The sequence below is a fragment of the Pseudomonas sp. ASL9 genome (assembly GCF_056680335.1).
Map to the genome: position 1 here is coordinate 2127501 of NZ_CM155277.1, position 57369 is coordinate 2184869.

Here is a 57369-nt window from a genome sequence, read left to right on the forward strand (position 1 = left end):
TATAGCTACAAACCTTGTCGCGATGTTGCCCCGTTACCAACGGCCCCATGTCCAACCCACAGGTAGTCCCGGCACCGATCTTCAACGCCTTGATCTGCGGGACCAGTTTGGCCACCAACGCATCCGCGACCTGATCGCCTACGCAGACAGCAACCGATATCGCCATGCAACGCTCACCACAAGAACCATACGCAGCACCCATCAACGCACTGACCGCATTGTCCAGATCCGCGTCCGGCATCAACACCGCGTGATTCTTCGCGCCGCCCAATGCCTGAACACGTTTACCGCGAGCAGTAGCTTCTCTATAGATGTATTCAGCGATAGGCGTTGAACCGACAAAGCTCAACGCTTTGACTTCGGGCGCTTCGATCAACGCATCCACCGCTGTTTTGTCACCGTGCACAACGTTAAGCACGCCTTTGGGCAATCCCGCCTCATTCAGCAGTTGCGCGATCAATAGGGTCGAACTGGGATCACGCTCCGAAGGTTTGAGGATGAAGCAGTTGCCGCACACGATTGCCAACGGATACATCCACAGCGGGACCATGGCCGGGAAGTTGAACGGCGTGATGCCCGCCACCACACCCAGCGGTTGAAAGTCGGACCATGCGTCAATGTTTGGCCCTACGTTGCGGCTGTACTCGCCCTTGAGAATTTCAGGCGCGGCGCACGCGTATTCGACGTTCTCGATACCGCGCTTCAATTCGCCCGCAGCGTCTTCCAGGGTCTTGCCGTGTTCTTCACTGATCAACTGCGCGATACGTGCTTCGTTCTGTTCCAGCAATTGCTTGAAGCGGAACATCACTTGAGCACGCTTGGCCGCAGGCGTGTTGCGCCAGGCCGGAAATGCGGCCTTGGCGGCATCGATTGCTTGCTGAACAGTTTCACGGCTGGCCAAGGGGACTTTATGAACGGCCTGACCGGTCGATGGATTGAACACATCGGCAGTACGGCCGGTATCGGTAACGAACTCGCCATTGATCAGGTGTTGGATGTTGCTCATGACAGGACTCCAAAAAATACGGTCAGGCGCGATCTTGGCCGCGCCTGCTGTTTAAACCCATAGCGAATCAGTCGACCTGATTCAGCACTTCGCCGACCGCATCGAACAGGCGATCCAAATCCTGCGGCTTGCTGTTGAAGGTTGGCCCGAACTGCAGGGTGTCGCCGCCGAAGCGCACGTAGAAGCCCGCTTTCCACAGTTTCATGCCGGCTTCGAAAGGACGCACGATGGCGTCACCATCACGGGGAGCGATCTGGATCGCGCCCGCCAGGCCGTAGTTACGGATATCCACGACGTTTTTCGAGCCTTTGAGGCCATGCAATGCGCTTTCGAAATGGGGCGAAACCTCGGCGACTTGCTGAACCAGACTCTCCCGCTGCAACAATTCCAGCGAGGCAAGGCCAGCGGCACAGGCGACCGGGTGCGCGGAGTAGGTGTAGCCGTGTGGAAACTCGACCGCATACTCGGGCGTTGGCTGGTTCATGAACGTGTGATAAATCTCGCTGCTGGCGATCACCGCGCCCATCGGAATAGCGCCGTTAGTGATTTGCTTGGCGATACACATCAGGTCAGGTGTTACACCGAAGCTGTCGGCACCGAACATCGAGCCGGTGCGACCGAAGCCGGTGATCACTTCGTCGAAGATCAACAGGATGTTGTGCTGATCACAAATTTCGCGCAGGCGCTTCAGATAACCCTTCGGTGGAACGATCACACCTGCGGAGCCCGCCATCGGCTCGACGATCACTGCCGCGATATTCGACGCATCGTGCAGTTCGATCAGTTTGAGCATCTCATCGGCCAGCGCGATACCACCCAGCTCCGGTTCGCCACGCGAATAGGCATTGCTGGTCAGCAAGGTGTGGGGCAAATGATCGACGTCCATCAACTGGCCGAACATTTTACGGTTGCCGTTCACACCGCCCAGGCTGGTCCCACCAATGTTGACCCCGTGATAACCACGGGCACGGCCAATCATTTTGGTTTTGGTGGCCTGACCTTTCAGGCGCCAGTAGGCACGCACCATTTTCACCGCGGTGTCCGCGCACTCGGAACCCGAGTCAGTGAAAAAGACATGATTCAGATTGCCCGGCGTCAGGTCGGTGATTTTCTCAGCGAGCTGGAAGGACAAGGGGTGGCCGTATTGGAACGCCGGCGAATAATCGAGCGTGCCCAACTGACGCGAAACAGCCTCCTGAATTTCCTTGCGCGAATGCCCAGCGCCGCACGTCCATAGCCCGGACAACGCGTCATAAATCTTGCGGCCCTTATCATCGGTCAGATAGCTGCCTTGCGCCGCCACGATCAGCCGAGGGTCGCGCTGGAAATTACGGTTTGCGGTGTATGGCATCCAATGAGCGTCGAGCTTCAATTGGCTGGCCAGAGAGTTCTCGGCGGATTCAGGAAGAGTCATGGATGCAAATACCTCACGGGGCGATGGGGCAGCTTATTGAGCTGTTTGGTTGCAGCTAAGTTGCCACGGGGATAAAGTCTGAAAAACCCAACATTTATAATCTTCAGTTAGACAACCACTAAACTATGAGCATCCGTCGACCCGATCCACTGGCCCAAGTCAGCGACTTTGATATTCGTTTGTTGCGCATCTTTCGAAGCGTAGTCGAGTCCGGCGGCTTCTCGGCGGCCGAAAGCGCGCTGGGCATAGGCCGTTCGGCGATCAGCCAACAGATGAGCGACCTTGAACAGCGTCTCGGCTTACGTCTGTGTCAGCGCGGACGTGCAGGGTTTTCCCTGACTGAAGAAGGTCGGGAGGTCTATCAATCGTCGTTGCAGCTATTAAGTGCAGTAGAAAGCTTTCGTACCGAGGTCAACGGTCTGCATCAGCATCTGCGCGGAGAACTGAACATCGGCCTGACCGACAACCTCGTCACCCTGCCCCACATGCGCATCACCCATGCCCTGGCTCAATTGAAGGAGCGCGGCCCAGACGTGCATATCCAGATCCGCATGATTGCGCCCCATGAAGTGGAACAAGGCGTGCTCGACGGGCGTCTGCACGTCGGCGTTGTGCCTCAGGCCAGCGCCCTCTCCGGTCTGGAGTATCAGCCGCTGTACAGCGAACGCTCTCTGCTTTATTGCGCCGTCGGCCATCCGCTCTTCTATATGGATGACGCCGCGCTGAACGACGAGCGACTGGATGCTCAGGACGCTATTGCGCCGACCTTTCGTTTGCCCGCCGACATTCAGGCGCATTACCAGGCACTCAATTGCACCGCCAGCGCGTCGGACCGTGAGGGCATGGCCTTTTTGATTCTCACCGGGCGTTATATCGGTTACCTGCCGGATCACTACGCCAGTCTGTGGGTTCAACAAGGCCGACTGCGAGCGCTGAAACCCACGGCGCGTTTTTATGACTTGAGCCTGGCTTCGGTCACTCGCAAGGGGCGTCGCCCTCATCTGGTGCTGGAAAGCTTCCTTGAAAGCCTGGCCGCCACCCGTTGACGCGTTTCCGGAGCCTGCGCCTTGGATGTGCGATCAGTTAAATAGCTGTTAGATATTTTATCTGTTTGATTTAAATGAATTAAATAGATAACACCATAGTATTACCTGAACACTTGGACAGCTTTTTGCACAGCATCGGTATTGACCCGCCATCATCCGCATCGAGAGCTTGATATGCAGCCTGAGTCTTCGCCCAACAACGACCTGATCTACGGCCTGAATGACCGACCAAAACCCTTGCCGGCCATACTCGCGGCCCTGCAACACGTGCTCGCCAGTTTCGTGGGCATTATCACGCCGCCCCTGGTGATTGGTTCTGCGTTGGGGCTGACCGCTTACCTGCCCTACCTGATCAGCATGGCGCTGATGGTCTCCGGCGTGGGCACGTTCATTCAGGCGCGACGCCCGTTCGGTATTGGTGCAGGCATGATCTGCCTGCAAGGCACCAGCTTCGCGTTTCTGGGGGCCATCCTGTCTGCAGGCTTCCTGGTCAAGCAGCGTGGCGGCAGCCCGGAAGACATCCTGGCAATGATCTTCGGCGTGTGTTTTTTTGGCGCGCTGGTGCAGATCGTTCTCAGCCGATTCATTGGTCAGTTGCGTCGGGTGATTACCCCGCTGGTGACAGGCATCGTCATTACCCTGATCGGCGTGAGTTTGATTAACGTGGGCATCACCGATCTGGGCGGCGGCTTCAAGGCGCCGGACTTTGGCGAGCCGATAAATTTAGGGCTTGGCGCTTTCGTGCTGTTGGTGATTATCCTGCTCAACCGCTCAAACACGCCGTGGGTGCGGCTGTCCGCAATTATCATTGGCCTCGCAGCGGGCAGCGTGGCCGCCTGGTTTTGCGGAAAACTTGAGCCGCACATCATCACCGACTTACCGATAATCAGTGTGCCAATCCCCTTCAAGTTCGGCTTCAATTTCGATTGGGCGGCTTTTCTACCCGTGGCCCTGATCTACCTGATCAGTACCCTCGAAACCGTGGGCGACCTGACTGCCAACTGCATGCTTTCGCGTCAGCCCATCAGTGGCCCCGGCTATATCGCCCGACTCAAAAGCGGCGTGCTCGGTGATGGTGTCAGTTGCATGATCGCCGCAACCTTCAGCGCATTCCCCAATACCACCTTTGCCCAGAACAACGGGGTGATTCAATTGACCGGGGTCGCCAGCCGTTATGTCGGGCTGTATATCGGCGCGGTATTGTTCTTGCTGGGGCTGTTTCCCATGATCGGTGCACTGCTCCAGCAAATCCCCAAACCCGTACTGGGCGGCGCGACCCTGGTGATGTTCGGTAGCGTTGCAGCTGCTGGCGTACGCATTCTGTCCCAAGCCCGACTGGACCGGCGCAGCATGCTGATCATTGCCACCTCCTTCGGGGTGGGCCTGGGGATTGCCGCGCAACCGACATTGCTCAGTCACCTGCCCATGATGGTGCAAACCCTGTTCGACTCAGCGATTACCAGCGGCGGCATCACGGCCATTGTGATGTGCATCCTGTTGCCGGAACATAAAGAGACCACTCACGCAGGCCAACCTGAGGCTGAAATCGAAGCCTTGGAGCATTAATTTGCACGGTGGGCTCTTGTCTGATCGTCGCGGGTGCGTTATCTGTTCTCAGCTTGCAGCCCATGATCCGTTCGGAACCGCCCATGACCTTTGAAGTCCCAGCGCACAGCGCCCAAGCCGTCGCTAAACCTGCCAGCCGCATTCGTCAGAAGAACGAAGAGGCAATCATCAAAGCCGCGGAGGACGAATTCGCCCGCCACGGCTTCAAAGGCACCAGCATGAACACCATCGCGCAGAATGCAGGCCTGCCCAAAGCCAATCTGCACTACTACTTCACCAACAAGCTGGGGTTGTACATTGCGGTATTGAGTAACATCCTTGAGCTGTGGGACAGCACCTTCAACGCGTTGAGCGTCGACGACGATCCCGCTCAGGCGCTGAGCCATTACATTCGCGCCAAGATGGAGTTTTCCCGACGTCAGCCACACGCTTCGCGAATCTTCGCCATGGAGATCATCAGCGGAGGCGAATGCCTGAATGAGTATTTCAGTCAGGACTACCGCGCCTGGTTTCAAAGCCGGGCAGCCGTGTTTCAAGCCTGGATCGACGCAGGGAAAATGGACCCGGTCGACCCCGTGCATTTGATCTTCCTGCTCTGGGGCAGCACTCAGCATTACGCTGACTTCGCCACACAGATTTGTCGGGTCACCGGTCGCACCCGTTTGACCAAGCAGGACATGGAAACCGCCAGCAACAATTTGATCCGCATCATCCTCAAAGGCTGCGGGCTGACGCCTCCGGTTGTTTGAGCGGTCCGTTACCAGAAACAGTGATTTACGTCATCGATAGCTGGACATACGCATGCCTTTTACCCTTGTCGGCCCTTGCGAATACCGTGAAGAGATTCGCAAAAGCCGCTTTATTACTCTCGCCGCACCGATCACCAGCGCCGCCCAGGCCCAGGCTTTCATTGAGCAGCACAGCGACCTTAACGCGACGCACAATTGCTGGGCGTGGAAACTGGCCGATCAATACCGCAGCAGCGACGATGGAGAACCCGGTGGGACCGCCGGTCGGCCCATCCTGGCGGCGATCGAAGCGCAGGATTGCGACCAGGTCGTGGTCTTGGTCATCCGCTGGTATGGCGGCATCCAGTTAGGCACTGGCGGCCTCGCGCGCGCGTACGGTGGCGGCGCCAATAAATGCCTGCAGCAGGCCGAGCGCCTGCCCTTGATCCATCGGGTGCAACTGAGCTGCGCGTGCAGCTTCAGCGAACTGGCCTTGGTCAAGGTGCGTCTGGCCGAACTGCATGGGCTGCTGGAGCACGAAACATTCACCGCCAACGGCGTCGAATTGCAGATCGCCCTAGGCCCGGAGCACATCGACCTTTTACAGCGACAACTGGCGGATCTAAGTCGCGGGCGCATCCTCTTGCAGCGCCTTGAGGACAACTGAATCCACGCCTTACCCCTTCCCGGTTAATTGCCCACATCTACTGTGCACCCGGCTGTGGATAAGCTGAGTACACACCCCTGCGGGCCTTGCTGCGTATGGCGTTGCGACGACTGGTCATTTTTTGCTCAATCGGCCCATTACTGAAATAAAACCTCCTGAAAACAGGGTGTTATCGTCACTTATCGCAGTTGGATACTTCACGGGGTCCCTTTATTCCCACACTTTTGGCTTGCGCACAATAACTGTGGAGCAACCTGTGGATAAGCCGTGCAAGGTTGTCGCAGGCGTAGATGGATCGTGGCGTGCGCTCAGCTGGTCATTTTTTGATCAGCCGCTGCGAGCAGATGATCCGGAAAATCACCCTCCTCTCGCGCGTTGCCTGCCTCGACGCGAACCGGCCACAGCTGCATAAGCGCCCATACCAACTCCATCAGTAAAAATCCGATCAGCAAAAAGCTCGCGCCGTGCAGGAGGGCATAGGCTTGCCACGTGGCAAACAGAAGGCGTCCGGCGGCGTCATAACGACCAAAGACCCGTTGTGGATCGCGAATCCTTAACACTGCCCAGACGCAGACAATCGAACCCAGCAAGTTCGCCATCAACATGTGCATCGGCTCGAATGGCGGGAGTGCGCCCGGCAAATTCCATGCACCGCTTACGCTCGATAAAAAGCCATGCAGCGCCGCGAAGCTCCAGGGCGTTGCGAAGGCGGCAGTGACCATCAAGTCGTACCAGGCACTGGCTTTGATCACCCGACGGTAGTGTTCTGTTTTCCACATAGCGTTGCTCCATTGATTAAAGGTGCGAGCAGGCTAAAGCCTGGAGTACGCTCCAGGGTCAAGCACCTTCAGGATCGGATCATGCGCATCGGTGAATTGGCCCACACCACGTCCGTCAGCCGCGACACATTGCGTTTTTATGAGCAGCGAGGGTTGATCGCGGCCAACCGCAGCGCCAACGGCTATCGCCATTACCCGGTGGAGATGGTGCAGTTGGTACTGTTCATCAAAACCGCACAGCGCTTGGGGTTCAGCCTCAGCGAGATCGGCAGCAGCGTGGCAGAGTTATGGAAGGCCGCCGCGCCGGACCTTGCCGTGGCGCAACTGCTGCGAGACAAACTGAGCCTGATCGAAACCCGTATCGCCGAGCTGAGCGAGTTACGCCTTGAGTTGCAACAACGCTTGGGTCAACGTTGTCCATTGAGCCCATGAGTCGGCAATTTCCCTCTGGGCTATTTCTTCCCTGAACCCCTTTTTGTGAACAAGGAGCTCGATCCATGCCGCATACCAAAACTGCGTTAATCATTGGCGCCTCCCGTGGCCTTGGCCTGGGCCTGGTGCAACGCCTGTCCGAGCAAGGCTGGCAAGTGACCGCCACGGTGCGTGACCTGCACAAAGCCGATGGACCACAGACGATCCCCGAGGTGCAGGTCGAGACGCTGGATATCAACGACCTGCACTCGTTGAATGCCTTCACCGAGAAGCTGAAGGGGCAGGTTTTCGATCTGCTGTTTGTCAACGCTGGCATCAGCGGGCCAAGGCCTCAGAGCGCCGCGCAAGCCTGCGCCGAAGATATCGGTCTGCTGTTTATGACCAACGCCATTGCCCCCATTCGTCTGGCCGAGCAAATGATCCAGCAGATACGTCCGGACACTGGCGTGCTGGCGTTCATGAGTTCGGTGCTGGGCAGCGTTACTTGCCCCGAAGGCAACGACATGACGTTGTACAAAGCCAGCAAAGCAGCGCTGAACTCCATGACCAACTCCTTCGTTACACAATTGGCCGAACCGAGGCCCACCGTGCTGTCCCTGCATCCGGGCTGGGTGAAAACTGACATGGGCGGTGAAGACGCTCATATCGATGTAGAAACCAGCACCCGTGGTTTGGTCGAACAGATTGATGCCTACGCCGGCAAGGGTGGTCACTACTTCATCAACTACAAGGGTGAAACCATTCCCTGGTAATTGACTGGCCTGATAAACTTCGGCCTCGCCGCTGCTTCTCCTGAAGCGCGGTGACCCTGGATCAGCAGACAGGGCAACACTGAGCTGGCGAACCTGAACCCCACTTTCAGAGGAGCCGGCCCATGCCTGCAACCCGCATCTGGCTACAAAACCCCTTGGCCATTTTCACCGCCAATAACCTCGACGCCCGTGGCGGCCTGGTGATTGAAGACGGTGTGATCCGCGAACTGCTCGCCGCAGGTCAGCAACCGTCCGCGCCCTGTGGACAAACCTTCGACGCCCGCGAGCATGTCGTGCTGCCGGGGCTGATCAATACCCATCACCATTTCTATCAAACCCTGACCCGTGCTTGGGCGCCAGTGGTCAATCAGCCTTTGTTTCCGTGGCTCAAAACCCTGTACCCCGTGTGGGCGCGACTCACCCCGGAGAAGCTGGCACTGGCCAGCAAAGTGGCGCTTGCCGAGTTATTGCTGTCGGGTTGCACCACTGCCGCCGACCATCACTACCTGTTTCCCGAAGGGCTGGAACACGCCATCGATGTTCAGGTGCAAAGCGTCCGTGAGCTGGGCATGCGCGCCATGCTGACTCGCGGGTCCATGAGCCTGGGTGAAGCCGACGGTGGGTTGCCGCCGCAACAAACCGTGCAGCAGGGTGAAGTGATTCTCGCCGACAGCCGGCGCCTGATCGCCGAGTATCACCAGCGCGGCGACGGGGCGCAGATTCAGATTGCGTTGGCGCCCTGCTCACCGTTTTCAGTCACCCCGGAAATCATGGCCGAAAGCGCGGCCCTTGCTGAACAACTGGATGTACGCCTGCACACGCACTTGGCAGAAACCCTCGATGAAGAGGACTTCTGCCTGCAACGCTTTGGCCTGCGCACCGTGGATTATCTAGACAGTGTCGGCTGGCTCGGGCCACGTACCTGGCTAGCCCACGGCATTCATTTCAATCCAGATGAGATCAGCCGGTTGGGCGCCGCTGGCACCGGCATCTGCCATTGCCCGAGTTCAAACATGCGCCTGGCGTCGGGCATCTGCCCCACTCTGGATTTACTGGCCACAGGCGCCCCCCTCGGGTTGGGCGTTGACGGCTCGGCGTCCAACGACGCATCGAACATGATCCTGGAAACCCGTCAGGCGCTGTACCTGCAACGCCTGCGTTATGGCGCAGAAAAAATCACCCCCGAGTTGGTGCTCGGCTGGGCCACCAAAGGCTCGGCGAAACTGCTGGGGCGCAGCGATATTGGCGAACTGGCGGTCGGCAAACAGGCGGATCTGGCCTTGTTCAAACTCGACGAACTGCGCTTCTCCGGCAGCCACGATCCGCTGTCTGCCCTGCTGCTGTGCGGTGCGGATCGGGCGGACCGGGTGATGGTTGGCGGTCGCTGGCGGGTGATCGATGGTCAAATTGAAGGCCTCGATCTAAAAAAACTGATCGCCGATCACACACAAGCGGCGCGGCAGTTGATCAGCGGCTGACGCGATGCTGTTTAGAGCCCGAGCAACGACAGCATGATGAAGGTCGCGAACAGCACAAAGTGAGTCATGCCTTCGATGGCATTGGTTTCGCCATCATTCAGGTTGATCGCGCTGACCAACAAGGTGATGAAGATCATCACGCTCTGCACCGGGGTCATCGCCATCTGGAACGGCTGACCGCTGTACAGCGCCATCGCTTCCATGATCGGAACCGTCAGGATCACCGTCGACAACGAGGCGCCCAATGCAATGTTGACCACTGACTGCATACGGTTGGCCAAGGCGGCGCGCAAGGCCGTCAGGATCTCCGGGGCGGCAGAAATCGCCGCCACCAGAATCGCCGTCATGACCGGCGGCGCACCCGTCCCTTCCAGACCCAGATCGACGGTTTTCGACATCACTTCCGCCAGCGCGCCAATCACCACCACGCCAAACACCAGGGTGCCGATGGCGCGCACCAGATTGACCGGGGGATCTTCTTCGGCGGTCGGATTCTTGCGCTTTTTTTCCGGGTAGCTGTAGCTGAAAAAGTAACTGTGCGGCCCCACCTGCATGCGCAGAAACAAGGTGTACAGCACCACCATCGCACCGATGGTGAACGCCGAATAAACCTTCCAGTCACCTTCGGGAATGAACTCAGGCACCACCATGGAAACACCCATAGCGGTGAGGATCATTACGCTGTAAGTACGTGCCGAATCATCGTTGTAGGACTGTTCGCCATGCTTGAGCCCACCCATCAGCGCCGCCAGCCCCAGAATGCCGTTGATATCGAGCATCACCGCAGAATAAATCGTATCGCGCACCAGGGTCGGCGAAGGTTCGTTGCTCATCATAATTGCCAGAATCACGACCTCGACCAAGACGGCCGACAGCGTCAGGATCATCGTGCCATAGGGATCACCGACCTTATGCGCCAACAGTTCGGCATGGTGGGCCACCCGCATCGAGGCGCAGACAATGGCCAACACCAATGCGATCCCGCCCGCCAGCGCAACACCTTGGCCGTGATTCAGTAACGCAGGTTCAAGGGGGAACGCAATAATCGCTGCCAAGACAGCCAGCAGTAGAAACTTTTCTTCTCTCAAATAGGTCAGCATTGGCATGCCTTGGGTCAAAAATGTCTGGCCGGGGGACTGGCCTGAGCCATACAGATGGCTCACTGTCAGTAAATGTTTCGCTGCTAACGGTAACAGCAAAGACGTTGCTCCATGGCTCGAACCGGCGAGTCAGCCATGTCACGTAAAGGAAGCACTCTCCACGCGGGCATCCCTCTGTAGAATGCCAACTATCTGCACCTGATGAGAAAAGCACATGTACGAATGGCTCAACGCCTTGCCCAAGGCAGAACTGCACCTGCACCTGGAAGGTTCACTGGAACCCGAATTGCTCTTTGCACTGGCCGATCGCAACAAGATCGCCCTGCCCTGGACCGATGTCGAAACCCTGCGCCGGGCCTATGCCTTCAACAATTTGCAGGAGTTTCTCGACCTGTATTACCGGGGCGCGGACGTCCTGCGTACCGAGCAGGATTTTTACGACCTTACCTGGGCTTACCTGCAACGCTGCAAGGCGCAGAACGTCATCCACACAGAACCCTTCTTCGATCCGCAAACCCACACCGATCGGGGCATCCCCTTTGAAGTGGTGATCAACGGTATCGCCAGTGCCTTGAAGGACGGCCAGGAAAAACTCGGCATCTCCAGCGGGCTAATTCTCAGCTTCCTGCGTCATTTGAGCGAAGACGAAGCCGAGAAGACCCTCGATCAGGCCCTACCCTTTCGTGATGCGTTTGTTGCGGTGGGTTTGGACAGCTCTGAAATGGGCCATCCACCGAGCAAGTTCCAACGCGTGTTCGACCGCGCGCGCAATGAAGGCTTTTTGACGGTTGCCCATGCTGGCGAAGAGGGTCCGCCCGACTACATCTGGCAGGCGCTGGACCTGTTGAAGATTCAGCGTATCGATCACGGTGTGCGCGCTATCGAAGATGAGCGGCTGATGCAACGCATCATCGATGAACAGATCCCGCTGACGGTGTGCCCACTGTCCAACACCAAGCTCCGCGTCTTCGACGACATGGCCCAGCACAACATTCTCGACATGCTTGAGCGCGGCGTGAAAGTAACGGTCAACTCGGACGACCCCGCGTATTTCGGTGGCTATGTGACCGAGAACTTTTACGCGTTGCACAGCCATCTGGGGATGACCCAGGATCAGGCCCGACGCTTGGCGCAAAACAGCCTGGATGCGCGATTGGTCAAACCTTGATATGAGGGTGATCGTTCCCACGCATGAATGCGCGGGAACGACTGGGACCGTCAGGCAGCCGAGGCTATTTTGCTGATCTCACGCTGCCCGTTGGTTGAGACCTGCAAGGCGGTGGACTCATCGCTGGTGCGCAACCAGCCCAGCTGTATGAACAATTGCAGTAACCCAGCACCCAATGCACCGCCTAAATGCGGTGTGCGCTCGCTCCAGTCGGGGCAGGCGCACACCGTCTGGCGCTTTCGATAGGCCAGCGCCGGAACATAGATGCCGCGCTCGGCGAATTGAGCGACACCTTTGCTGGTGACTTCGATGCGCTGCTCATGTTGCTCGATCCAGCCAGCCCCCAACAGACGCTGATACAGCTCTGCCGCCAGTTCGCCCCCCAAATGATCAGCACAAACCCGGGCGCGACGTAGTGGCAATGGGGGTGTGGATGGAACGGATTGCGCCGCACTTCTGCTGATGTGATCGGAGCTGACCAACGAAGCATTGGCCAACGCCTCGACCGCCGCACCGACTTCCGGCGCGGCCAACCGGAAGAAACGCTTTCTGCCACGCGTCTCCTGCTTCAATAGCCCGCCGGTAGCCAGTCGCGCCAAATGCGCACCCGCCGAAGAAGTGGATAGACCAGCCAGCAAGGCCAGTTCGTCTGCGGGGCGGGCGGTACCATCCATCAACGCCCAAATCATTGCACTGCGCTTAGGGTCAGCCAGCAGCGCGGCAATCTGGCTAATGCAAGGTGCATATTCCATGTATTCACTCCCTGTTGAAACATTCGTCTATCGCACTGACATAGTGAACAGCAAATCGGATCCAGCCAAGACGCTAAGCAGCCAAAACCAGGGCCGTATTTCACCTATACACCCAGAATGTCATATCGCAGCCCTTGCATGCCGCAACCATTTTTTGACTCAGGCACCACTCAAATCTGCATTGATAGCGCGTTGCCTGATAGCGTCCTGCACCTCAGACCCAGCTTGACGACTTATGCGGACTTGGCCGCTGGCGCCAAGTATAAGCCCGGCGCCCTGTTACGAAATGGGATTAAAACCACGACAGACGATTGGCCGACACGCTATAGGCAAAGTCCGACACCACGCAGGCCAACGAAAATCCGTCTCGATTTACCTGCCTGCCTTGAAAGCAGCGCTGGCCGGACACTTTCAGTCACTCACGGAAAAGTCTGGCGAACATCGCGAGGGAAATGCCTACGAAAAAAACACAAAAAACAGGCAAGAAAATACGACCTGAAAACAGCGTTGTCTGCGCTGAATACGCTTGATAAGATTTTTTTTGCAGCGCGCCTTCGTGCCGACTGTCAGACAATTCCATTGCTGCTGTAAGCCACCGCAACATGAACCTGACGTCACTTGCTGACAGGATGTCGTTGCGCCAGCTCAGAACAGCGCGACCTGAGCATCTCGCACAATAAATTGACCGGTTTACTCAGTTGAGCCCGGTGCGCACAGAGCAAATTGAGCGGCGCCAACTCGCCCAGTAATTCCGGCATCAACAGTTTCAGGCGTCCAGCCTGCACATCAGCCGCAACATCCAGCCAGGATTTATACGCCACGCCGGCACCCGCGACCGCCCACAGGCGTACGACGTCGGCATCGTCGCTAAAACGATCCCCGTGCACCGTCAGGCTCATTTCACGTTTGCCGTCATGGAAGTGCCAATGGTCATGCACCCTATTACCGAGCATGAACAGTAGGCAGTTGTGCTGCGCCAGTTGCTCCACATGCTGCGGCTCGCCATGACGGGCCAGATAAGACGGCGCCGCGCACAGCACGCGACGGTTATCCGGGACGATGGGTAACGCGATCAGGCTTGAGTCTTCCGGCTCGCCATAGCGCAGGGCAACGTCTACAGGCTGGCGAAATAAATCGGCAATCCTGTCACCTAGCAGAAGGCGGACAGTGAGTTGCGGATGTTGGCGCTGAAATTCGTCGAGCCAGGGCAATAACACGTTACGGCCAAAATCCGAGGGCGCCGATAACTGCAAGACGCCGCTGACTTGATCCTGACTGCTGGCCAGCAAGCGCCGCCCCTCCTCCAGGCTACTCAGGGCAGCACGGGCGTACTCGAGAAATCCCTCGCCCTCGGCCGTCAGACGCAAGCTACGGGTCGAGCGTGCCAGCAGACGTGCGCCCAATTGTCGCTCGATACGTTTCAGTGCAGCGCTGGCGACCGCCGCCGACATGTCCATGCCCCGTGCAGCAGCGGACAGGCTGCCCAGATCGGCAGCCCGGACAAATAGTTGCAGATCATCAAAACGGAGCATCATTTGCCTTGATTATCAAAAATAAATTGAAAGAGACTGCAGTTTTAGCCGGTTTTATCTTTAAGAGAAATAGCCAATCATTCCTCCAGCCCATTTACCCAGTCTTTTCCTCCAGGAGCACCCCCCATGAAAGCCATCGCCTACTACCAGTCGTTGCCCATCAGCGACCCCCTGTCATTGCAGGACATCGAACTGGCCGAGCCGGTTGCCGGCCCTCGCGATTTGCTGGTGGACGTTAAAGCCATCTCCGTGAACCCGGTCGATACCAAGGTTCGCCAGAACGTTCAACCCGAAGGTGGTGACAGCAAGGTGCTGGGTTGGGACGTTGCCGGTGTCGTCAAAGCGGTCGGCAGCCAAGTGACACTGTTTCAGCCAGGCGACAAAGTGTTCTATGCAGGCTCCATCGCGCGAGCCGGTGCCAACAGCGAACGGCACGTGGTCGATGAGCGAATTGTCGGGCACATGCCAAAATCCCTGAGCTTCGCCCATGCCGCGGCCTTGCCGCTGACGGCGATCACCGCGTGGGAGTTGCTCTTCGAACGCCTGCAAATTACCGAAGGCGCCGCTGAGACAGCGCAAAGCCTAATGATCGTCGGTGCTGCCGGCGGCGTGGGTTCGATGCTCACTCAGCTGGCCCGCCAGTTGACCGGGCTAACCGTCATCGGCACTGCCTCACGACCTGAAACCGAGGCCTGGGTTCGCGAACTGGGCGCGCATCATGTGCTTGATCACAGCAAGCCGCTGAACGAAGAACTCACCCGCGCAGGTCTACCACACGTGACTCACGTGGCCAGCCTGACACAGACTGACCAGCATCTGGATCAACTGGTCGAAGCCCTGGCGCCGCAAGGTCGACTGGCATTGATCGATGATCCCAAATCCCTCGACGTCAGCAAGCTGAAACGCAAGAGTCTGTCGCTGCATTGGGAGTTCATGTACACCCGGTCACTGTTCGAAACCGACGACATGATCGAGCAGCATAAACTGCTCAACCGTGTCGCAGAGCTGATCGATGCCGGCACCTTGAAAACCACGTTTGGTGAGCACTTCGGCACCATCAACGCCGCCAACCTGCGTCGCGCTCATGCTTTTCTGGAAAGCGGCAAGGCCAAAGGCAAGATTGTTCTGGAAGGGTTTTGATGTTCCAGGACCGTCAGTCAGACGCTTGATCTGGATCATTACGTTCGGTCAATGCAGGACTACACTTTCCTCCTTTACCAACAGGAGGAAATCAGCAATGAAAGTCCTGGTACGTGAATCCGAAAAACCTCAGGCCCAAGGGAGTCAGTGGCAGGTCCGCATGGATCAGCACGTTGTGAGCTTTCGTACTGAAGCCGACGCCCGCGCCTTCGTCAATACGCTTGAGTCCCGACTGCAGGCTCCGCACAGACTCCCCGAAAGTCGCCAACACGCCACTGGCTAAACCAGGACTGGCCTGCAACTCGGACAGCCTCAGACCTGAGCCGTTTGAATCACAAGCGCGTCACGCTTGCGCTGTAAACGGCGGGTCAACACAGCGGCAGTCACCGCTAAAATCCCGCACAAGCTGATCACTGTTGCCATCGGAATGGCGCTGCCATCGTGCAGCACGCCCACCAATGCCGACGCCCCTGCGGCGACACTGAATTGCAGACACCCAAGCAAAGCCGACGCACTGCCGGCCCTCGCCCATTGACCGTTCATGGCACAGGCCGACGCATTGGGGATGATGCAACCCAAGCTGGCAATACAGATGAACAGCGGGATCAACAACGGCCAAAGCGCTTGGGTGTGCAGCCCGGCAATGCCGAGCAAGGCCAACGCTGCCACCAAATAAACCCAGACTGCGCGTGACAGCAGAAACGCTGGCCCGAGCCTGCCCAATATCCGCGCATTGACCTGCGCCACCAAAATGAAACCCGCCGCGTTAGTGCCAAACAGCCAGCCGTAGTGCTCCGGTGGCACGCCATATAATTTGATGAACACGAATGGCGAGCCGGCGATGTAGGCGAACATACCGGCCATGGCGATGCCGCCGGTCAAGGCGTGGCCGAGGAATATCCGGTCAGCCAACAGTCGCCGATACTGCCCTAGCGCGCCAGCCAAAGGATGGCGTGGATGGGCAGCGGGCATGCTTTCCGGCAAACCCAGCGCGACCGCCAGCGAGCACACAGCGCTAAACCCCGTCAGCACCAGAAAGATCGACTGCCAGCCATACAGGTTGACCAACAGGCCACCCAGCATCGGCGCAAGAATCGGCGCCAGCCCCATGACCAACATCAATTGCGAGAAGACTTTAGCCGACTGCACGGCGTCGCACTTATCGCTGACAATCGCCCGCGATAACACCATCCCGGCGCAACCACCCAACGCCTGAACGAAGCGTGCAGCAATCAGCCACTCGAGCGTGGGTGCAAAAGCGCACGCCAGCGATGCCAGGGTAAACAGCCCGACGCCAACCAGCAGCGGGACGCGCCGACCAAAGCGATCCGCGACCGGACCATAGGCCAACTGACCGATGGACAACCCCAGGAAATAAGACGCCAAGGTCAGTTGCACATGCCTTTCGTCGGTGCCAAACGCCAAGGCAATGGCCGGAAAGCCAGGCAGATAAAAATCAATGGCCAATGGCCCAAAAGCGCTCAAAGCGCCAAGAATCAGGATTATTCTCAGGTTCATCAGGCATCCAAAACTGTATTCAGCGCAGCCCGTTAGTCTAACCGTCCTGAATCTTTAGAGCGCCTTGATAGAAAAATTACTTCACGATTTTTCAGCGAGCTGACAAGCCCCTGCGCAGTGGCTGATTTTAAACCACGTGTACCGCATACCCTTCGGTGCTGATCAGGCTGACAATGGCCTCGGCCGACAGTGTGCTTTCGACCCGCACCTCGCCGCGGGTCAAATCGACCTGAACGTCCGCCGCCGGATCGCTGCTCTGCACCGCTTGGGTGATTGCACGAACGCAGTGACCGCACGACATACCCTGAACATTGAATCGTTGCATGGTGTTGCTCCTTGATAAGGTTGCAGGCATGTTCAACCTTTCCATTGGGGTAAGGTCAAGCGTCTGTTTTTTCTGTCGAGCTGGTATTCGTCTCGCGCCTCGGCCAAGCTGCGGCATCAACGTATTAAAAGCAGGAGTATCAGCAATGCGCTGGTCAGCACTGAGCCTAATGAGCATCCTCAGCCTATCGGTGTTAGCACCCTGGGCCCACGCCGACTCGCAGGACTACGGCGTCCTGATCATTTCCCGGGAGCGGCTGGAGGTGAACACCTCGTGCGAGATCGGTCTGTATCTTCAGGATCAATTGGTCGGGCGTTTGTTTCAGGAGGAGTCAAGGTCCTTCAACCTGCCGCCAGGCAAAACCTCTATTCGCCTGCGTCTCCTGCCCGGCCAAGTATCAGGGTGCGAGCCGGGCATGGATGTGCCCCCGAGCGTGGTCATTGAAATGCAGGCTGGCGAAGTCCGTAAATACCGGATTGCCGTGGGCCCCAATGGCATGTACCTGAAACAGACACCTCTGGGGTATTGATGGGGGCTTGACCTTACCCATGTGGCAAGGTTAATCCTTCGGGTATCGCCCCTTAGGGAACTTACCCATGTCCACGTCCAACACGCTCGAACTGCCAATAACCGGAATGACCTGCGCCAGTTGTGCCGGACGGGTCGAGCGCGCGTTAAGCAAAATTGCAGGCGTCAAAACTGTCAGCGTCAATTTGGCCAGCGAGCGTGCCCACGTTGAATCGTCATGGCCGATCGACCCTGCGGTTCTGATTGCAGCCGTCAGTCAGGCTGGCTACGGCGCAAGCCTGTTGGAAGACACCCGTGCCAACGCCGACGACCAACAACATCGCCTGACCCGGGAACGCTGGTCATTGCTGCTGGCAATTGCCCTGGCGCTACCGCTGGTCATACCGATGCTGCTGGCGCCATTCGGGGTGCACTGGATGCTACCGGCCTGGGTGCAGTTTGCCTTGGCCACGCCCGTCCAGTTCATTCTCGGCGCACGGTTTTACATTGCGGCCTGGAAAGCCGTCAGGGCGGGTGCTGGCAACATGGATTTGCTGGTCGCGCTGGGTACCAGTGCCGGTTATGGCCTGAGTATTTATCAATGGGCGAACACCGCGCCGGGCAGCATGCCGCATCTGTATTTCGAAGCCTCAGCAGTAGTGATCGCACTGGTACTGCTGGGCAAATACCTGGAAAGCCGCGCCAAACGCCAGACCGCCAGCGCCATTCGCGCCCTCGAAGCCCTGCGCCCGGAACGTGCCATTCAACTGATCGACGGACAAGAACGGGACGTGGCCATCAGCGCGTTGCGCCTCAATGATCGGGTAGTGGTCAAACCTGGCGAACGCTTCCCGGTGGATGGCGAAGTGATCGATGGCCAGAGTCACGCCGACGAAGCCTTGATCAGCGGCGAGAGTCTGCCCGTGCCAAAACAACCGGGTGACAAGGTTACCGGTGGCGCGATCAATGGCGAAGGCCGCTTGCTGGTCGAGACCCGGGCGCTGGGCGCGGAAACCGTGTTGGCGCGGATCATTCGTCTGGTCGAAGATGCTCAAGCGGGCAAAGCACCGATTCAGAAGCTTGTGGATAAAGTCAGCCAGGTGTTCGTCCCGACGGTGCTGGTGATCGCCTTTTTCACGCTGGCGGGATGGCTGCTGGCCGGTGCGCCGCTGGAAACGGCCCTGATCAATGCCGTGGCGGTGTTGGTGATTGCCTGCCCTTGCGCGCTGGGGCTGGCGACGCCCACCGCAATCATGGCCGGCACTGGCGTGGCGGCGCGTTATGGCATTTTGATCAAGGACGCTGAGGCACTGGAGCGCGCCCATGAAGTCACGGCAGTGGTCTTCGACAAGACCGGCACCCTGACGTCCGGTACGCCACGCATCGCACACCTGAGTGCTGTCGATGGCAACGAAGACGTCCTGCTGCAATGGGCCGGTGCCCTGCAACGGGGTAGCGAGCATCCGTTGGCCAAGGCCGTACTGGATGCCTGCGCGGCACGCCAGTTGAACGTCGAGGGGGTCGTTGCCAGCCAGGCGCTACCGGGGCGAGGCATTGCCGGGACCGTGCACGGTCGGGATCTGGCGCTGGGCAATCGCCGTCTGCTGGAAGAAACCGGCCTGACTACAGGCGCCTTGGCGGAGTCCGCGCACGCCTGGGAGGCAGAGGGTCGTACGTTATCCTGGCTGATCGAACGGGGTGCGCAGCCATCAGTGCTGGGCCTGTTCGCTTTCGGTGACACCCTCAAACCCGGCGCGCTACAAGCGGTTCAACAACTCACCGCACGCCATATCAGCAGCCACTTGCTCACTGGCGACAATCGCGGCAGCGCCCACGCGGTGGCCGAGGCATTGGGTATCAACGACGTGCACGCAGAAGTCCTGCCCGCCGATAAAGCGGCGACGGTCGTCGAGCTGAAAAAAACCGGCGTGGTGGCGATGGTCGGCGACGGCATCAATGACGCCCCAGCCTTGGCGGCGGCGGACATCGGCATTGCCATGGGCGACGGCACCGATGTGGCGATGCATGCAGCCGGAATTACCCTGATGCGGGGTGATCCGCGCCTGATACCGGCAGCCCTGGAGATCAGCCGCAAAACCTATGCGAAGATTCGCCAGAACCTGTTCTGGGCCTTCGTCTACAACCTGATTGGCATTCCGCTGGCCGCATTCGGCTTCCTCAACCCGGTATTCGCGGGGGCCGCAATGGCGCTGTCGAGTGTCAGTGTGGTGAGCAATGCGTTGCTGCTGAAAACCTGGAAACCGAAGGATATTGATTGAGGAGCGATGATGAATATCGGTCAAGCCGCCAAAAAAAGTGGTCTGAGCGCCAAGATGATTCGTTATTACGAGTCCATTAGCCTGCTCAAGGCCGCGCACCGCAGTGACAGCGGTTATCGCCTGTATGGGCCGGAAGACCTGCATACGCTGGCCTTTATCAAGCGTTCGCGGGATCTGGGTTTCTCGCTGGAAGAGATCGCCAAACTGCTGACCCTCTGGCAGGACCGCCAGCGTGCCAGCGGCGATGTGAAGGACTTGGCGCGTAAACATATCACTGCGTTGAATCAGAAGATCGATGAACTGGCCAGCCTGCGCGATACCTTGCAAGAGCTGGTCGAACACTGCCAAGGCGACCACCGCCCGGATTGCCCGATTCTCAAGGACCTGGCGTCGGGTGGGTGTTGCGACTGACCTGAACCGCGCCAGCTTCTTCGCAGGCAAGCCTGCTCCTATCAAATAGATTTTTAGTCTTTTAAAAACAATGTGTTGGCGCAGTTTATTGGGTGTATATCCGGCATGTTTGGTTGCTGGACTTATGGTTTCGCTTTTACAGCGAGGAACCTTTTACAAACGTCGGGACGCCGAACCGCAAAAAGGTCCCGCCAAAACGCTTGCCCCGCCATGCGGATCCTCGCTTAGGCTCGGATTTCCCTCACTCCGGCGTTGCTCCGGGGGTCGCCGCAAGGGGCCATCCCTGGCCCCGTGCGGCTAACTCGGCGTCCTGCCTCGTTACCCCCTGCACAACGCCTGCGCTCGGCCTTCTGGAAAAGGGCCCTTGCCGTAATTCGGTAGTCAATTCACACAAAATCCCAAAGGCAGATCAAAATCCTGTGGGAGCAGGCTTGCAACTACGCGTCCCGCTGCGAAGGCGGCCAACCTGGCACACCGCCACCAATCACGACACACAAATCCCAACCCAGTTTGCTGCGCGACAGCGCAGCGTCGAAGACGCGGCGAGGCCTCCCACAGATTTTGCTCAGATCCACTGTGAAAAATGATGGAGGGTGTAACAGAGCTTTTCGACTGCCCATAAAAAATCCGGCCTGAGCCGGATTTTTTATTTAGCGGATCACTGCATCCAGGGTGGAGGCGGTTCTTCGGTTTTGCTCGGTGGCGCATCATCTGCCGCGCGGACAGCCTGACGGTGGTCCTCGTCCAGACGAGCCGCTTCGATTTCCCGCAGAACCCCGCCCACATCGGCCAGGTCTTCAGGCTCATCGAACTCACCGGTCAGCGGACTGCCCGGGTGCAAGATGCCAGCTTCATAAAGCGCCCACATCTCTTTCGCATACCGGGTCGCCTTCAATTCCGGGGCAAAGCGTCCGAAATAAGAAGCCATGTTGCCGACATCGCGCTCCAACATGCTAAACGCATGGTTATTGCCTGCAGCATCTACCGCCTGCGGCAGATCGATGATCACCGGCCCGCCCGGGGTCAACAGCACGTTGAACTCGGACAAGTCACCATGCACCAGACCGGTACACAGCATCAGCACGATCTGCCTGATCAGGAACTCGTGATATTCCCGCGCCTGATCCGGTTCCATTACCACATCGTTCAAGCGAGGCGCCGCGTCGCCAAATTCGTCGGCGATCAGTTCCATCAACAGCACGCCTTCAAGGAAGTCGTACGGCTTGGGCACTCGCACGCCGGCGCTGGCCAAACGGAACAGCGCGGCTACTTCAGCATTCTGCCAGGCATCCTCGGTCTCTTTACGACCGAACTTCGAGCCTTTGGCCATCGCTCGGGCCTGCCGGCTATTGCGAACCTTGCGACCCTCCTGATACTCCGCGGCCTGCCGGAAACTTCGTTTATTCGCCTCCTTGTAAACCTTGGCACACCGCAGCTCGTTGCCACAGCGCACCACATAAACAGCTGCCTCTTTACCACTCATGAGTGGGCGCAGCACCTCGTCGACCAGACCGTCCTCGATCAGGGGTTCAATGCGTTTTGGAGTCTTCATCAGCTTTTATTGTGGGTCCTTCGTTGCCAAACACGCGATTGTTGCTCGTTATACGGCAATCCTCTCACAGCGAGTAGTAGATGCCGACCTTTGACCTTCAGAGATTTACGAAAGGCTTCAATTATTTAGCAGCTTCCATGCCGAGCAGAGCATAACCGAGCACTGAGAGATGGGACCGCGCAAGCTGTAAGCAGTTTTATCAATTAGCGTCACAGATAACACAAATACCTCAGGACGGGCCCGAAAAAAACGCATGGACCCGTTCAAGCATCAGTGTTTGAACAATTCACCCGGGGTGCAACCAAACAAGCTTTTAAAGGCGGCGATGAACGCCGAGGTCGAATCATACCCGCAGGACAGGGCCGTATTGGTCACGCTGTCGCCCTCTTCCAGCGCGCTGAGCGACGATAACAATCGCGCACGCTGACGCCAGCCACGAAAACTCAAACCGGTTTCGCGCTGGAACAAGCGCATCAAGGTTTTTTCCGACGTGCCCAGGCGTTCGGCCCAATCATGCAGGGTAATCAACTGACCGGGGCTTTCGATCAATTCATTGCACAGCCCCAGCAAACGCGGATGACGCGGCAGCGGCAGCGAGAACCCGACTTCCGGCAGGCAGGCCAACTGATCGAGCAGTACCTGCACCAACCGCGCCTCGCTGCTGTCACCCTGTGGATAACTTGGCGGCAGCAAGCAAAATGCCTTGATCAATTCGCGGGCCAGCGGCGTGACTTCCAGGACACGACAACGCTCCGGTGCCCAGCTGCAGTCTTCCTTGCGCACATACAGGCTGCGCATCTCCGCACGCATCGACGTCGCCACATCGTGTTCGAGCCCGGCGGGAATCCACACCCCCCACTGCGGCGGCGCAAAAAAACTGCCCTCTGCGGTATGCACGCCCAATACACCGCTGATTGCATAGGAGAACTGCACCCAGTCATGACGATGAGGGGGTGTCCAGGAACCCGCGCTCAGGCTTTCTGCCCGGGCATAGATCGGACGCGGCAAAGCGGTGAGTGCGGGAATCTGACGCTCGTTACCCTGATGAAAGCCCATAGGTTGTCCGTTAGTCGCTATCGATTGGCCTTATGTCGCAAGACAGCATCATCGCGCCCGAGTTAACCTTCGGTCATCATTTTTTACAAAACTCTTTCATAACGCCTCACAACTCTCCAGGCCGACCTATTTATGCACGCATTCAAGCACTTCAAACGCGTTGTCACGGACTGGTTCCTCTGCGGAATGTTGATCGCGACGTTGCTCGCGTATTTTTTCCCGAGTTTTGGCAGCGCTGGCGGCGGAATGCATGCCGAGTACGTGATCAACATCGGGGTGTTTCTGGTGTTCTTCCTGCACGGGGTGAACCTGTCCAGCGAACAAATCAGCCACGGGCTGAAAAACTGGAAACTGCACATCATGGTGCAAGGCTTCACGTTCGTGGTCTTCCCTCTGATCTGGCTGATCTGCAACCAGCTGTTCGGCTCACACATGCCCGCCCTGTTGATGCTCGGTTTCTTCTATTTGTGCGCCCTGCCCTCGACCATTTCATCTTCAGTCGCCCTGACCGGCAGCGCCGGTGGCAACGTTCCCGCAGCCATTCTCAATGCCAGCATGTCCAGCGTATTCGGGATTTTCATGACCCCGTGGCTGGTGAGTCTGGTGGTCGGCACAGGCGCTGGTGGGATTGATCTGGGTTCGACCCTGCTCGACTTGAGCGCCATGCTTCTGTTGCCACTGGTGCTGGGGCAACTGGTGCGCCCGCTCCTCGGCAAGTTTTTTGCCCGGCACAAGCGCTACACCAACATCGTCGACAAAGTCGTGATCCTGTTGCTGGTCTACACCGCATTTTGTAATTCGATGGTGTCCGGCATGTGGCAACAACAAGGCGACATGGTGATTCTCAGCGCCTTTATTGGCAGCGGCGTATTGCTGGCGGTCGTTCTGTTCATGACCACCCGCACGACTCGCGCCCTGAACTTCAACCACGCCGATGAAGTGGCGGCCGTGTTTTGTGCAAGCAAAAAATCCCTGGCCGCAGGTGCACCGATGGCTGCGCTGATTTTCGGCGCTAACCCAGGGCTGGGCCTGATCCTGCTGCCGATCATGATTTACCACCCGATGCAGTTGATCGTGTGTTCAGTGATTGCGGAAAACTACGCGAGTCGCAACCATAAACAGCTGTCGCAGGCTGCGCGGGAAGAAGCCCGAGCGGCTTAGCCTACGGCCTTCTTCGCGGACAGCACGGAATCACCGCTCAATAATCGCCGTGACCCCCTGCCCGCCCGCCGCGCAGATGGAGATCAGCCCCCGTCCTTGCCTGGCCACGGCCAGCAACTTCGCCAGGTTGGCAACGATGCGTGCGCCGGTCGCGGCGAAGGGGTGGCCGGCCGCCAATGAGCTGCCTTTGACATTGAGCTTGCTGCGATCAATCGACCCCAGCGGCGCGTCGAGGCCCAGGCGGGTTTTGCAGTAATCGGCGTCCTCCCATGCCTTGAGCGTACACAGCACCTGTGCGGCGAAGGCTTCGTGAATTTCGTAATAGTCGAAATCCTGCAAGCTCAAATTGTTGCGCGCCAGCAAGCGCGGAACGGCGTAAGCCGGCGCCATCAACAACCCTTCGGCACCGTTGACGAAATCCACCGCTGCCGCTTCGCCATCACGCAGATACGCCAATACCGGCAGCCCGCGCTCTTTGGCCCATTCTTCACTGGCCAACAGCACCAACGAAGCGCCGTCGGTCAACGGTGTGGAGTTGCCTGCGGTCAGCGTACCTTTGGCGCTGCGCTCGAATGCTGGCTTGAGGCTGGCAAGTTTGGCCAGGGTCAGGTCCGGGCGCAGATTCTGGTCGCGGTTCAAACCCAGATAGGGCGTCAGCAGGTCATCCTGCCAACCTTCGGCATAGGCAGCCGCCATCTTCAGGTGGCTTTCCAGCGCCAACTGATCCTGAGCCTCCCGGGGAATGTTCCAGGTCTGCGCCATCAGCTCACAATGTTGGCCCATGGACAGGCCTGTGCGCGGCTCACCGTTGCGCGGCAGTTCCGGTTTGAGGTTATGCGGGCGCAGTTGCAACAGGGCCTTGAGCTTCTCCGCCCCGGTTTTGCTGCGATTGAATTGCAACAGGATGTGACGCAAGTCTTCGTTGACCCCAATCGGCGCGTCGGACGTGGTGTCTACGCCGCCAGCAATCCCGCACTCGATCTGCCCCAGGGCGATCTTGTTCGCAACCAACAGCGCCGCTTCCAGCCCTGTGCCGCACGCTTGTTGAATGTCGTAGGCCGGTGTCTGCGGGGACAAGCGCGAGCCCAGCACGCATTCGCGGGTCAAGTTGAAGTCCCGGGAATGCTTGAGCACTGCCCCTGCTGCCACCTCACCCATGCGCACGCCATGCAGGTTGAACCGCTCGATCAACCCTTCCAGCGCGGCCGTCAGCATCTCCTGATTACTCGCCGTGGCGTAGGCGCTATTGGAGCGAGCGAAGGGAATACGATTACCGCCGACAATGGCGACCCGGCGTGGCAGACTCATAAACAGCTCCCTTTAGAACAAAATCGCTAAAGAACAGCGTAGGCCCGATTAGAACGAACGCTGTCTTGATGTGGTCAACTACTTTGAACCCCGGCTCAAGGAGAGCGTTCCATGTCTTCAGATCGCTACATCGATTTCGCCAACTCAGACATTGGCCGTCGGCTGGTCGGAGCCGTTGGCCTGCCCGCGCCGGCCCGCCTTGAACGCTGGCAAGCCGGGCGACTACGCCCCATTGAAGGTACGCTGTTGATCAGTGCCGGTCCGCTGGCTGACCACGTCAGGATTTTTGCCCAACGCCTGACCGATTCGCTGTACAGCTTTGGCAGCGATCAACCGGGCGCGACCGTCTGGGTCGCGGAGCAAGGGCCCAAGCTCAAGGCGGTGGTGTTTGACGCCAGCACCCTTGTCCACACCGACCAACTCACGCAACTGCGCGAGTTTTTTCAGCCCATCCTGAAAAGCTTTGACCACAGCGCCCATGTGCTGATCCTGGGCCGAGCGCCCGAATCCTTGGGCGATCCATTGGCCGCCAGCACTCAGCAGGCCATAGAAGGCTTCAGCCGCTCCCTCGGCAAAGAGATGCGCAACGGCGGCACCGTGCAACTGCTGCACGTCGATGACGGCGCAGAAGATCAGCTAGAAGGCGCGCTACGGTTCTTTCTGTCGCCGAAAAGCGCCTACATCTCCGGCCAGGTGGTGCGGCTGAAGCCTTGCTCGACACACGTCCAGGACTGGAGCCGTCCGCTGTCCGGGCGCAGGGCGCTGGTCACCGGGGCTGCGCGCGGGATTGGGGCCGCGATTGCTGAAACCCTGGCCCGCGACGGTGCTGAAGTGGTGTTGCTGGATGTGCCGCAGGCCAAGGCCGATCTCGAAGCGCTGGCTGCGCGCCTGGGCGGGCAAAGTCTGGCGCTGGATATCTGCGTAGCCGACGCCGCGGCCCAACTGATTGAAGGCCTGAGCGGGCACAACGGCAACGGCATCGACATCGTCGTGCACAACGCCGGCATCACCCGCGACAAAACCCTGGCCAACATGACACCTGAACTGTGGGATGCGGTGCTGAGTGTCAACCTCATCGCCCCGCAAGTGCTGACCAAAGCCCTGTTCGACAGTGGCACCCTGCTCGACGACGGGCGGGTCATTCTGCTGGCGTCCATCAGTGGCATTGCAGGCAACCGTGGGCAAACCAACTATGCCGCCAGCAAGGCTGGGTTGATCGGCTTGGCCAAGGCCTGGGCGCCGTCGCTGCATGAGCGCGGCATCAGTATCAACGCCGTGGCGCCGGGCTTCATCGAAACCAAAATGACCGCCGACATGCCCTTCGCCCTGCGTGAAGCGGGCCGACGCATGAGTTCGCTGGGCCAAGGTGGTTTACCGCAAGACGTCGCGGAGGCCGTGGCCTGGCTGAGTCAGCCGGGAACGGGTGCGGTCAGTGGCCAGGTACTGCGGGTGTGTGGTCAGAGCCTTATCGGCGCCTGATCTTCGTTGTATGCTTTTATAGTGCTAGAGCAGGGAGATCATCGATGAGTCCTCAGTGGAGCTATCTGACCACACCGCCCGCTTTGCCAGGCCTGTTCATGCAGGCCGCGCTACGGCGCAAGATCACCAGCACGCAACTGCCAGATCAAGGTCTGCGTTGCTGGGTGTCGGTTAATCCCCAGCAGGTGGAGGCCTATCGCAAGGTCTGCGGATTCACTCACTCCAGCCTGCTGCCGCCAACCTATCCCCATGTGCTGGCCTTCTCGCTGCAAATGCAATTGATGACGTCCCGGGACTTCCCTTTCCCGCTAATGGGCTTGATTCACCTGGGCAATCGCATCAGCATCTTGCGCCCGTTGGGCGGCGTCGGTCAGGTAAGGGTCAGCGTACACGTCGTGAACCTGCAACCTCATGCCAAAGGCGCGACCTTCAACCTGATCACCCAGATTGAAGATGCCCTCGGCCCTTTGTGGGAGGAAGACAGCACCATGCTCTGCCGGAGCGTGCAACTGCCTGGCGAGCCGGCGGGCGATTACGAACCCGCGCCGTTACCGCTGATGGAAGTGGAGCGCTGGCAGGCACCCGCCGATATCGGACGGCGATACGCCAAAGTTTCTGGCGACTACAACCCGATCCACCTGAGTGCCACCAGCGCCAAAATATTCGGTTTCCCCAAGGCCATCGCCCATGGTCTGTGGCTCGAGGCCCGGACCCTCGCAGCGCTGGATCATCTGCCCGCGTCGAATATCGAGATCGATGTGCAATTCCAGAAACCGGTGCGTCTACCGGGCGAAGTGGTGCTGTCGGCCAGTGCGCCAGGTTCCAGCGGGCAACTGCGGCTGACAGGGGCGAATGACCTGGTGCATATGCTCGGGAGTTGGCAGCCGGTGGCTTAGGGTCTGTCAACAGACCCTAAGCCTCACACCGAGGCGCCAGCCGTTCGAAGCACTTGCTTCCCGCCGTCATCCCCTTGAAGCTACACGCCTTCAGGAGAGCCCCATGAACCTCGACGAACTCACCCAACGCCTGCACCAGATCCGCGACCAGAATGACTGGCGCCCGTTTCACAGCCCGAAAAACCTGGCCATGGCCGCCAGTGTAGAAATGGCCGAGCTGGTTGAAATTTTTCAATGGCTCAGCGAAGACCAGTCACGGCAACTGCCGGCTGAGCAACTGGCACATGCGGGTCAGGAAGTGGGCGATATCGTGTTGTATCTGCTGCTGATGTGCAGCGAATTGGGGCTGGACATGGATCAGGTGGTGCGCAACAAACTGGCCGACAGCGAACGGCGTTTCAGCAAATGAGCGACCGTCATTTCGATCAGTTGGCGACCCGCTTCGCCGAAAAAATCTATGGCGGCGCCAAAGGTGCCATCCGCCTGGCTGTGTTGCAGGCTGACCTCATCGAAGTACTGCCTGAACGGCCTCTGCGGGTGTTGGATATTGGTGCCGGGCTGGGCCATATGTCGTTGTGGCTGGCCGAGCGCGGTCATCAAGTAACACTGGCTGAACCGGCCGAACCCATGCTCGACGGCGCACGCCAACGCTTTGCCGATGCAGGCCAAAGCGCGACCTTCATCCAGGCGCCCTGGCAGCAACTGCTCGGCCAACTGACCGAGCCTTATGATCTGGTGCTCTGTCACGCCGTGCTGGAATGGCTCGCAGAACCCCACGCAATCCTGCCCGTGCTGCACCAACTGACCAAGGCAAACGGCTGGCTGTCGCTGGCGTTTTATAACCGAGATGCATTGATTTATCGCAATTTGCTCAAAGGCCATTTCCGCAAAATGCGCAAGAATGATATGGCTGGCGAGAAGCAAAGCCTGACCCCTCAACAACCGCTTGATCCGCGCGAATTAGCCGCGCAAATTGAGGGTTTGTGGCAGGTCAAGACCCAGAGTGGCGTACGGGTTTTCCACGACTACATGCCCCTGGAATTTCAGGCCAAGGTCCAACTCGCGGATTTGCTGGAAATGGAACTGGCCCATCGTCGCCACCCAGCCTTTGCCGGCCTCGGGCGCTATTTGCACTGGATGTGCAGCCCGTTGTGAGTGGCTCATTGCCAAGACGCCAATTGCGGAGACCATCATGAAACGCCGCCTCGCTTTGATTCTGGTCTGCCTGGGCATCAGCGCCTGCCAAAGCACCAATCCCTATGTTGCCAGCTCCAACCCTTTGCCACCGGCGCCCACGCAAGCGGCCAACACGTTGGACCTGAGCGCCTACCCGGCACCGACCCGCGATTATGGGCGCTATCGCAATTGGACCTGGATCAATGGCCAGCTTCCAGTGGGTTCAGCGTGGGCTGATTCGGCGCAATTGGCCGAAGCTATCAGCAATGGCCTGGATCAGCGCGGCTTGCGCCCGGCGATGAACAATCAACCGGCAGATTTGCGCGTGAGTGCCGATATGCATCTGGAAACCCGCCTGCGGCAATACCGTGAGGACGCCTACGGTCCGTACTACGGTGGTGGTATGGGTTATGGCCGCTACGGCGGGTATGCAACTGTACCCATGGTGCGTACGTATCAGGAGCAAGTGGTCGTGGTGCGCATCAGCCTATTCGACGCTCGAAGCGGTCAACCTGTGTGGAGTGCGAGTGCCGAAACAGGCAGCGGTGGCGATGAATCCGGCCGCGCCAAAGCCTTGCGTCAGGCGGTGCAACAAGCCCTGAGCGCCTATCCTCCTTCGTAATCACTGACGGCGAACCCTCATGTTCCGCTCTCTCGCTCGCCTTGCTGCTCAGTGCGTGTGAAACCAACCCGCTCGACCATGACTTTGACGCCACACGGGACTTTCGCGCCTATCGCAGCTGGAGCTGGAAAGAGCCAGGCGTGCAATATCGCCCCGATGACCCACGGATAAAAAGTGATCTGACCGAACAACGTATTCGTCAGGCGGTGAGTGACCCACTCGATCAGTACGGGCTGCGTATGGCGCAGAAAAACCAGGTAACCTCCAGTTTCCTGTAGGGGGACGGGGTTTGCTGCGCGACAGTGCTGCGTCTTCCTGGCAGCGCACTCTCAAAGCCTTTACTACACTGGCTTACCACGGGTGAGTTAGCGACGGCTTTGCCAAGGAGTGCTAGATGTCTCCCCATATCTGCTTTTCCAGACACGCTGGACGCAACCAGCAATGCGGCGCCATCGGTTTGATGGCGGCCTTTACCTTGGCGCTGGCGTTGCTGTGCATGTTGTTGGTGATCGACAGCGGCAGGCTGTACCTGGAAAAACGCAGCCTGCAAAGGGTCGTCGACATGTCCGCACTGGAGGCTGCCAGCCGTGCCGGTCAATGCACGCCCACTGCAACCGCCTCCGCATATGCCATCCAAAGTGCCACCCGCAACGGCTTCACAGTCACCGACGGCACCCGGACCCTCACCACCGACTGCGGCACGCTGGTCCTCGATGCAAACAACCTGCGCACCTTCAACGCCAATCCCGGCCAAGTGCAAGCCATCCGTGTGATCGTCACTCACTCCGTCCCTAAAAGTATTGCCGCCGGCATTGGCGCGCTGTTCTCCGGTGGCACCTCCGATCCGAACATCACTATGAGTGCTACGGCTGTGGCTGCCGTGCCCCCACCCGTCGCCATGCTGACCATTCGCAGCACCCTGTTGGTCGTGGACAGCGGTAGCTCCGTGATTCTGAACTCACTGTTTGGCGGTCTGCTCGGAGGCAGCCTGAACCTGAGTGCGGTGGGTTGGAACGGCCTGATCAACGCCAACATCAGCCTGCTCAGTTATCTGGATCAATTGAAGCTCGATATGGGTATTACCGCTGTGGGTTACTCGCAAGTGCTGGGCACTTCGGTCACCGTCAGCCAGTTGATACAGTCCGCTATCAGCGTACTCGACCCCACCTCAACCTTGGGAGCGACCGCTACCATCGCCAGCTTGCAGTCCCTAAAAATCGCTGCAGGCACGACCACCGTATTGCTCGGGGATTTGTTGCAAGTCAACGGCGGCACCGAGACTGCGGCGCTCAATTCCAATCTGCAAGTGTTCCAGCTCATCGAAGGGTTTGTGCAGTTGGCGAACAAGAGCAATGGCCTGGTGGCTAACCAGACGATCAATTTTGGTCTGGTAAATTTCACCGCCAAAATCCAGGTGCTACAACCGCCGCAAGTTTCTGCAGTGGGTAATCCGGCCTTGGCGGCGTTAAACCCCCTCGGACCGGATCGAATCTACGTACAGACCGCCCAGGTGCGAGCGTTGCTATCGGTCAATCTGCCGGTGCTGGATGCGTTGAACCCTTTGACTACTGCCTTAACTAGCGCCATCTCAGGGCTGGTAGGCCCGTTGAGCAATACACTGAATAGTGTGCTGGGCCTAAATGTCGTGGGCGTAGTGAACTCACTCACTTGCTTGATTAGCTGCAAAGTCCCAAGCGTAGTACTGCTTCCTTCACCTCCACCGATTGAGATTGATATCGGCCTGGATGTCGCCAGTGGAACAAGCTATGTGACCGGATACACTTGCGTCAGCACCAGTAACAAGACCCTCACAACCAATACCACCACATCACTGGTCAATGTGTACATTGGGAGCATCAACCCGGCTACAGTCTTCCCTGCTAACAGCACGACCCCGCCTCCAGCGGTAATAGCTAATCCGATAAAGATCCTCGATATCGGCGTACAGACCTGCAACCTCCTCTTATTCTGCGGTCCACGCACTCCTGGAGTGGGCGGTGGTATCGGCATCAGCGCTAATAGCTCTCTCGGGCAACGCTCCAATATTGCGAATACCTATTCATCTTCAGACTCGACGCCGTTACCCGATATCACCCAACAACCGCCCGACTATGCTGCTTTCTCAACCACCAATCTCGTCAGTGGCCTGTCGAACACCATCGCCGGGGTTCAGGTGGAGATGTACAAACCAACGGTCAACAACTCACTGGGGACCTTGCTCACTGGACTAGGCAGTTTGCTCGCCGTTGTCACCGTAGCCCTGGACAACATCATTCAGAACGCTCTCAGCCCGCTACTGGCCCCTTTGATAAACACTCTGCTCGCCAGCCTGGGTATCAATCTCAATGAGGTTGACGTAGGCGCCAACCTCAGTTGCAGCGCAGGGCAAGCGAGCCTGGTGATCTAGCCCGATTTAGCCAACGGCAGCGCAATGCTGAAACGGGCACCTTCTGCGGCGTTGGACACACTGAGGCGCCCGCCCATTTGCTCGACGATACCGTAGCTGACCGACAAGCCCAGGCCCGTGCCGACGCCGACAGGTTTTGTGGTGAAGAAGGGTTCGAAAACTCGCTCCAACAAGCGTGGATCAATACCGCCAGCGTTGTCTTCCACCGACAGCCAAACCGTCTGTTCATCCTGCTCGGTTTGCAGCGCAACCCATGGTTGAAGTTCGCGATGGGCTTCGCGCCGCGAGAGCAACGCATCGCACGCATTGACCATCAAGTTGATCAGTACTTGCTCCAGTTGATCCATATGCCCGCGCACCAACACCGGCGCGCCCACCTCGGTGACGCGCAGTTCGACGCCCTTGCCTTTCATGCCCTCATTCAACATGGCCAATGTGCCCTCCACTGCCTGCGCCGGGTCGAACAATTGCTGTTCGATGTCCGAGCGACGACCAAACACGCGCATGTGATCGACCACCCGCGCCGCACGTTGAACTTGCGCTTCAATGCGCTTGAGCTTTTCGGTCAGGTAATCGATTTGTATGTCGCCACTGCTCAAACGCCTGAGCACATTGGCCACCGCCATGCGCATCACATGCAGCGGTTGATTGATCTCGTGGGCCAACCCCGTGGCCATTTCGCCGAGGGTGGCCATTTTGGCGCTTTGAGTCAGTTGCATCTGGGTGCGACGCACTTCGGTGTTGTCGCGCCCCACCGCTTGAATTTCCACCAACTGGCCGCCGTCATCGAACACCCCCCGATCCGCCCAGACCCACCATGCGTGTTCGCGGTCTGGCAGTTGCAGGCAGATTTCAGCCGTGCTGACAGGGAACTCAGGGCTTAGCCGGCTGATACGTTGAGTGAACGCGTCACGCTGTTCCTCGGACAGCCAGTCCCCTAGATTGATGCCCGCGACCTCCTGCGGCGAACACTCCAGGTATTTGGCCAACGGTTGATTACCAAAACTCAGAACCAGATCGGGTGTGTAGCGACAGATCATCGCTGGCGAGTCTTCCACCAGAATCCGATAACGCTCTTCGCTCTGGCGTACCTGCTCGGCGACCATGGTGGCGTCGGTCACGTCCAGCCACAGCCCGACCGCTTCAATCGGAATGCCCAGGTCATCGCGCAGCAACTTGGCTTCATCAAGCAGCCAGTGATAGTCACCGTGCTTGTCGCGCAGGCGATAACGGCTGCGCACGGCGCCCTCACGCAGCAATTGCCGGGTGCGCGCGAAGTAGATGTCACGATCCTCTGGATGGATGTAGTGCGCCAACTGGTCTTCCACACAATCGGCCAGCGTCCAACCCAATAATGGCGTCAGGCTGGCGCTGAAAAAAGTCGGTTGCAACGCGCCCCCAACATAGCGCTGCACATAGATAACCGCCGGTGAACTGGCGATCAGATTGTCCAGCCGGGCATGCGCTGCCGCCGCCTGGCCTTCCTGATTTTTGATGTCGCTGACATCCAGCATGAAGCCCAACACGCGCCGCGCCTGACCGCTGACCGACGACTGGCCCTGGATACGCAACCAGACCAAACCCTGGGCCGGGTTAGGCTGATGGATGCGCACGCACAGTAGCAACGGCGTGCCCAGATCTCGAAGCTCGTCCAGACGACTGACGAGCTCCTGACGATCGGCCGGATGAATCAGCTCCAGCCATTGCACGCGCGACAGGCAATCCGTCTTGTCATCCAGAAGCAGGCGGCGCGCCAATTGTGGCGCCAGTAGCACTTCATCGCTGACAAGCAGCCATTCCCACCAGCCAGTACCGAGCAATTCCTGCATCACGTTCAGACGCTCCAACTGATGCTGATGCTGATCCTCGGTCAGACGATTGAGCAACGGCCCTGCCAGCGCTGCACCCAGTTGCAGCCACTCGCGCGCACCCAGGTCCGGTGCTTGCTCGTCGGCCTGATAGAAACCGAAGAGCACCCAGGCATTGACATCGGCGCCTTCACGATAGGGCAACAAAAAACTATTGCCGTTGCCGAAAGCGCTTCGCAGGCGAGGCAGTTCATCGCGCGAGCCAAGCGCCAGTTGATGCACGACGGTACCGTCAAGGCCATTCAGTTCAGTCCCCAGGCGCTGCCCTGTTTGCCACAACTTCGGCGCTGTGTGCGCGCTGTACTGACTGTAAATTCGCCAGCCGAGGCCGTTCGCCTCAGGCAAGGCCAACGCCAGACACGGCACTCGCCAGCGCTGCGCCACCTCTTGCAATTGCAAGCTCATCACCTCGGGCAGACGGGCAAAGCTGCAAGCACGAATCTGTTCAGCCATGCGCCCGGCGTACAGCAGGCATTGATGCCGGTTTTGCGCGACCAACGTCTGACGCACCAGATCGCCCACATCAAGCAATTGCAAATGCCAGCCATGGTCATGTGGCTGCACCCAGCCCCGTGTGTGCAGGGCCTGGCCATCGATACCTTTGAAATCCAGATCCAGGGTGACCCCAAGCCAATCCTGCGGCACGCCTTCAACCACCATCGCGCTGTCGGGCATCAAATAGTTCAGCAGCTTGTGTCCCAGTGCGGAAGAGGACGCCGACGCGGCCAACTGCGAGCACAACGGGCCACTGAATTGCAGTACCCGGCCCTCATTGTCGAGTTGCAGGTGCAGACCCGTATTCGCATACTCAGGGTCGACGACCGGATCCACCGGCCCTGTTTCGGCACGGCCAAGGAGTCGCTGCAGCAACACGTCTTTAAGGGCCAAGTTGCAGACTCGCCTGCGCGGTCAAAAAGGTTGGCAAGTCAGGAACCTGACCGATGCCCGGCAATACCAGCGAGGGCATCACCTGCTCCAGTTTGCTTGTTGCGTAGCTGATATTTACGGTCAGCAGCTTGCTGGTGGGATCAAACGTCACCGTGGCATCGTGTGCAACGTTGAAAGCCAGGGCCGTTGGCATCCATGCCAGTTGGGTGGTCAGGGTGGCGTTGGCCAGCGCCACGACCTGCGTGGAGTAACCGGGGATTGTCGGGCTAAGGGCGACGCTACGGCGCACCGCTTCAGCCGTGGCAGTGTTGAACGACTGCATCATCAATAAAGGCAGGCAATAACTCATCAGCCCATAGAACACTGCAAAAAAGATCACGAACACCGCCGCAAACTCAATAGCGGCAGCACCTCTTTGTTTGTGGGCCAATGCTTTTTTTATGCGATAACGAGAGGCGGTTTGCATGTCGACGTCTACCCTGACAAGACCCATTCAAATGAGCATAGGTTTATTTCCCTCGACCTCGGATATTTTTTACTCATGCAGCTTTTTTTATTACTGACCTGGTTCGCGGTATGTGCAGAGCAGGATGCCCGACAAAAGCAAATATCTAATTGGCTTACCTTCGGCGGTTTTGCCCTCTTTCTGATTTTTCTGCTAATTAATAATCACACTTGGTTGGGCGCACCCTCGGCTGAAGGTGGATGGGCCCTGTTGCTGGCGTTGGCCTTTACCCTGCCAGGCTACGCGCTGAGCCGTCTGGGGGCCGGTGACGTAAAGTTGCTGGCGGCGTTGGCCCTGGCAACCGACAGCCTGCACTTGCTCGTGACGTTTATTGGCGCGGGAGTTATCAGCGTGATGTGGTTATTGGTGCGTAAAAGCGCCTGGCCCCATATGGGTCAATGGCTTACATGGCGTTACCCGCACGCAGGATCTGAAGCGTCAAACAAACAACCCTTCTCCCCTTTTCTGTTCGCAGGATTCGCCCTGATCGCAATCTGGCTCCAATAGTCGAAATCGACTGATAGCGCTATATACATAGCAAGAAAGCACGATTACGGTGCCCCCCTGTGCATTCGAATTAATGTACATTTGGCACCACCTTTTTTTGCAACGGCACCTCCCTTTCTGGAAAGCGTCGACATGGAATTTCAACGGCATTCGGCCATCGGTCAGTAATAGTTGCAGGCAGGGAGTAGCGCGTGAACAAACAGGCGGGTGCAACAATCCTTATCGTCGATGACCAACCGCTTATTGTTGATGAACTCAGTGAGTTTTTCGAAAGCAGCGGCTATCGATGCGTCCGCTGTTACTCCGGTCGTGAAGCCGTCGAGCGCTTTACCGATAACAGCCAGATTAACCTGGTGCTCTGCGACCTGGACATGCACGGCATGAACGGTATCGAGTTAGTGGAGGCGTTAAAACGTATTGCCGGTAAAACCCGTGTATTCGAATCCATCATGCTCACTGGCCGCGCCGATAAGCAGGATGTGATCAAGGCCTTACGCGCCGGGATCGCCGATTACTATCAAAAACCGGTCGACCTGGATGAGCTGCTCCAAGGCGTGCAACGCCAGGAGTTGGCGCTGCACGAGCGAAACAAAAGCCATCAGCACCTGGGCCATCTGAACGAGACGTTGCAATACCTGGCGGCCTCCATTGATGACATCTATAAGGACCTCGACAAGGTTCGTCGCCGCCCTCTCTCCGCCTCGGAACTGGAAACGGGAGGCGACGCCGACAGCGAGCTGGAGAAGGTCGAGATACCTGCCATTCTCGGGCAGCTGTCACCGCGCCAACTCGATGTCGCGCGACTGGTGGGCAAGGGACAGACCAACTATCAGATCGCCTGTGAGCTGGGCATTACAGAAAACACGGTGAAGCTCTACGTCTCCCAGGTGCTGCGCCTGACCCACATGCGCAACCGCACCCAACTGGCCCTGGCATTGTCGCCAAGCAATTCCGGATTGCGGTATCGCGTGACAGCGCATTAAGCAACGCAAGTCTCTGAGTCAGATACACCGCATTCGACGTTGCGGGGCATCCCGAAAAATCGGTGCCTGGCTGAAAGAAACAGAAAATCCATCGCCTGTTTTTAACTGATCACCTGTTGGTTCAGCATCAATGAGTGCTACCTCCACTTGATATTTTTCCGCCCCTCTCCTGCTCATAAAAATCCGGAATTTCATGCTTATACGTGTCCAGCCAGCGCTGGAAACTCCGGTCGCGTTCGGTCGGTGTCGAGACTTGGATAATCGGCGACGCGACGGCCCCCCGTGGCTGCAATTGCAACCATGCTTCAGTCTCCTGCTGTTGCGCTGACGCAGGCCCCGTATCAAGGGACCAGGCGCTGCCTGACAGGCCTAGCAAACACAGGCAGCCGAGGATTCTTCGTTTCATGACAGTCTCCAGATTCACTTAGGGCTCGACGGATCGATTATCGCGGCCACCTGATCGGTGGGTACCGCTCTGGAGCCCACCGGCCCTTTGAGCGTTTCCGCGCGCGCCTGCGCCTCGCTGAATTGCTGCGGGCTCAGGCCCATTCGGGAAACCAGTTCAGCGGCCTGTTTCCAGTTGTCCTGATAAATCAGCAACGTCACCAAATTGATAGCAGCCAGTGGGTCGGATTGTTTTAATTCGATTGCAGTCAGGAATTCGAATCGGGCCTGCTCTAGCTTCAATTGATTGAGATACACCACGCCCAGATCGTTACGGATTTTTTCGTCAGTGGGCGCCAGCTTCGCGGCATTGATCAGGTGCGCCAACGCCTGATCGTTATCGCCACGCGCGACAGCCAACTGGCCGAGACCATGTTCACCCTCGGCTGCCCGACAGGTGCCTAGCAGGCTGCGGTACAACGGTTCAGCGTCGCTACGCCCCAGCAGGCGCAGCACCCGAGCCTTGCGCAAGCGCACTTCGCCCAGCGTGTCTGGCAGGTTTTCCAGGTTGGCCAGGCTGGCATGCAGACGGCCCTCGTCCGCCATGCCCTGAGCGAGATTGAGCGCAAACTCTTGATCGGAGTTGAGCTTGGCACAGCTCGACTCTGCCATCGAAAAGGGCGTCCATGGCGCCCCGCCGTCCGTGGCGCAACCGCTAAGCAACAGCAAACCGATCACCGCGATGACTACTTTCATTAGACGCCCTTTATGAAGAACCCAGTGCACGACTGATCGCGGTAAAACCCGGCCCGGCCAACACAATCAGCAAAGCGGGAAACAGAAACACCATCATCACGATGGACATCTTGGCCGAAAGTTTGGAAATGTATTCCTGCAACCGGGTCAAACGCCGATCATCAAGCAGTTGTTTGAGCGTGAGCAGCGACTTCATCGCGCCACCGCCCTGATGGATCAATTGATTGAGGATCACGCAGGTGTCATTGAACTCATCCACCGCCAGCAGATTCGAGGTTTTGCTCAGTTCTTCACCCAGCTCCAGCCCGGAATCGACGCGAATCAGCACCAGACGGATTTCCGTGGATAAAATCGGCAGCAATTGCTGACCTTCGCGGCTCAGCACACGCAGTGCCTGCTCCACCGCCATCCCGGATTCAAACAGAATCCGCAGCAACGGAATAAAGGTCGAGACTTCAGCAGCCAGGCTTTTTTGGCGTATCTGCGCCGCAATGGCCAGCAGTCGTCTAGGCAGTAGATAACCGATGCCCAGCGCGAATACCGGCGCGAGAAGCGGGTGATCCAACGGTTGATAAAACACCGCCTGAATTAACAACACCAAGCCCGCCAACATCAACGGCACGCCCAACTGGCAGGCCGCGTACAGCGAACGTTGGCTGGCATGTCGCCAACCCAGACGGTTGAGCAATATCAAGGGTTCACTGTCGAGGCTGACCGAGCGTTGGCCAAGCTTACTGTCCCCCAGCAGCCGCAGCCAACCGCCAACCCGGCTGTCACGCACCATCCGGCCTTCCAGCCGTTGCGCCACCTGACGTTCGCCGCGCCGCTGGCGAGCCAGACGGATGAGCAACAGTAACGCGGCGGCTGCAAACATCAACGCACTGATCAGCAAGGCCATCTCAAATACTCCGCAACATGCGCCACAGCGCCAGGCATCCGAGTACCTGCATGGAGAACGCCACCAGCAGCATGTGTTGACCACTGCTGTCGTTCCACATATTCATCAGGTAGTGAGGGTTGATCAGCAAAAAGTAACCGACCATGCTCACTGGCAATACAGCCAGCACAATGGCGGTCATCCGTGTCTCCCCGGTCATGGCGCGCAATTGACGGACGCCTTGTTCGCGCTCGCGTATCAGCTTGATCAAATTTTCCAGCAGCTCACTGGCGTTGCCGCCATAGCGGTGATTGACCCGCAGGCCAAGAGCGAACAGACGAAATTCATCCTGTTCGTAAAGCTCGGCAAAGTCCTGCACGGCATCAGACAGGCTGACACCCAATTGCACGTTGCGCTGAATCCGGCTCATTGCGCTTTGCAGCGGGTCGCTGGAGGACTCAATGCCATGCAGCACCGCGCCAGCCAGGGTGCGTCCTGATTTGAGGCTGCGCACTGTATGATCGAGCAATTGCGGCAACTGTTCGATCATCCGTCGCACGCGGCGTCGATAGCGCCAGGCGATATACAACCGCACCAGGAACGGCGGTATCAGAAAGGTCAGCAGCAGGCCAAACCAGTTGCCCGCAAGAAACCCGAGGATCATTGCCAGCGTCCACAGCACCAGCGAAAGGCTCAGTCGATCCGTCGGCCGCCGGAGCCCAGCACGCAGAAAAGCACGCTCCAGGCGAGCCCAACCTGGCTTGGCGCCTCCCATTTGCGGTTGCCCATGAGCCAGGCGCACCCGCACCCGCTCGGAGGCACCCTTGCGCCAGCCGCGATAGAACAGTAAAAACGACGCCGTGAGCATCAATAAAAATATCAGCCCAAGCAACAGCGGAGCCGTCATATTCAGCACTCCTGTCCGGCTATAAATCGCGCCGGAGTTTATCCCCGGCCGGATTGATCGCTTCACGCAGAAAACCAAAACCACTGCGCCGATCAAGACGAAACAGGGTATTGGTCACATAGACGTCATCACGTACTCCGACCACTTCCACCACTTCGCTGACGCAACGTCGGCCGTCGGACATACGGGTCAACTGGATCACCACATCCAGCGCAGCGCAGACCATTTGGCGCAGGGTTTTCTCCGCTATCAGGCGACCGGTCAGGCCCACCAGCGTCTCCAGCCGCAGCAGCGCATCCTGGGCATTGTTGGCGTGCACGGTACTCATGGAGCCGTCGTGGCCGGTGTTCATTGCAGTGAGCACGTCGAGCACCTCTACCCCACGAATTTCACCGAGAATGATCCTGTCCGGCCGCATCCGCAGGGCATTGCGGATCAAGTCACTGGCGCGCACTTCGCCATGACCTTCGGCGTTTGGCGGGCGAGTTTCCAGACGGACCACATGGGGGTGGCTCAGTTGCAATTCAGCGACGTCTTCGATGGTCACCAACCGTTCGTGAGGCATAATCAACTGGCTCAAAACGTTGAGCAAGGTGGTCTTTCCCGTGCCCGTGCCACCGCTGACCAAAATATTGCAGCGCTTGCTCACTGCCTCTTCAAAGAAGTCAAAAATCGGCTGATCGATGGTCTGCATCGCCATCAGGTCGACGCTCTTGAGCATGTCCTTGCGAAATTTACGAATCGACAGGCAAGGCCCGTCCAGAGCAATCGGTGGGATAATCGCGTTGACCCGGCTACCGTCGGGCATCCGCGCATCGACCATCGGCGACGACTCGTCCAGGCGCCGCCCCAATGGCGCGAGAATGCGCTGCATCACACGCTCGACGTGGTGCGCATCGATAAACCGCAGATCAGTGTGGTGCAGCACGCCGTCGCGTTCGACGAATACTTTGTAGGGCCCATTGACCAGAATTTCCGTCACTGACGGATCGCGCAGCAACACTTCCAACGGACCGAAGCCCGTCAGTTCATCGACGATTTCTTCGGCCAGGCGCTCCATCTCGTAGCGTGAAACCGCCAAGTGCAGCCTGCCGATATACTCCCCGACCTTATCGGTGACAAATTGCGCCAGCACCGGACGTGAACCTTCGAGCAGGTTTTTCCCGGTCTCTTCGAGGGCATCAATGATGTAACGATGCAGCACCAGCTTCAGACCTTGAGCATCGTTGCTGCCCGACAGCCGAGAGGACACACCAAACAGTTTTTCGCCGTTCATTTATGCCCCCACAGACGATTGAACCAGCCTTCATGAGGCTTATCCGCAGCCTCGGAACGTTTGGCCAGACGCTCGCCAAGGGTGCGCAAGCTCAGGCACAACGCCTCGCGTGGCGACAGCTCGAACAGCGTCACGCCCTGATTTTTCGCATTCAGCCGCAGCTCCGGACTGAACGGCAGCACCGCCAATACCGGCAGGCCAAAGGTTTTGCCCAAGGCCTCGGCGTTGGGCGCCACCGGACGCAAATAACGGTCGATCAGCAGCGCAGCGTGTTGCAGCTTCATGCCCTTTTCTCGCCACAGGTTGAGCACAGCCAAATTACGTCGGCACTCGAGCACGCTCTGATCGGCGCACCACAACAGTTGGTCGCAATGGCTGACGAAGGTTCGCAGCGCCTCGCTATCGGGCTGGCCGACAAGGTTCACCACCACGTGTTGAAAGTGTTGGCGCAGGACACTGAGCAACATGTACAACTCGGCCGCGCTGGTGTTCTCCAGCAGCTCGTCACCGTCGGCGTAGGCCAGCATGCGCAGACCGGAGCGCTCGGTGGTGAATGCGCTGTCGATCAAGGTCGTGTCGAGCCGACGCAGATGGCGCACGGCATCCCCGAAATGGAACGAGGCTTCCAGCCCCAGCATCGCCAGGCTGTCACCACGCGGCAGGCCAAGATCCAGCAACAATGTGCGCTGGCCACATTGCTGTATCACCAGCGCCAGATGCGTAGCGAGCATGGCGCCATCGGCATCGCATTGCGCGCCGTACAACACCGTCAGCCCGCCCATGTTCGGATTCGGCGCCACGGGCGGCAAACGTTTGCCCAGACGCCGAACCAGTCCTGCGACTTCACTTGAGCGCGAGCCATAGGCTACAAAATCCCGCGCACCGGCGCGCATTGCATTGAGCACCAACTGATTGTCCATGCCGTCACCCAGTGCGACGATGGCAAGCATCGGCTTGGCCTCCAGCACACCTTCGATCAGCGCGCTTTGCGCCACCAGATGTTCGCGATCCAGACCGACGAATACCAGGCTGGCGAAGGTCATGTCCACCAGCGCCAACAGCTCATCAAGGGTGCCAGCGCCGGCACTGACTACCTGACCCAGGGGCGCCAACGCGCCCTGCAACCACTCCAGGTCGGTGCTGTTGCGGGTGATCGCAAGGAAGGTCTGACTCAGGCTCTGGCTCATTGCGATAACCCGCTGCGGCGATCGAAATTGCCATCCTCAAGGAAGTACATCTGGAAAAAATTCGGGTCGTAGTTGCGCAGGCGTTCGCCGGGCAAGGCCGGTAATGGCGCGTTTGCCGCCAGCGGCTGGACCAGATGCGGGGTAACGATCATCAACAATTCGCGTTCTTCGCGATTGACCTGCGCACTGCGAAACAACGCGCCAATGATCGGTATGTCACCCAGACCGGGGAACTTGCTCATCGATGAGGTGTTACTGGTACTGATCAGGCCGCTGACCACAAAGCTTTCGCCATCGGCCAAAGAGATGCTGGTATCAGTGCGACGAATACTCAACGCAGGAACCGTGGTGCCTGCAATGGTCACCGCGTTGGCGAAATCCAGTTCGCTCACCTCTGGTGCGACCTTCAAGGCAATGCGATTACGCCCAATCACCGTGGGCGTCAGCGTCAGGCGTACGCCAAATTCCTTGTACTCGATGGAAATACCATTGCTCTGACCATTAGGCACCGGCACAGGGATTTCACCCCCCGCCAGAAAGCTCGCGCTTTGCCCGCTCAGCGCCACAAGGCTAGGGCGCGCCAGGGTGTAGGCGAAGCCACTGCTTTCCAGGGCGTTAAGCATGCCCAGAACTTTGCTGTTACCCCAGACGATATTGAACGCGCTGTTATTGAGTGGGATTTGCGGAAGTATGCCTATAGAGCCGGGCGAAACACTGGCGCCCGGTACAGTTCCGGGGGCGCCGAACAGAAAGTTGCCACCCTTGCCGAAGATCGACGTGCTGGCTTCTTTCAATTTGGTACGGCTGATTTCGACGAAGCGAATGTCGGTCTGCACCTGACTGGGCAGCGACGGGTCTTCGGCAGGTGGCAAGGTGTCGGTCAGCGCGGCCGTGGCTCGACCCTGAACGAACACCATGCTTTGCCGAGGCGCCGAAGAACAGGCGGTCCAGACCATCAGACTGGTAGCGCCGGGCGCGATACCCGTCAGCAGAAAGCCTTGAGTACCGTTCATATGCACATCGGCAATTTGCGCATTGCCCACGGCCAATCGGGTAATGGCCACGGGCGAATTAATATCCTGCTGCAAGCCCTGCCCCACTTCGATCACCGTGGGCAGCGCAGCCAACCCCGCACACCCAGCGTTTACCGCCAACGCAGAATTGGCAGGCAGGCCCACTGAAATCAGGGCCCACACAACGCTTTTTAAAACCAGCACTGAGCGGCTGTTCATGACTTGCAATCCTTGCTCAATCAGGGAGTTTGTTGCGTAACCTGGTTACCGCGTATGACCTCGACCACTTGCGCCACACGGGGCGCGCCGGGCCTTACTGCCGTTCTGGGCGGGGCGCTGAGGCTTAACTGGGCAAAGTGCACAAGGTTGCGGTTGGTCGAGTCCAGATGTGCAGCGAGGTCGTTTTCACCTGCCCAGTAGCGCTGCAGGTTTTTTTCTTCAGCACTGCGCACTGCCAAACGCAAAGTACCCGACTGCGTTGCCAGCATCAGCCGGCTGAGCAGTTGCTCCGGTACCGCCAGCACCACATTGCGCGCAGAGCTTCTGCGCTGTTCCTGCTTGAGCCTCTCGTCGTTGCTCAACGCTTTACCTGCCACCTGCCCATCGACAGTCGGACCGAGCAACTCCCCTACACTCAACAGCCGCAGTGCTGGAATCACCTGTTGCGCAGACTTGTCGGGATTGATGGAGTCCTGCGGCAGAAACAGCAGCACATCGACGTAATCACCGGGGCTTAATTGCCCGCCCGCACCGATTACTTCATCGATAGCCACCGCCAGGGCGCGCTCATTGGGACGGATCATTCGCGCCAACGTCCCTCCTGCGTCGAAGCTGCTGTCGCTGAGCCAGGTGCCCGCCGACAACGCCCTACAGGCAGCGCGACCCAAGGCCTCTTCGATTTTGCTGAAACTACCGACAGGGGCGACTTTCACATGCTCGATGGCAAGATCATCCGCCGTGACAGGTACGTAGGGCGGCAAGTCGCGCGCCAGCACCAACACCGATTGGCGTAGCGATTCATCGACGTTTTGTACAGGGGTGACAACGGCAGCCACCACTGCTGGCGCAACAGACACACTGACCGGCGTAGGCGTCTGACGACTCAAAACAAGGCCCCAATAGCCGGCGAATAAGGCACCTAGCAGTAAAAAAATGGCGACGCCTAAGGTAATGCGACTGTTCATGACGACTCTCCCTTTACTACGCCACAACAAACTCGAATTCCAACGAGCCAACTTCGCATCCAGGCATCCATGAACAAGTAACTATTCGCGAATTAAAGGTAACGCAAGTACTGCAAATAGTCATGGCCGGCAAAAAAAATAACTGACACCCGGCGCACACGCCCCCCTGAGCATCCGTTTAATGTCGTTAATAGTTTAGTTATAACTTTATGATTAATGCTTTATTACAGTTGTGCCCATTGGGTTTGACGACAATGCTGTAAGGGTCAATATAAAAACCACACCACAGTCTATGCAGTGCCCTCGTTATGCTCACGCCCCTTGGACGCCAGGAGAAATCAGATGTTCCTCACTTATATTATTCTGCGAATCAGGTTGTTCCTGGACAGTAAAGAGGCCGCGTCCGCTATCGAATATGCCATTGTGGCGGCGATGGTCGCTGTCGTCGTTGTCGAATTCATTACACCGCTTGGCGCACGCGTGAAAATAATATTTAACTCTGTATTAACGGGCTTTGGTGGCACGGCGCTGTAATGACCCAGATCACCGGACAACTCCGGTTACCCTTCCTGCAAAGGTATTTCATATGGCTGCCCCTTCCTCTGCACGCCGACAGCTCCTTCTGGTGGATGATGAAGAGGACGCCATTGAAGAGCTGGCCGAATTGCTAGAGGGCGAAGGCTTCAGTTGCTTCACGGCAACGTCAGTCAACGTCGCCCTTCAGCAACTGACCCAGCACCCGGATATCGCCCTGATCATCACCGACCTGCGTATGCCCGAAGAAAGTGGCCTCTCGCTGATTAAACGCCTGCGTGAACACTCCTCCCACCACCACTTGCCGGTTATCGTCACCTCAGGCCACGCCGATATGGAAGACGTCAGCGACCTCCTGCGCCTGCAGGTACTGGACCTGTTCCGCAAGCCCATCTACCACCTCCGCCTGCTGGAAACCCTCAACAACCTCTTCCCATCTTCGCCTGGATCAATAACCCGCTAACTAAAGGTGCGTCGCGCCTGCTGATTCAGTGGGGTAGCTTTATTCAATCCACCACACTGAATTCAACCCGCTCCGTATGCCCGCCTTCGTCGAGAACGCTGAGTTGATAGCGTCCCAATCGATTAAGAGTCACGTTGACGCTGTCTTGGTCAGCGGTGTCGGCCATGGGCACACCATCGATAAACCACCAGCGCCGACCACTGCCGCCCAACGCCGAGAGTGTGAGTCGCAACACGTCCTTACTGCCCGTCGGCAGGCGCAACTGATCACCCTCGCGCACACCCACCACCGACAACGGTGCAGCCAGGCTTGAAGCCGGCGGAGGGCATGTCGGATCGCTCGGCGGCAGCAGGGCATCGCGGCGTTCCAGGCGCGGCAACCAGGGCTCCAGCGGCGCAGGCCACAGTGCGATGTCACGAGGCTGAGCGTCGGGGCAATTGGCGGCGACCCGCAGGCCTTTGTCATTGACCCAGACTTTCTCCAATAGCCCCAGACCGAGCGGTTGATCGGCGGCCTGCAAGGTCGGCGGTGTGGTGTTGTCCAGCGTCCAGGCGAAACGCTGACGTCGGCAGTTCGGGTCGCGTTTACTCATGGGCTGGCCCAATGGCCAGCAGATCGCCGCGACGCCGACGTTCATTGGCACCGGTTGCACGGGGGCGGCAATGCCGCGCTGGCTGTCGCGGTTGATCAGCATGTCATGCACCCGAAGCATCAACGGTGCCGCCGACGCCAGGCCGAACTGCCCCGGCACTGGGGTGCCATCCGGGCGACCGATCCAGATGCCGATCAGAAACCTTGGCCCCACTCCGATTGCCCAGGCATCGCGAAAACCATAACTGGTGCCGGTCTTCCAGGCCAGCACCGGGCGTTGGACCAGTTCGGCGTGAGGGTCGAGATCAGGCCGCGCCTGACCGCTGAGAATGCGCCGCACAATCCACGCGGAACCGGGCGAGAGCATCCGCCGTTCACGCAACGTGTCTTGCGGTTGCAGGCGTAGGTTGGCGCTTTTCCCGCCGCGAGCAAAGGCGCTATAACCACTGACCAGATCTTCCAGTCGACTGCCCGCGCCACCCAGAATCAACGCCAGGTTCGGCTCGGCCAATGGCGGCAGGGTCAGCGGCACACCGCCGTTGCGCAATTCGGCAGCAAAGCGTTTCGGGCCGTACGCTTCGAGCAATTGCACCGCAGGCAGATTCAACGACATCGCCAACGCACTGCTGGCTGACACGGCGCCACTGAAGCCAGAAGAAAAATTGCCCGGCCGATAATCGCCGTAACGACGCGGCACATCTTGCAGCAGTGATTCGGAGTGAATCAGCCCGGCGTCCAGCGCCATGCCATACAGAAACGGCTTAAGGGTCGAGCCGGGAGAGCGCAGCGCGTTGACCATGTCGACATGGCCGAAGCGCCGGGCATCGTTGATATCAACCGACCCCAGGTAGGCGCGCACCGCCATGGTCTCTTCTTCGACCACCAGAATCGCCGCCGACGTGTGCTCCGGCAATCGCGCGCGCCAACCGAGCAGCAAATCCTCCAGACGCCGCTGTAAGGTAGCGTCGAGAGTGGTACGAATCAGCGGTGGGCTGTCGACGCGGTTCAAGCGCCGGGCGAGCAAGGGCGCAAGGCTAGGCTCCTGACGCGGCGCCAAGAGCAGCGGCTCTTCCAGCGCTTCATCGACCGCTGATTGTGGCCAGACCTGAAACTCGGCCAAACGCCTGAGCACTTTGTCCCGTGCCGCCTGCGCTCGCTTCGGGTGACGGTCGGGACGTAAACGACTCGGCGCCTGAGGCAAGACCGCAAGCAACGCCGCATCAGCACGGGTCAGCTGCAAAGGCGACTTGCCCAAGTACGCCCAACTGGCGGCCGCCACGCCTTGCAACGTGCCACCGAAGGGCGCCCGGTTGAGGTACAGCCCAAGAATCTGATCCTTGGACAGGTGCCATTCCAACTGCGCCGTGCGCCACAACTGCCGCAACTTGCCGGCCAGGGTTCGCGAATGCGGATCAAGCAGCCGCGCCACTTGCATCGACAAGGTGCTGCCGCCCGACACCACCCGTGCGCCGCTGAAGTTCTGCCAGGTCGCCCGGACCAACGCCAGCGGGTTCACACCGGGATGCTGATAGAACCAGCGATCCTCATACGTGAGTAAGGCATCGAGGTAATACGGCGACACCTGATCGGTTGTCACCGGGTAGCGCCACACCCCATCGGCATCGGCAAACCGCCACAGCGGCGTACCGTCTTCGGCCAACACCACACGCGCCAAATCATCCTTGGGCAGCGGCAACGGCCAGAGATGGTCGGCCAGCCACAGCAAGGCAATCAGCAGCAACAGGCTACTTATCGCCCACCGAAAAACTGTCCTCCATCGTCCCTGTGGGAGCTGGCTTGCCTGCGAAGGCGGCGCGCCAGGCACACCGCGTCGAGACATTCGCAGGCAAACCAGCTCCCACAGAAAACTCAGGCGTCGGGCAAGTAATCGATAACTCACGGCCAAGAGCCTCTATTATTCAGGGAACTCGCCGAGCCGACCGATAGCCCAAGCGAACAGATTCCCTTTTTTGTCAGCCTCATCAGGATGCAAACATGCAGGTAGAAAGCTTTTTCGAACGGCTCGGCCAGGCGCTGGGCGCCGTCATTCGTTTTATCGTGGATGGGCTGAGTGGGTTGTTCAACATACTGGCTCATGCCGGTGGCAACTTTGTCGAGGGGTTGTCCAGAACGCTGGGCATGGACACGTCGCTGATCAGTATCCTGGCGCTCATCATCGGTCTGATGCTGCTGTACTCGGCCATCCGTGCCTTCATGCGTGCCTCGATCGTGTTTGGCATCATCTATCTGATTCTGGGCCTGTGGTTGTTGAGCTGGATTATTCATTAACGGACACATATGACCCATGTGGGAGCAGGCTTACCTGCGAATGACTCACTGCGGTGTGCCTGACACACCGCTATTCGCAGGCAAGCCTACTCCCACAGGTTCGCTCTCTTCTGGACCGCTACCTCCCCTTCACCACCATCTCCGCTGGCGCCTCACCCAGTGCCTGCCAGTTTGGCCGGTACATGGATTCAACCTGCGGCGGCGGTACGCGGTAGGTGCCTGGTGTCACCGCTCGCGCCAGGTACAGCAGGTGCGTGGTGTTGAAGGCGTTCAGATTCAGCGCAGCCACATAACGGTCGTCGCGGAACTCCTGATGTTTGAGGCCGGCGTTCTGCATCGACTCGCGCCACTCTTTGACCTCGCTGCTGGCGTCCGCCAGGCTCGCCGCACTTTGCGCCAGGTTCTGGTTTTCCAGTTCCAGACCGGCCGGCAGCAAATCCACCACCAGTGCATCGGGCACTCGCTGCCTGGCCTTGAGCTCAAGATGGACCAGCACCAGTTCACCACTTGTCAGCGCATCGAGGTTCAGCGCCTGGCCCTTCATGCCCAGGTACTCGCGGCGAATGCTCAGGTTCTCACCCCCAGGCAGCGGCGGTTGCTGTGGATAGCCGGAAATAGTCAGTTGCTGATACAGCGGCGCGCTGCCTGTGTTCTGTAACGACAACGGCGATGCCAGGGTGGCGCCTTCGAGTTTGAGGCCCGGCTGGTGGTTGCTCAACTCAAGCGTTTGAGTGCCGCTGTTTAATTGCGCAGCCCAGTCGGCTTCCGGCTTGCCGAGCACACTACGACCCGCGAGGAATAACGAGTTGCGTTCCTGAGTAGACAACCATGGCCTAGCCGCCAGTTCATCCGAGAGCGCAAACAGCCGCTCTTCGCGTTTGTCTGCCGCCAGATTGTTCTCTTCGAGCAGCGCAAAAATCAGCGCCTGATCGCGCAGCGGGCTGCCATAGTCGGCGAGCCAATCGTTGGCTTGGCGGGTGGCCGCGAGACCGGCGATCAGCGCCTGTTCGGCACGCGGTTTGTCGCCCATTTTTTCCAGCGCTATCGACAGCTGCACCAGCGGCAAACCAGAACGCGCATCGGTACGCCGATCGAACAGGCTGCGCAAAGCGCCCAGCGGCGCCTGTTGGCTGCGCGCCAGCACCAGCCCCGCGTAGGCCTGCACGGCAAAGCGGGTGTGGTCGGCATTTTCGCTGTAGTTGACGTCGATCAGGTTGCGCTCCTGCACGTAACGCAGCAGCCGTTCATTGGCTTTTTTCAAGGCTTCTGGCGGTATGGCAAACCCTTGTTCGCGAGCCCGCAGCAGGAAGTCGGTGACGTACGCAGTCAGCCAGTATTCCTCTTCGCCATCAGCGCCCCACAAACCGAAGCTGCCGTTGTAGCGCTGCATACCCAGCAGTCGCTCGATGCCCAGCTCGATCTTGCGCTTGCGATCGGCATCCGGTTCGCCTTCCAGCCCCAGGCGTTTGAGGCTCGCGGCGTCGGCGTACAGTGACGGGTACAGGCCGCTGGCGGTCTGCTCCAGACAGCCATAAGGGTAGGCTTTCAGTGCGCGAATCTGCTCGCCGAGGTTCAACGGCGGACGACTCGACACCGACAGCAACGCTTCGCGACCAGCCGGTTCGAAGGCGTCGAGCGCGCCCTCGGGCAAGCTCCAGGCTTGATCCTTGAGCACCGCACGGTAGTGTTTGAGCAGCGCCGGGTAGGCCGGGCGTACACCCAAGGTCCACTCGCGACTAAACGCTGGCAGGTTTTCCCCCGGCAAGTCCAGCCCTTGCACGACCACCTTGATTTTCCCCTGGCCCAAACCACCTTCGGCGCGCACTGGGATCTGCAACGTGATGCGCTGGCCCTGGGCCAACTCCACGGTTTGATCGGCGCTTGCATTGTGCATGCTCAATTGCCCTTCAGCACTGAGTTGTACCGTGAGCTTTTGTGCTTTCCCGGACAGGTTCGACAGGTCCAGCGCCAGTTGAGTCTGATCGCCTCCCGCGAGAAACCGTGGGGCTGACAGTTCGGCAATCAACGGCGCGGCAACCACGGTTTTCGCTTCGGCCATGCCGTAACGCTCGCCGGTCCAGGCCTGCGCCATAACCCGTAGCTCACCATTGAAGTCCGGGATATCGACACTGATTTCACCTTCGCCCTGCGCGCCCAAGGTCGCCGGCGCGCTTTGCAGAGCGACGATGGTGATGCTGGTGTCTGGACGTTTACCGCCCTTGGCCAGTGCCGCATCGCCGCCGAATGCCAGACTGGCCAAACGGCCCCGCCCGGCTTCGATCAGTTGCCCGTAGATGTCCAGTTGATCAACGCCATACGCCTTGCGCCCGAACAGGTTGGAGAACGGGTCCGGCGTCGGGTATTCGGTGATATTAAGGATGCCCACGTCCACAGCCGACACCAGCACATGCACCTCTTTGGGCACGCTGCCATCGGCGTTTTTCGCGTGCAGTTTGACGGTCAAGGGTTGCTTGGGCCGCATTTTTTCTGGCGTCGTGATCGTCAGCGCTAGCTTGCGTGGTGATCGATCCAGCGGCAGATGAAGCACGCCCACCGCACGCTTGGGTGTGACATTGGCTTTGCGTTCGCCGGGTCGAATCACCAGCGCGCTGATGTACAGATCATGACGCGCCCAGTGTTTATCCAACGCAATATCGAAGCGCTTGCCTTCGGCCGGCACGTTGATTTCCTGCCACCACAAGGGCCCGTCGCTGGACTCAACCAACAAGTAGCCCTTGCCCGCCGCAGGCGGTGTGACCGTGACGCTGACCGTATCGCCATCAGCGTAAGCGGGTTTATCCAGTGCCAGCTTGACCTGATCCGGACGCACTGCGCCGCCTTCGGCGTTGTCCTGCCAGCGGTAGCCGGCCCAGAAGCGCAGGCTGCTGATCATGCCCGTTGCCGGGTCTTCGACCTCAACGCGGTAAGGGCCCCATTCCACCGGGAAGCTGATTTTGGCGGTGTCGCCTTGTTTGATGCTCAGGGTTTCTTCGTCGAGGGTCAGGTACTTCTCGTTGTAATGAGAGCTCCAGCCATCGCTCTGCGAGTAGTTCCAGAAGTAGTCGCGACGCTCGCGCACCAGCCGCACCTTGAGGTTATCGGCGGCCAGTTTGTGGCCGTCACTGTCAGCCACCAGCAACTCGAATTCGGCGGGGCCGTTGCCATCGGTCTGATCACCGGCGAACAGGGCACGCAACCCCGGCATGTGGTCAGCGGGCCAAACAGGTTGCACCAGGCGCCGAGTGATCGGACGTCCGCCGGACTCTTGCAGGCTGGCTTGCAGAATCAGTTGCAGCGGCGATTTGGCCTGCGCCCATTTGCTGTCCACCCTGAGGGTCAGCGCGCCATTAGCGTCAAGGGTGCTTTCTTCCAGATCAAGGTCCTGGCTCAGTTCCAGTTCGGTGATCGAGCCAAACTGGTAACCGGGCAAGGCGCTTACCGCGTCACGCAACGGCCGCACATACAACTGGCCCGTCAGGCGATTGCCCGATGCCGGGGCGCCGTACAGGTAGCGACCGTTGACGGTGAAATCAGCATTGTCGGCCGGGCGGAGCGGTGTATCGCTGCCCTTGAGTTCCAGCGCCAGACGCTCAGGCAGGAAGTCCTCGACCTGGAACTCATACACCTGCGGTTTGCCGTCGCCGAGGTCGAAGACCAGTTGCCAGCGCCCGGTCGGCGCTTCGCCTGCCAGTTGCAACTGATATTGATAGAGCGCCGTTGCATCGGCTTCCCAGACGAACTTGCGGCTGACCTGTTCATCCGGCCGACGCACTTCGACGCTAATCGGTTGCGGTTTCACGTCCTTGCCGTCGCTGTCACGTAGCAGGCCGTTGAGCAACACCGTTTCGCCGGGGCGGTACAGGTCACGCGGGCCGAAGACGAAGAATTGCAGGGGGTGGGCTTTAGGCCCGGTGATGTCGAACTCGGCCAGGTCCAGCGCTGCGCTGTTCAGGCGCAGCAGGCTGGTCTGTTCGCCTTGATGCGCCAGCAGCACTTCAGCCTTGGCGGGTAATGGTAATTGGGCGTGCCCAACGTTATCGGTCTTGCCCTGCCCGACCACGCGACCGTCGGCGTCGTACAGTTCAAGCTCGATACCGTTCAGGGCTTGGCCGCCCTCCAGCGCCTGGGTGAACACGTCCAGACGATTCTGATAACGATGCACCGACAGGCCGATGTCACTCAGGGTGAACAAGGTCGCGGGCTGGGAATAGTTGTAAGTGCCCAAGGCACGCATGACCGCCAAATAGACGCCTGGCTGTTGCAACGGCTTGAGGCCGGCAATCGGCAGTAACAGGGTTTCCCGTGTATTGCGCGCCGGGTTCAGGTCGAAGCGGCCGCCATAGACCAGATCGGCCATGGGCAACAGGTCTTTGGATTCATAACCCTGGAGGATGCTGCTCCGGCCCCACTTACTGAGAAACGCGGGCAGGGATTCAGGCTTGATGCGGAAGAATTCAACATCGACCTTGTCGACGTTCAACGCGATCACGGGCAGACCTTCGGCCAGTCGAGTCGGCAACAGACTGCCACGGCTGGCGAAACCGACGGTGGCTTGCAGGTCGCTGGTTTCCAGACGACTGATGTATTCCGCAGCCAGCTTGGCCTTGTTCACCCCGAGCAGACCGGCATCCATAGTCAGGACCAATTTTCGCTGAGGCTCAAGGTGGCGCAGACGCAGCTCCATCAAGTTGTCGGAGAGTTCCCAGGCGCCATCGACTTTGCCGGTTTTGGTGTCCACCAGGTGCAGCTTGTCAGCGAATTTCTGCTCCGGGTCCAGCGGCACGGAAAAACTCACGGACAGGGTACTGGCACCCTCGACCTGGATTTCCGAGACATCGACAACAGTCAATTCACGGCCCGCATAGCGTTGGCTCAGGGCGGGAAGATCCAGTGCGGGTTTGGGCGTGCTCGACTCAACGACCGCTGCGGCCGGGTTGGGTGCGGAGGCCGGCGCAGCCTTGTGTGACGTGGACGAATCGCAGGCGCTTAGCAGCGTCAGCACACAGGCCAGAAACAATCCTTTGTTAAGCATGGGTCACTCATCGGCAGCGGTAGTGAGAGGGTGAACTATAGAGCAACTGCGACCTGCAGGAGATCGCGGACCTCGATAGTGTGACCTTGCTCTCAGGGTTAACTGCGTCAATTTCTTCGCAGGCAAGCCTGCTCCCACAGATGATCACGCGCCCCTGCGATGTGCCTGACAGGTTGCTACACTGCCCGCCTTCCAGGGAGCTTTCATGTCTACGTTGCTGAGCGATTGGCGTCATCGCCCTACCCATCGCCGGGTTTGGGCACTGGCGGGGCCGATGATTCTGTCCAATATTTCCGTGCCATTGGTGGCGTTGGTCGACAGTGCGGTGATCGGCCATCTGCCACATGCCCACCAATTGGGCGCAGTGGCCGTGGGGGCCAGCCTGTACACGTTCCTTGCCTGGGCCATGGGGTTTCTGCGCATGGGCACCACGGGGTTTACCGCGCAGGCTGCAGGGCGCAGCGATGGCGCGGCGCTGCGGCAGATCCTGTTGCAAGGGTTGCTGCTGGCCATGCTGCTGGCGCTGGTGCTTGGGCTCTTCGCCCTACCGTTCAGCCAACTGGCGCTGGGCCTGATGCAGCCCTCCGCCGACCTTAAGCAACTGACCCTGGATTTTTTCCACACCCGCCTGTTTGGCCTGCCCGCCGCATTGGCCAGTTACGCGCTGGTCGGCTGGTTTCTCGGCACCCAGAACGCCCGAGCGCCGCTGGCAATTTTATTGACCACCAACCTGGTGAACATCGCCCTTAATCTGTGGTTCGTGATTGGCCTGGAGTGGGGCGTGGTCGGTTCGGCGCGGGCCTCGGTGTTGGCTGAGTGGACCGGCGCCCTGCTCGGCCTGGCCCTGACCCAACAAGCGCTGCGTGACTACCCCGGCAAGGTCGCGTGGGCTGCACTCGCCCTCTGGCAGAGCTGGCGGCCACTGCTGGCGGTCAACCGTGACATCTTCATTCGCAGCCTGGCGCTGCAATCGGTGTTTTTCCTGATCACAGTGCAAGGTGCGCGATTGGGTGATGCTACGGTGGCGGCCAACGCGTTGCTGCTCAACGGCCTGCTGCTCACCGCTCATGCACTGGACGGGCTTGCCCATGCCGTGGAGGCCCTGTGTGGTCACGCCATTGGCGCGCATGACCGGGCCGCGCTGCGCCGTTCGTTAACGGTTGCCGCCGGTTGGTCACTGCTCGCCAGCGTGGCGTTCGCGGCGTTGTTCATGTGCGCTGGGCATCTGTTTATCCAGATGCAGACCGATATCCCGGCCGTGCGCGAGACCGCTTTTATTTATTTGCCCTATCTCGCAGCGCTGCCGCTGGTTGCGGTCTGGAGCTACCTGCTCGATGGCCTGTTCATCGGCGCCACCCGCGCACGGGAGATGCGCAATGCCATGGTGCTCAGTGTGGTGCTGGTGGCGCCGATGGCCTGGTTCGCCCAAGGTCTGGGCAATCATGGGCTGTGGCTGACGTTCATGTTATTCATGCTGCTGCGAGGCGCGACGCTGGGCATGCTCGCCTGGCGCCTGAACCGCAGCGATGGCTGGTTTGCCGGCGCCGGGCATTGACCCCCGCTCATTGAGCCAGCATTTGTTGCGCCGGAAAATCGGCGATGGGCTGGCCGCGCCCGTAAACTAAGACCGTCCGCCCTCCCAATAGTTACGCACAGTGTCGAAGCGTGCCTGCTGCCCCCCCTCTGTCAGGTTCAAGGGCAACGAGGCCGTCGGAAACCTGGCCCTCAACGCCAGCCATTCATCAAGGATCGCAGGGTCATTGAAGCCATGGCGCAGCCCTTCCTGAAGATGGCGCAAGGCCCTGCGATAGTTGTTGCCGGTGGTGCGACTCCAGAAATACGCATGGCGCTCCAGGAAGCACTGTTGCAGCTTCTTCTCTTGCTGGAGACCGAGCAAGGGTTCGTCCGTCAACGGGGGAACGTCCAGTTTCGGATTGTTCAGGTACAGCTGGTCCTCATAGTCGTCCGCCTTGTCTGCCCAGGTACCGCCGCACCAACTGATCGTGTCTATCGGCCCCAACCAGCGACTCAACGTTTGCACGTCCATTGAGCCGAAAAAATAGGTGGCGGTTTGTACGTTGTAATAAGTGAGCAGGCTTTTGTAGTGATCGCTGAAACGAACAGTAAGCATGCGGCGCAGGTGGGCCAACAATTCTTCCCTGGGCGCCGAGCAAAAAATAGTCAGACCCGGCCATTCCGCCGTGTCTTTTTGGCAGACCAGTCTGAAGTGATCGTCAGGGTTCAGGTACACCAAGAGTGGGCCCTGTTTGCGGATCAGGTGCATCTCCGTGTCCGCCAACAGTTCGTACCATCGGGTACGAGCAAAGCGGTTTTTGAGCTGACTGGCCAGACCGGGCACGCTCAGCGTATCGAGCAATAGCCATTGATTGTCAGCCATACAAAAGCCGTCGAATTCGGGCTGTTTCATTGCGCGCCCTCCCCATCGACTTGAGTCATCGCTCGACAAGGACAAGGCGCTCTTCGGCAATGGGCGAAACTTCCACCCGCAGGCAGTTGGCACAGCAGGACCAAGGGATGACTGGCCTGCAACAGCGCCAGCAGTTCATTGGCTCGTGCTTGCTGTTCGTCCTCATTGATGTGTTTGTCGGCAGCAGGCTGTAGTGCACGGTCGGCGTTGAACATGATCTGCGCACTGCTCAGTTTCAGACCGTCTTGGCCCAGATGAACTGAGCTACTGCCGACGCTGAACAACAGTTCGCTGCCTTTTTCGAACGTCAGCGTGACCCCATCAGACAATTCGATTTTTTGCCCTTCGCTGACAAACGTTCGCGAATCGAGGCGCATCCGCAAGGCATGCTCACTCTGAACCATCCCCCTATCCGCCGCTGACCCCATCGGGTCAGAAACAGATTCGGGATGGGCACTGGCCGTGCTGCCAGCGTTCTCGGCATCCTGACGTTGCAAGCACGCGGTCACCTCCGGCTGATCAGGATCGCCGTGGATAAAGCTCACTATCACGTCCATGCCGACCCTCGGCCGGGCACTCTCGCCATCGCAGGCCAGCGCCGAGGACACCGGCACCCAACAGTTGGCGTAGTGCGCACCTTCGCCTTGACGCCCCCAATCGAACTGCACGTTGATCCGCCCAAGGGGATCGCAGTGCACCTGATCGAAAATGGGCCCCACTACCCGCGCGCGCTGCACGCCGAACATACGTGGCCGAACCGCTGCGGGCGAAGGTCGAAAGCCGACCTCCCAAGGCGTCGCCAGGAAATGATTGCGGTATGGCAAATCGGATCGGATGACGGCGGCCAGCAGTTCATCGAGCTCCTGCGGCTGATAACCCCGATGCTGAACCTCGGTCAGGAGCCAGAGATGATTCCACTCTTTTTGCAGATGCCCACTCAGCGGCAATAGCAGACCGGCACTCAGATAAGGCGACGTACTTTCGCCCTCGGCCTGGTCCAGAGCGCGGCGACCGTCCTGCCCACCGTCGGCGGCGTCGACGGTAAAGTGAGTAACGCCATGCCGTTCGGACACCGCCTGGCGAGGCTTTATCTGTATAGGTTGCGCCTGGAAGGGACACGCCGGCGCACGTCGAAAGCCGCCCTGGCTATCACCGAACACCAGCACATGGCGAAGCTTTGAATGCTGAAAATGGTAATGAATACCCTCCTCTTCACACAGACGCTGGACGAATTGCAAATCAGACTCGTGGTGCTGCGCGCAATACGTTCGCTCAAGGTAGGTGCCATTGAGTTCGAAGCGGTGCGCATCGGAGTGAATCCCGTGCTCCTTGAGCACCCTGGCAATGATCTGGGGCGCCGACAGGCATTGAAAGATGCGCTGGTTATAGCGCCAGCCTAAACAGGCGAGCCTTGGGCCAAGACTCAAACGATAGTGGGCC

General features: G+C 58.9%; 51 protein-coding genes and 1 pseudogene (2 of these 52 running past the window's edge). 27 read left to right on the forward strand and 25 right to left on the reverse strand.

The window, feature by feature from the left end; translation table 11 throughout:
* Together AC1ME2_RS09860 and aptA are read right to left on the reverse strand one after the other, a co-directional pair.
* A protein-coding gene (locus AC1ME2_RS09860; RefSeq protein ID WP_480440767.1) for a CoA-acylating methylmalonate-semialdehyde dehydrogenase crosses the window boundary here: on the reverse strand, positions 1-1006 show its 5' portion. 488 nt of this gene lie to the left of the window's left edge; the window shows 1006 of its 1494 coding nt (coding positions 1-1006); it begins with the start codon at positions 1004-1006; its stop codon lies beyond the left edge, outside the window.
* Positions 1007-1073: 67 nt separating this feature from the next.
* On the reverse strand, positions 1074-2420 hold the full coding sequence (gene aptA, locus AC1ME2_RS09865) for an omega-aminotransferase AptA (protein WP_480440769.1): 1347 nt from the start codon (positions 2418-2420) through the stop codon (positions 1074-1076).
* A gap of 125 nt (positions 2421-2545) precedes the next feature.
* Here aptA and AC1ME2_RS09870 point away from each other — a divergent pair, with 125 nt between their 5' ends.
* From AC1ME2_RS09870 to AC1ME2_RS09885, 4 genes are all read left to right on the forward strand, one after another.
* Positions 2546-3466, forward strand: a complete 921-nt coding sequence (locus tag AC1ME2_RS09870) for a LysR family transcriptional regulator (protein WP_480440771.1) — start codon at positions 2546-2548, stop codon at positions 3464-3466.
* A 174-nt stretch (positions 3467-3640) separates the two neighbouring features.
* Entirely contained in the window at positions 3641-5032 is a 1392-nt protein-coding gene (locus tag AC1ME2_RS09875) for a uracil-xanthine permease family protein (RefSeq protein WP_480440772.1), read from the forward strand.
* A gap of 83 nt (positions 5033-5115) precedes the next feature.
* Positions 5116-5781 carry a TetR/AcrR family transcriptional regulator gene (locus tag AC1ME2_RS09880; RefSeq protein ID WP_480440773.1) on the forward strand — a complete coding sequence of 222 codons (666 nt, stop codon included), beginning with the start codon at positions 5116-5118 and terminating at the stop codon, positions 5779-5781.
* A gap of 52 nt (positions 5782-5833) precedes the next feature.
* Positions 5834-6427, forward strand: a complete 594-nt coding sequence (locus tag AC1ME2_RS09885) for an IMPACT family protein (RefSeq protein WP_480440774.1) — start codon at positions 5834-5836, stop codon at positions 6425-6427.
* Positions 6428-6735: 308 nt separating this feature from the next.
* Here the strand turns inward: AC1ME2_RS09885 and AC1ME2_RS09890 are convergent, their stop codons facing one another.
* Positions 6736-7206 (reverse strand): hypothetical protein, encoded by a 471-nt coding sequence (locus AC1ME2_RS09890; RefSeq protein ID WP_480440775.1) that lies wholly within the window; start codon positions 7204-7206, stop codon positions 6736-6738.
* Positions 7207-7287: 81 nt separating this feature from the next.
* Here AC1ME2_RS09890 and AC1ME2_RS09895 point away from each other — a divergent pair, with 81 nt between their 5' ends.
* The 3 genes from AC1ME2_RS09895 to AC1ME2_RS09905 all read left to right on the forward strand — a co-directional run bounded on the left by AC1ME2_RS09895 (position 7288) and on the right by AC1ME2_RS09905 (position 9868).
* Positions 7288-7638 carry a MerR family transcriptional regulator gene (locus AC1ME2_RS09895; protein WP_480440776.1) on the forward strand — a complete coding sequence of 117 codons (351 nt, stop codon included), beginning with the start codon at positions 7288-7290 and terminating at the stop codon, positions 7636-7638.
* A gap of 65 nt (positions 7639-7703) precedes the next feature.
* Positions 7704-8390, forward strand: coding sequence for an SDR family oxidoreductase (locus AC1ME2_RS09900; RefSeq protein WP_480440777.1), 687 nt, complete (start codon positions 7704-7706; stop codon positions 8388-8390).
* Positions 8391-8512: 122 nt separating this feature from the next.
* A complete protein-coding gene (locus AC1ME2_RS09905; protein WP_480440779.1) occupies positions 8513-9868 on the forward strand; it encodes an 8-oxoguanine deaminase in 1356 nt (451 codons plus the stop codon).
* Between the two features lie 11 nt (positions 9869-9879).
* Here AC1ME2_RS09905 and AC1ME2_RS09910 read toward each other — a convergent pair whose 3' ends face one another.
* Entirely contained in the window at positions 9880-10968 is a 1089-nt protein-coding gene (locus tag AC1ME2_RS09910) for a calcium:cation antiporter (protein WP_480442070.1), read from the reverse strand.
* A gap of 214 nt (positions 10969-11182) precedes the next feature.
* Here AC1ME2_RS09910 and AC1ME2_RS09915 point away from each other — a divergent pair, with 214 nt between their 5' ends.
* Complete coding sequence (locus AC1ME2_RS09915; RefSeq protein WP_480440780.1) at positions 11183-12136, forward strand: adenosine deaminase; 954 nt, start codon at positions 11183-11185, stop codon at positions 12134-12136.
* Between the two features lie 50 nt (positions 12137-12186).
* Here AC1ME2_RS09915 and AC1ME2_RS09920 read toward each other — a convergent pair whose 3' ends face one another.
* Both AC1ME2_RS09920 and AC1ME2_RS09925 read right to left on the reverse strand, forming a co-directional pair.
* A complete protein-coding gene (locus AC1ME2_RS09920) occupies positions 12187-12888 on the reverse strand; it encodes an ArsR/SmtB family transcription factor (protein WP_480440781.1) in 702 nt (233 codons plus the stop codon).
* A 614-nt stretch (positions 12889-13502) separates the two neighbouring features.
* Entirely contained in the window at positions 13503-14420 is a 918-nt protein-coding gene (locus AC1ME2_RS09925) for a LysR family transcriptional regulator (protein WP_480442071.1), read from the reverse strand.
* A gap of 126 nt (positions 14421-14546) precedes the next feature.
* Between AC1ME2_RS09925 and AC1ME2_RS09930 the strand changes: the two genes are divergently transcribed.
* Positions 14547-15560, forward strand: a complete 1014-nt coding sequence (locus tag AC1ME2_RS09930; RefSeq protein WP_480440783.1) for a zinc-binding alcohol dehydrogenase family protein — start codon at positions 14547-14549, stop codon at positions 15558-15560.
* 97 nt (positions 15561-15657) lie between these two features.
* Positions 15658-15843 (forward strand): hypothetical protein, encoded by a 186-nt coding sequence (locus AC1ME2_RS09935; RefSeq protein WP_480440784.1) that lies wholly within the window; start codon positions 15658-15660, stop codon positions 15841-15843.
* A gap of 29 nt (positions 15844-15872) precedes the next feature.
* Here the strand turns inward: AC1ME2_RS09935 and AC1ME2_RS09940 are convergent, their stop codons facing one another.
* Both AC1ME2_RS09940 and AC1ME2_RS09945 read right to left on the reverse strand, forming a co-directional pair.
* Positions 15873-17078 (reverse strand): multidrug effflux MFS transporter, encoded by a 1206-nt coding sequence (locus AC1ME2_RS09940; protein ID WP_480440786.1) that lies wholly within the window; start codon positions 17076-17078, stop codon positions 15873-15875.
* Between the two features lie 127 nt (positions 17079-17205).
* Positions 17206-17403 carry a heavy-metal-associated domain-containing protein gene (locus AC1ME2_RS09945; protein ID WP_480440788.1) on the reverse strand — a complete coding sequence of 66 codons (198 nt, stop codon included), beginning with the start codon at positions 17401-17403 and terminating at the stop codon, positions 17206-17208.
* 145 nt (positions 17404-17548) lie between these two features.
* Here AC1ME2_RS09945 and AC1ME2_RS09950 point away from each other — a divergent pair, with 145 nt between their 5' ends.
* From AC1ME2_RS09950 to cueR, 3 genes are all read left to right on the forward strand, one after another.
* Positions 17549-17932: a hypothetical protein gene (locus AC1ME2_RS09950; RefSeq protein WP_480440790.1), complete on the forward strand. Its 384-nt coding sequence runs from the start codon at positions 17549-17551 to the stop codon at positions 17930-17932.
* Between the two features lie 67 nt (positions 17933-17999).
* Positions 18000-20189 carry a heavy metal translocating P-type ATPase gene (locus AC1ME2_RS09955; RefSeq protein ID WP_480440792.1) on the forward strand — a complete coding sequence of 730 codons (2190 nt, stop codon included), beginning with the start codon at positions 18000-18002 and terminating at the stop codon, positions 20187-20189.
* Between the two features lie 9 nt (positions 20190-20198).
* Positions 20199-20600: a Cu(I)-responsive transcriptional regulator gene (gene cueR / locus AC1ME2_RS09960; RefSeq protein ID WP_480440793.1), complete on the forward strand. Its 402-nt coding sequence runs from the start codon at positions 20199-20201 to the stop codon at positions 20598-20600.
* Between the two features lie 658 nt (positions 20601-21258).
* Here cueR and AC1ME2_RS09965 read toward each other — a convergent pair.
* The gene (locus tag AC1ME2_RS09965; RefSeq protein WP_322278070.1) at positions 21259-22152 is read right to left on the reverse strand and encodes a PA4780 family RIO1-like protein kinase; all 894 of its coding nucleotides are present in this window, start codon (positions 22150-22152) and stop codon (positions 21259-21261) included.
* Between the two features lie 270 nt (positions 22153-22422).
* A complete protein-coding gene (locus AC1ME2_RS09970; RefSeq protein ID WP_480442072.1) occupies positions 22423-23229 on the reverse strand; it encodes an AraC family transcriptional regulator in 807 nt (268 codons plus the stop codon).
* A gap of 111 nt (positions 23230-23340) precedes the next feature.
* Here AC1ME2_RS09970 and AC1ME2_RS09975 point away from each other — a divergent pair, with 111 nt between their 5' ends.
* Positions 23341-24369: a bile acid:sodium symporter family protein gene (locus AC1ME2_RS09975; protein WP_480440794.1), complete on the forward strand. Its 1029-nt coding sequence runs from the start codon at positions 23341-23343 to the stop codon at positions 24367-24369.
* Between the two features lie 30 nt (positions 24370-24399).
* Here AC1ME2_RS09975 and AC1ME2_RS09980 read toward each other — a convergent pair whose 3' ends face one another.
* Entirely contained in the window at positions 24400-25677 is a 1278-nt protein-coding gene (locus AC1ME2_RS09980; RefSeq protein ID WP_480440796.1) for an acetyl-CoA C-acetyltransferase, read from the reverse strand.
* Between the two features lie 111 nt (positions 25678-25788).
* Here AC1ME2_RS09980 and AC1ME2_RS09985 point away from each other — a divergent pair, with 111 nt between their 5' ends.
* The 7 genes and pseudogenes from AC1ME2_RS09985 to AC1ME2_RS10015 all read left to right on the forward strand — a co-directional run bounded on the left by AC1ME2_RS09985 (position 25789) and on the right by AC1ME2_RS10015 (position 32257).
* Entirely contained in the window at positions 25789-27156 is a 1368-nt protein-coding gene (locus AC1ME2_RS09985; RefSeq protein ID WP_480440798.1) for a 3-oxoacyl-ACP reductase, read from the forward strand.
* A 44-nt stretch (positions 27157-27200) separates the two neighbouring features.
* Positions 27201-28052: a MaoC/PaaZ C-terminal domain-containing protein gene (locus AC1ME2_RS09990; RefSeq protein ID WP_480440800.1), complete on the forward strand. Its 852-nt coding sequence runs from the start codon at positions 27201-27203 to the stop codon at positions 28050-28052.
* 103 nt (positions 28053-28155) lie between these two features.
* Entirely contained in the window at positions 28156-28461 is a 306-nt protein-coding gene (locus AC1ME2_RS09995) for a nucleotide pyrophosphohydrolase (RefSeq protein WP_219062549.1), read from the forward strand.
* Positions 28458-29207: a methyltransferase gene (locus tag AC1ME2_RS10000; protein WP_480440803.1), complete on the forward strand. Its 750-nt coding sequence runs from the start codon at positions 28458-28460 to the stop codon at positions 29205-29207. Before AC1ME2_RS09995 ends, AC1ME2_RS10000 begins: the two co-directional genes overlap by 4 nt.
* A 37-nt stretch (positions 29208-29244) precedes the next feature.
* On the forward strand, positions 29245-29850 hold the full coding sequence (locus AC1ME2_RS10005) for a DUF4136 domain-containing protein (protein WP_480440804.1): 606 nt from the start codon (positions 29245-29247) through the stop codon (positions 29848-29850).
* Positions 29850-30095: pseudogene (locus tag AC1ME2_RS10010) on the forward strand (DUF4136 domain-containing protein); the annotation flags it as partial. The gene AC1ME2_RS10005 and the pseudogene AC1ME2_RS10010, both read left to right, overlap by 1 nt.
* Positions 30096-30244: 149 nt before the next feature.
* A complete protein-coding gene (locus AC1ME2_RS10015) occupies positions 30245-32257 on the forward strand; it encodes a TadG family pilus assembly protein (RefSeq protein WP_480440805.1) in 2013 nt (670 codons plus the stop codon).
* On the opposite strand, the gene AC1ME2_RS10020 is transcribed toward AC1ME2_RS10015, so the two are convergent.
* Together AC1ME2_RS10020 and AC1ME2_RS10025 are read right to left on the reverse strand one after the other, a co-directional pair.
* A complete protein-coding gene (locus AC1ME2_RS10020; RefSeq protein WP_480440807.1) occupies positions 32254-35013 on the reverse strand; it encodes a PAS domain-containing sensor histidine kinase in 2760 nt (919 codons plus the stop codon). The two genes, AC1ME2_RS10015 and AC1ME2_RS10020, sit on opposite strands and share 4 nt — an antisense overlap.
* Positions 35003-35479 (reverse strand): TadE/TadG family type IV pilus assembly protein, encoded by a 477-nt coding sequence (locus tag AC1ME2_RS10025; protein ID WP_480440809.1) that lies wholly within the window; start codon positions 35477-35479, stop codon positions 35003-35005. The genes AC1ME2_RS10020 and AC1ME2_RS10025 overlap by 11 nt, the downstream gene beginning before the upstream one ends.
* Before the next feature lie 75 nt (positions 35480-35554).
* On the opposite strand from AC1ME2_RS10025, the gene AC1ME2_RS10030 reads away from it, so the two are divergent.
* Both AC1ME2_RS10030 and AC1ME2_RS10035 read left to right on the forward strand, forming a co-directional pair.
* Positions 35555-36025 (forward strand): prepilin peptidase, encoded by a 471-nt coding sequence (locus tag AC1ME2_RS10030; RefSeq protein ID WP_480442075.1) that lies wholly within the window; start codon positions 35555-35557, stop codon positions 36023-36025.
* Between the two features lie 191 nt (positions 36026-36216).
* On the forward strand, positions 36217-37008 hold the full coding sequence (locus AC1ME2_RS10035) for a response regulator (protein WP_480440810.1): 792 nt from the start codon (positions 36217-36219) through the stop codon (positions 37006-37008).
* 127 nt (positions 37009-37135) lie between these two features.
* On the opposite strand, the gene AC1ME2_RS10040 is transcribed toward AC1ME2_RS10035, so the two are convergent.
* The 8 genes from AC1ME2_RS10040 to cpaB are packed head-to-tail and all read right to left on the reverse strand — an operon-like array spanning position 37136 to position 44592.
* Positions 37136-37414, reverse strand: coding sequence for a DUF3613 domain-containing protein (locus AC1ME2_RS10040; RefSeq protein WP_480440812.1), 279 nt, complete (start codon positions 37412-37414; stop codon positions 37136-37138).
* Between the two features lie 14 nt (positions 37415-37428).
* On the reverse strand, positions 37429-38148 hold the full coding sequence (locus AC1ME2_RS10045) for a tetratricopeptide repeat protein (RefSeq protein WP_480440814.1): 720 nt from the start codon (positions 38146-38148) through the stop codon (positions 37429-37431).
* Positions 38149-38158: 10 nt separating this feature from the next.
* Positions 38159-39046, reverse strand: coding sequence for a type II secretion system F family protein (locus AC1ME2_RS10050; RefSeq protein ID WP_480440816.1), 888 nt, complete (start codon positions 39044-39046; stop codon positions 38159-38161).
* A gap of 1 nt (position 39047) precedes the next feature.
* Positions 39048-39932 carry a type II secretion system F family protein gene (locus tag AC1ME2_RS10055; RefSeq protein WP_480440818.1) on the reverse strand — a complete coding sequence of 295 codons (885 nt, stop codon included), beginning with the start codon at positions 39930-39932 and terminating at the stop codon, positions 39048-39050.
* 19 nt (positions 39933-39951) lie between these two features.
* Positions 39952-41208 (reverse strand): TadA family conjugal transfer-associated ATPase, encoded by a 1257-nt coding sequence (locus tag AC1ME2_RS10060; RefSeq protein ID WP_480440820.1) that lies wholly within the window; start codon positions 41206-41208, stop codon positions 39952-39954.
* Positions 41205-42395, reverse strand: a complete 1191-nt coding sequence (locus AC1ME2_RS10065; RefSeq protein WP_480440822.1) for a CpaE/TadZ family protein — start codon at positions 42393-42395, stop codon at positions 41205-41207. The genes AC1ME2_RS10060 and AC1ME2_RS10065 overlap by 4 nt, the downstream gene beginning before the upstream one ends.
* Positions 42392-43627: a type II and III secretion system protein family protein gene (locus tag AC1ME2_RS10070; protein WP_480440823.1), complete on the reverse strand. Its 1236-nt coding sequence runs from the start codon at positions 43625-43627 to the stop codon at positions 42392-42394. Before AC1ME2_RS10070 ends, AC1ME2_RS10065 begins: the two co-directional genes overlap by 4 nt.
* A gap of 20 nt (positions 43628-43647) precedes the next feature.
* A complete protein-coding gene (gene cpaB, locus AC1ME2_RS10075; protein WP_480440824.1) occupies positions 43648-44592 on the reverse strand; it encodes a Flp pilus assembly protein CpaB in 945 nt (314 codons plus the stop codon).
* Positions 44593-44934: 342 nt separating this feature from the next.
* Here cpaB and AC1ME2_RS10080 point away from each other — a divergent pair, with 342 nt between their 5' ends.
* Both AC1ME2_RS10080 and AC1ME2_RS10085 read left to right on the forward strand, forming a co-directional pair.
* Positions 44935-45126 (forward strand): Flp family type IVb pilin, encoded by a 192-nt coding sequence (locus AC1ME2_RS10080; protein ID WP_480440826.1) that lies wholly within the window; start codon positions 44935-44937, stop codon positions 45124-45126.
* 52 nt (positions 45127-45178) lie between these two features.
* A complete protein-coding gene (locus tag AC1ME2_RS10085; RefSeq protein ID WP_480440828.1) occupies positions 45179-45589 on the forward strand; it encodes a response regulator in 411 nt (136 codons plus the stop codon).
* 43 nt (positions 45590-45632) lie between these two features.
* Here AC1ME2_RS10085 and pbpC read toward each other — a convergent pair whose 3' ends face one another.
* On the reverse strand, positions 45633-48005 hold the full coding sequence (pbpC, locus tag AC1ME2_RS10090) for a peptidoglycan glycosyltransferase PbpC (RefSeq protein WP_480442076.1): 2373 nt from the start codon (positions 48003-48005) through the stop codon (positions 45633-45635).
* A 170-nt stretch (positions 48006-48175) separates the two neighbouring features.
* Here pbpC and AC1ME2_RS10095 point away from each other — a divergent pair, with 170 nt between their 5' ends.
* A complete protein-coding gene (locus tag AC1ME2_RS10095; RefSeq protein ID WP_480440829.1) occupies positions 48176-48469 on the forward strand; it encodes a hypothetical protein in 294 nt (97 codons plus the stop codon).
* Between the two features lie 118 nt (positions 48470-48587).
* On the opposite strand, the gene AC1ME2_RS10100 is transcribed toward AC1ME2_RS10095, so the two are convergent.
* A complete protein-coding gene (locus AC1ME2_RS10100) occupies positions 48588-53501 on the reverse strand; it encodes an alpha-2-macroglobulin family protein (protein WP_480440831.1) in 4914 nt (1637 codons plus the stop codon).
* 205 nt (positions 53502-53706) lie between these two features.
* On the opposite strand from AC1ME2_RS10100, the gene AC1ME2_RS10105 reads away from it, so the two are divergent.
* Positions 53707-55056, forward strand: a complete 1350-nt coding sequence (locus tag AC1ME2_RS10105; RefSeq protein WP_480440832.1) for an MATE family efflux transporter — start codon at positions 53707-53709, stop codon at positions 55054-55056.
* A 66-nt stretch (positions 55057-55122) separates the two neighbouring features.
* Here the strand turns inward: AC1ME2_RS10105 and AC1ME2_RS10110 are convergent, their stop codons facing one another.
* On the reverse strand, positions 55123-55929 hold the full coding sequence (locus AC1ME2_RS10110; RefSeq protein ID WP_480440834.1) for a DUF4123 domain-containing protein: 807 nt from the start codon (positions 55927-55929) through the stop codon (positions 55123-55125).
* Positions 55926-57369 carry the 3' portion of a contractile injection system protein, VgrG/Pvc8 family gene (locus AC1ME2_RS10115; RefSeq protein ID WP_480440835.1) on the reverse strand. It continues 257 nt past the right edge of the window, so the window shows 1444 of its 1701 coding nt (coding positions 258-1701); the start codon falls outside the window, past its right edge; the stop codon is at positions 55926-55928. The genes AC1ME2_RS10110 and AC1ME2_RS10115 overlap by 4 nt, the downstream gene beginning before the upstream one ends.

Bases quoted from the DNA above. Each gene is read 5' to 3' on its own strand.
- AC1ME2_RS09990 (WP_480440800.1), top strand. From the start codon at position 27,201: ATGAGTCCTCAGTGGAGCTATCTGACCACACCGCCCGCTTTGCCAGGC.
- AC1ME2_RS10040 (WP_480440812.1), bottom strand. From the start codon at position 37,414: ATGAAACGAAGAATCCTCGGCTGCCTGTGTTTGCTAGGCCTGTCAGGC.
- AC1ME2_RS09935 (WP_480440784.1), top strand. From the start codon at position 15,658: ATGAAAGTCCTGGTACGTGAATCCGAAAAACCTCAGGCCCAAGGGAGT.
- AC1ME2_RS09975 (WP_480440794.1), top strand. From the start codon at position 23,341: ATGCACGCATTCAAGCACTTCAAACGCGTTGTCACGGACTGGTTCCTC.
- aptA (WP_480440769.1), bottom strand. From the start codon at position 2,420: ATGACTCTTCCTGAATCCGCCGAGAACTCTCTGGCCAGCCAATTGAAG.
- AC1ME2_RS10105 (WP_480440832.1), top strand. From the start codon at position 53,707: ATGTCTACGTTGCTGAGCGATTGGCGTCATCGCCCTACCCATCGCCGG.
- AC1ME2_RS10100 (WP_480440831.1), bottom strand. From the start codon at position 53,501: ATGCTTAACAAAGGATTGTTTCTGGCCTGTGTGCTGACGCTGCTAAGC.
- AC1ME2_RS10085 (WP_480440828.1), top strand. From the start codon at position 45,179: ATGGCTGCCCCTTCCTCTGCACGCCGACAGCTCCTTCTGGTGGATGAT.
- AC1ME2_RS09875 (WP_480440772.1), top strand. From the start codon at position 3,641: ATGCAGCCTGAGTCTTCGCCCAACAACGACCTGATCTACGGCCTGAAT.
- cueR (WP_480440793.1), top strand. From the start codon at position 20,199: ATGAATATCGGTCAAGCCGCCAAAAAAAGTGGTCTGAGCGCCAAGATG.
- AC1ME2_RS10060 (WP_480440820.1), bottom strand. From the start codon at position 41,208: ATGAACGGCGAAAAACTGTTTGGTGTGTCCTCTCGGCTGTCGGGCAGC.
- AC1ME2_RS09925 (WP_480442071.1), bottom strand. From the start codon at position 14,420: ATGCTCCGTTTTGATGATCTGCAACTATTTGTCCGGGCTGCCGATCTG.
- AC1ME2_RS09930 (WP_480440783.1), top strand. From the start codon at position 14,547: ATGAAAGCCATCGCCTACTACCAGTCGTTGCCCATCAGCGACCCCCTG.
- AC1ME2_RS09955 (WP_480440792.1), top strand. From the start codon at position 18,000: ATGTCCACGTCCAACACGCTCGAACTGCCAATAACCGGAATGACCTGC.
- AC1ME2_RS10050 (WP_480440816.1), bottom strand. From the start codon at position 39,046: ATGGCCTTGCTGATCAGTGCGTTGATGTTTGCAGCCGCCGCGTTACTG.
- cpaB (WP_480440824.1), bottom strand. From the start codon at position 44,592: ATGAACAGTCGCATTACCTTAGGCGTCGCCATTTTTTTACTGCTAGGT.
- AC1ME2_RS10110 (WP_480440834.1), bottom strand. From the start codon at position 55,929: ATGAAACAGCCCGAATTCGACGGCTTTTGTATGGCTGACAATCAATGG.
- AC1ME2_RS09945 (WP_480440788.1), bottom strand. From the start codon at position 17,403: ATGCAACGATTCAATGTTCAGGGTATGTCGTGCGGTCACTGCGTTCGT.
- AC1ME2_RS09985 (WP_480440798.1), top strand. From the start codon at position 25,789: ATGTCTTCAGATCGCTACATCGATTTCGCCAACTCAGACATTGGCCGT.
- AC1ME2_RS09995 (WP_219062549.1), top strand. From the start codon at position 28,156: ATGAACCTCGACGAACTCACCCAACGCCTGCACCAGATCCGCGACCAG.
- AC1ME2_RS09890 (WP_480440775.1), bottom strand. From the start codon at position 7,206: ATGTGGAAAACAGAACACTACCGTCGGGTGATCAAAGCCAGTGCCTGG.
- AC1ME2_RS09900 (WP_480440777.1), top strand. From the start codon at position 7,704: ATGCCGCATACCAAAACTGCGTTAATCATTGGCGCCTCCCGTGGCCTT.
- AC1ME2_RS10015 (WP_480440805.1), top strand. From the start codon at position 30,245: ATGTCTCCCCATATCTGCTTTTCCAGACACGCTGGACGCAACCAGCAA.
- AC1ME2_RS09980 (WP_480440796.1), bottom strand. From the start codon at position 25,677: ATGAGTCTGCCACGCCGGGTCGCCATTGTCGGCGGTAATCGTATTCCC.
- AC1ME2_RS10005 (WP_480440804.1), top strand. From the start codon at position 29,245: ATGAAACGCCGCCTCGCTTTGATTCTGGTCTGCCTGGGCATCAGCGCC.
- AC1ME2_RS09920 (WP_480440781.1), bottom strand. From the start codon at position 12,888: ATGGAATATGCACCTTGCATTAGCCAGATTGCCGCGCTGCTGGCTGAC.
- AC1ME2_RS10080 (WP_480440826.1), top strand. From the start codon at position 44,935: ATGTTCCTCACTTATATTATTCTGCGAATCAGGTTGTTCCTGGACAGT.
- AC1ME2_RS10070 (WP_480440823.1), bottom strand. From the start codon at position 43,627: ATGAACAGCCGCTCAGTGCTGGTTTTAAAAAGCGTTGTGTGGGCCCTG.
- AC1ME2_RS10030 (WP_480442075.1), top strand. From the start codon at position 35,555: ATGCAGCTTTTTTTATTACTGACCTGGTTCGCGGTATGTGCAGAGCAG.
- AC1ME2_RS10065 (WP_480440822.1), bottom strand. From the start codon at position 42,395: ATGAGCCAGAGCCTGAGTCAGACCTTCCTTGCGATCACCCGCAACAGC.
- AC1ME2_RS09965 (WP_322278070.1), bottom strand. From the start codon at position 22,152: ATGAAGACTCCAAAACGCATTGAACCCCTGATCGAGGACGGTCTGGTC.
- AC1ME2_RS10055 (WP_480440818.1), bottom strand. From the start codon at position 39,932: ATGACGGCTCCGCTGTTGCTTGGGCTGATATTTTTATTGATGCTCACG.
- AC1ME2_RS10000 (WP_480440803.1), top strand. From the start codon at position 28,458: ATGAGCGACCGTCATTTCGATCAGTTGGCGACCCGCTTCGCCGAAAAA.
- AC1ME2_RS09940 (WP_480440786.1), bottom strand. From the start codon at position 17,078: ATGAACCTGAGAATAATCCTGATTCTTGGCGCTTTGAGCGCTTTTGGG.
- AC1ME2_RS09885 (WP_480440774.1), top strand. From the start codon at position 5,834: ATGCCTTTTACCCTTGTCGGCCCTTGCGAATACCGTGAAGAGATTCGC.
- AC1ME2_RS09895 (WP_480440776.1), top strand. From the start codon at position 7,288: ATGCGCATCGGTGAATTGGCCCACACCACGTCCGTCAGCCGCGACACA.
- AC1ME2_RS10045 (WP_480440814.1), bottom strand. From the start codon at position 38,148: ATGAAAGTAGTCATCGCGGTGATCGGTTTGCTGTTGCTTAGCGGTTGC.
- AC1ME2_RS10095 (WP_480440829.1), top strand. From the start codon at position 48,176: ATGCAGGTAGAAAGCTTTTTCGAACGGCTCGGCCAGGCGCTGGGCGCC.
- AC1ME2_RS09870 (WP_480440771.1), top strand. From the start codon at position 2,546: ATGAGCATCCGTCGACCCGATCCACTGGCCCAAGTCAGCGACTTTGAT.
- AC1ME2_RS10025 (WP_480440809.1), bottom strand. From the start codon at position 35,479: ATGCAAACCGCCTCTCGTTATCGCATAAAAAAAGCATTGGCCCACAAA.
- AC1ME2_RS09880 (WP_480440773.1), top strand. From the start codon at position 5,116: ATGACCTTTGAAGTCCCAGCGCACAGCGCCCAAGCCGTCGCTAAACCT.
- AC1ME2_RS09915 (WP_480440780.1), top strand. From the start codon at position 11,183: ATGTACGAATGGCTCAACGCCTTGCCCAAGGCAGAACTGCACCTGCAC.
- AC1ME2_RS09905 (WP_480440779.1), top strand. From the start codon at position 8,513: ATGCCTGCAACCCGCATCTGGCTACAAAACCCCTTGGCCATTTTCACC.
- AC1ME2_RS09910 (WP_480442070.1), bottom strand. From the start codon at position 10,968: ATGCTGACCTATTTGAGAGAAGAAAAGTTTCTACTGCTGGCTGTCTTG.
- AC1ME2_RS09950 (WP_480440790.1), top strand. From the start codon at position 17,549: ATGCGCTGGTCAGCACTGAGCCTAATGAGCATCCTCAGCCTATCGGTG.